The organism is Streptomyces sp. NPDC045968 (assembly GCF_056430475.1).
In genome coordinates, this window is sequence record NZ_JBWKLF010000012.1 from 123155 (window position 1) to 179433 (window position 56279).

At 71.9% G+C, this 56279-nt stretch carries 50 protein-coding genes (2 of these 50 running past the window's edge); 30 read left to right on the plus strand and 20 right to left on the minus strand.

Annotation, left to right across the window (positions count from 1 at the left end; translation table 11 throughout):
* From AC07FA_RS30190 to AC07FA_RS30200, 3 genes are all read left to right on the plus strand, one after another.
* On the plus strand, positions 1–521 hold the 3' portion of the coding sequence (locus AC07FA_RS30190; protein WP_479079481.1) for an alpha/beta fold hydrolase. The gene continues 310 nt to the left of window position 1, outside the view; only the last 521 of its 831 coding nucleotides appear in the window; the start codon falls outside the window, past its left edge; it ends in the stop codon at positions 519–521.
* A 144-nt stretch (positions 522–665) separates the two neighbouring features.
* Positions 666–2246, plus strand: a complete 1581-nt coding sequence (locus AC07FA_RS30195; RefSeq protein ID WP_479079482.1) for an alkaline phosphatase D family protein — start codon at positions 666–668, stop codon at positions 2244–2246.
* Between the two features lie 126 nt (positions 2247–2372).
* Positions 2373–3752 carry a GNAT family N-acetyltransferase gene (locus tag AC07FA_RS30200; RefSeq protein WP_479079575.1) on the plus strand — a complete coding sequence of 460 codons (1380 nt, stop codon included), beginning with the start codon at positions 2373–2375 and terminating at the stop codon, positions 3750–3752.
* Here AC07FA_RS30200 and AC07FA_RS30205 read toward each other — a convergent pair.
* Positions 3679–4899: a trans-sulfuration enzyme family protein gene (locus AC07FA_RS30205; protein WP_479079483.1), complete on the minus strand. Its 1221-nt coding sequence runs from the start codon at positions 4897–4899 to the stop codon at positions 3679–3681. The two genes, AC07FA_RS30200 and AC07FA_RS30205, sit on opposite strands and share 74 nt — an antisense overlap.
* A gap of 59 nt (positions 4900–4958) precedes the next feature.
* Between AC07FA_RS30205 and AC07FA_RS30210 the strand changes: the two genes are divergently transcribed.
* Together AC07FA_RS30210 and AC07FA_RS30215 are read left to right on the plus strand one after the other, a co-directional pair.
* Positions 4959–5471 carry an Lrp/AsnC family transcriptional regulator gene (locus tag AC07FA_RS30210; RefSeq protein ID WP_479079484.1) on the plus strand — a complete coding sequence of 171 codons (513 nt, stop codon included), beginning with the start codon at positions 4959–4961 and terminating at the stop codon, positions 5469–5471.
* A 48-nt stretch (positions 5472–5519) separates the two neighbouring features.
* A complete protein-coding gene (locus tag AC07FA_RS30215) occupies positions 5520–7205 on the plus strand; it encodes a DUF885 domain-containing protein (protein ID WP_479079485.1) in 1686 nt (561 codons plus the stop codon).
* Positions 7206–7286: 81 nt separating this feature from the next.
* Here the strand turns inward: AC07FA_RS30215 and AC07FA_RS30220 are convergent, their stop codons facing one another.
* A complete protein-coding gene (locus tag AC07FA_RS30220) occupies positions 7287–7781 on the minus strand; it encodes a rhodanese-like domain-containing protein (RefSeq protein ID WP_479079486.1) in 495 nt (164 codons plus the stop codon).
* 88 nt (positions 7782–7869) lie between these two features.
* On the opposite strand from AC07FA_RS30220, the gene AC07FA_RS30225 reads away from it, so the two are divergent.
* Positions 7870–8316: an Lrp/AsnC family transcriptional regulator gene (locus AC07FA_RS30225; protein ID WP_479079487.1), complete on the plus strand. Its 447-nt coding sequence runs from the start codon at positions 7870–7872 to the stop codon at positions 8314–8316.
* Here the strand turns inward: AC07FA_RS30225 and AC07FA_RS30230 are convergent.
* The 3 genes from AC07FA_RS30230 to AC07FA_RS30240 all read right to left on the minus strand — a co-directional run bounded on the left by AC07FA_RS30230 (position 8306) and on the right by AC07FA_RS30240 (position 13299).
* On the minus strand, positions 8306–11368 hold the full coding sequence (locus tag AC07FA_RS30230) for an AAA family ATPase (RefSeq protein ID WP_479079488.1): 3063 nt from the start codon (positions 11366–11368) through the stop codon (positions 8306–8308). The two genes, AC07FA_RS30225 and AC07FA_RS30230, sit on opposite strands and share 11 nt — an antisense overlap.
* The gene (locus AC07FA_RS30235) at positions 11365–12531 is read right to left on the minus strand and encodes an exonuclease SbcCD subunit D (protein WP_479079489.1); all 1167 of its coding nucleotides are present in this window, start codon (positions 12529–12531) and stop codon (positions 11365–11367) included. The genes AC07FA_RS30230 and AC07FA_RS30235 overlap by 4 nt, the downstream gene beginning before the upstream one ends.
* A 141-nt stretch (positions 12532–12672) precedes the next feature.
* Positions 12673–13299, minus strand: coding sequence for a YigZ family protein (locus AC07FA_RS30240; RefSeq protein WP_479079490.1), 627 nt, complete (start codon positions 13297–13299; stop codon positions 12673–12675).
* 94 nt (positions 13300–13393) lie between these two features.
* Between AC07FA_RS30240 and AC07FA_RS30245 the strand changes: the two genes are divergently transcribed.
* The 3 genes from AC07FA_RS30245 (at position 13394) to AC07FA_RS30255 (ending at position 15678) form a co-directional block, all read left to right on the plus strand.
* Entirely contained in the window at positions 13394–13801 is a 408-nt protein-coding gene (locus tag AC07FA_RS30245) for a CoA-binding protein (protein WP_479079491.1), read from the plus strand.
* A 42-nt stretch (positions 13802–13843) separates the two neighbouring features.
* Entirely contained in the window at positions 13844–14686 is an 843-nt protein-coding gene (locus tag AC07FA_RS30250; protein ID WP_479079492.1) for an AAC(3) family N-acetyltransferase, read from the plus strand.
* Positions 14687–14814: 128 nt separating this feature from the next.
* The gene (locus AC07FA_RS30255; protein WP_479079493.1) at positions 14815–15678 is read left to right on the plus strand and encodes an alpha/beta fold hydrolase; all 864 of its coding nucleotides are present in this window, start codon (positions 14815–14817) and stop codon (positions 15676–15678) included.
* 45 nt (positions 15679–15723) lie between these two features.
* On the opposite strand, the gene fxsT is transcribed toward AC07FA_RS30255, so the two are convergent.
* The 4 genes from fxsT to AC07FA_RS30275 all read right to left on the minus strand — a co-directional run bounded on the left by fxsT (position 15724) and on the right by AC07FA_RS30275 (position 24776).
* Entirely contained in the window at positions 15724–19686 is a 3963-nt protein-coding gene (fxsT, locus tag AC07FA_RS30260; protein WP_479079494.1) for an FxSxx-COOH system tetratricopeptide repeat protein, read from the minus strand.
* Positions 19670–21007: a TIR-like protein FxsC gene (locus tag AC07FA_RS30265; protein WP_479079576.1), complete on the minus strand. Its 1338-nt coding sequence runs from the start codon at positions 21005–21007 to the stop codon at positions 19670–19672. Before AC07FA_RS30265 ends, fxsT begins: the two co-directional genes overlap by 17 nt.
* A 173-nt stretch (positions 21008–21180) precedes the next feature.
* The gene (locus AC07FA_RS30270) at positions 21181–23628 is read right to left on the minus strand and encodes an FxsB family cyclophane-forming radical SAM/SPASM peptide maturase (RefSeq protein ID WP_479079495.1); all 2448 of its coding nucleotides are present in this window, start codon (positions 23626–23628) and stop codon (positions 21181–21183) included.
* Between the two features lie 575 nt (positions 23629–24203).
* Positions 24204–24776: a helix-turn-helix domain-containing protein gene (locus AC07FA_RS30275; protein WP_479079496.1), complete on the minus strand. Its 573-nt coding sequence runs from the start codon at positions 24774–24776 to the stop codon at positions 24204–24206.
* 92 nt (positions 24777–24868) lie between these two features.
* Here AC07FA_RS30275 and AC07FA_RS30280 point away from each other — a divergent pair, with 92 nt between their 5' ends.
* Positions 24869–25735, plus strand: coding sequence for an EamA family transporter (locus AC07FA_RS30280; protein WP_479079497.1), 867 nt, complete (start codon positions 24869–24871; stop codon positions 25733–25735).
* Here the strand turns inward: AC07FA_RS30280 and AC07FA_RS30285 are convergent.
* Entirely contained in the window at positions 25732–26484 is a 753-nt protein-coding gene (locus tag AC07FA_RS30285; protein WP_479079498.1) for an acyltransferase, read from the minus strand. The two genes, AC07FA_RS30280 and AC07FA_RS30285, sit on opposite strands and share 4 nt — an antisense overlap.
* Positions 26485–26623: 139 nt before the next feature.
* On the opposite strand from AC07FA_RS30285, the gene AC07FA_RS30290 reads away from it, so the two are divergent.
* Positions 26624–27154 carry a gamma carbonic anhydrase family protein gene (locus AC07FA_RS30290; RefSeq protein ID WP_479079499.1) on the plus strand — a complete coding sequence of 177 codons (531 nt, stop codon included), beginning with the start codon at positions 26624–26626 and terminating at the stop codon, positions 27152–27154.
* Positions 27155–27176: 22 nt separating this feature from the next.
* Here the strand turns inward: AC07FA_RS30290 and AC07FA_RS30295 are convergent, their stop codons facing one another.
* Both AC07FA_RS30295 and AC07FA_RS30300 read right to left on the minus strand, forming a co-directional pair.
* Entirely contained in the window at positions 27177–27827 is a 651-nt protein-coding gene (locus AC07FA_RS30295) for a DedA family protein (RefSeq protein WP_479079500.1), read from the minus strand.
* Between the two features lie 168 nt (positions 27828–27995).
* Positions 27996–28433 carry a DUF4442 domain-containing protein gene (locus AC07FA_RS30300; protein WP_479079577.1) on the minus strand — a complete coding sequence of 146 codons (438 nt, stop codon included), beginning with the start codon at positions 28431–28433 and terminating at the stop codon, positions 27996–27998.
* Between the two features lie 109 nt (positions 28434–28542).
* Here AC07FA_RS30300 and AC07FA_RS30305 point away from each other — a divergent pair, with 109 nt between their 5' ends.
* Entirely contained in the window at positions 28543–29589 is a 1047-nt protein-coding gene (locus tag AC07FA_RS30305) for a DUF8017 domain-containing protein (protein WP_479079501.1), read from the plus strand.
* 54 nt (positions 29590–29643) lie between these two features.
* Positions 29644–30987 carry an MFS transporter gene (locus AC07FA_RS30310; RefSeq protein WP_479079502.1) on the plus strand — a complete coding sequence of 448 codons (1344 nt, stop codon included), beginning with the start codon at positions 29644–29646 and terminating at the stop codon, positions 30985–30987.
* Here AC07FA_RS30310 and AC07FA_RS30315 read toward each other — a convergent pair.
* Together AC07FA_RS30315 and tuf are read right to left on the minus strand one after the other, a co-directional pair.
* Positions 30949–31794 (minus strand): spermidine synthase, encoded by an 846-nt coding sequence (locus AC07FA_RS30315; protein ID WP_479079503.1) that lies wholly within the window; start codon positions 31792–31794, stop codon positions 30949–30951. The genes AC07FA_RS30310 and AC07FA_RS30315 overlap by 39 nt on opposite strands.
* 78 nt (positions 31795–31872) lie before the next feature.
* Positions 31873–33042 carry an elongation factor Tu gene (gene tuf / locus AC07FA_RS30320; RefSeq protein ID WP_479079504.1) on the minus strand — a complete coding sequence of 390 codons (1170 nt, stop codon included), beginning with the start codon at positions 33040–33042 and terminating at the stop codon, positions 31873–31875.
* A gap of 363 nt (positions 33043–33405) precedes the next feature.
* Between tuf and AC07FA_RS30325 the strand changes: the two genes are divergently transcribed.
* The 3 genes from AC07FA_RS30325 to AC07FA_RS30335 all read left to right on the plus strand — a co-directional run bounded on the left by AC07FA_RS30325 (position 33406) and on the right by AC07FA_RS30335 (position 35590).
* Entirely contained in the window at positions 33406–34113 is a 708-nt protein-coding gene (locus tag AC07FA_RS30325; RefSeq protein WP_479079505.1) for a TVP38/TMEM64 family protein, read from the plus strand.
* Positions 34114–34278: 165 nt separating this feature from the next.
* Positions 34279–35154: an undecaprenyl-diphosphate phosphatase gene (locus tag AC07FA_RS30330; RefSeq protein WP_479079506.1), complete on the plus strand. Its 876-nt coding sequence runs from the start codon at positions 34279–34281 to the stop codon at positions 35152–35154.
* A gap of 166 nt (positions 35155–35320) precedes the next feature.
* The gene (locus AC07FA_RS30335; RefSeq protein ID WP_479079507.1) at positions 35321–35590 is read left to right on the plus strand and encodes a hypothetical protein; all 270 of its coding nucleotides are present in this window, start codon (positions 35321–35323) and stop codon (positions 35588–35590) included.
* A 60-nt stretch (positions 35591–35650) separates the two neighbouring features.
* Here the strand turns inward: AC07FA_RS30335 and AC07FA_RS30340 are convergent, their stop codons facing one another.
* Positions 35651–36187, minus strand: a complete 537-nt coding sequence (locus AC07FA_RS30340) for a hypothetical protein (protein ID WP_479079508.1) — start codon at positions 36185–36187, stop codon at positions 35651–35653.
* Positions 36188–36598: 411 nt separating this feature from the next.
* On the opposite strand from AC07FA_RS30340, the gene AC07FA_RS30345 reads away from it, so the two are divergent.
* A complete protein-coding gene (locus AC07FA_RS30345; protein ID WP_479079509.1) occupies positions 36599–37867 on the plus strand; it encodes an FAD-binding protein in 1269 nt (422 codons plus the stop codon).
* Between the two features lie 4 nt (positions 37868–37871).
* Here the strand turns inward: AC07FA_RS30345 and arfA are convergent, their stop codons facing one another.
* On the minus strand, positions 37872–39389 hold the full coding sequence (gene arfA / locus AC07FA_RS30350) for an arabinosylfuranosidase ArfA (RefSeq protein ID WP_479079578.1): 1518 nt from the start codon (positions 39387–39389) through the stop codon (positions 37872–37874).
* Positions 39390–39595: 206 nt separating this feature from the next.
* Here arfA and AC07FA_RS30355 point away from each other — a divergent pair, with 206 nt between their 5' ends.
* The 7 genes from AC07FA_RS30355 to AC07FA_RS30385 all read left to right on the plus strand — a co-directional run bounded on the left by AC07FA_RS30355 (position 39596) and on the right by AC07FA_RS30385 (position 47333).
* Complete coding sequence (locus AC07FA_RS30355; protein WP_479079510.1) at positions 39596–39991, plus strand: TOBE domain-containing protein; 396 nt, start codon at positions 39596–39598, stop codon at positions 39989–39991.
* Positions 39992–40045: 54 nt separating this feature from the next.
* On the plus strand, positions 40046–40831 hold the full coding sequence (gene modA / locus AC07FA_RS30360) for a molybdate ABC transporter substrate-binding protein (protein WP_479079511.1): 786 nt from the start codon (positions 40046–40048) through the stop codon (positions 40829–40831).
* Positions 40832–40912: 81 nt separating this feature from the next.
* Positions 40913–42853, plus strand: a complete 1941-nt coding sequence (locus tag AC07FA_RS30365; protein WP_479079512.1) for an ABC transporter permease — start codon at positions 40913–40915, stop codon at positions 42851–42853.
* A 158-nt stretch (positions 42854–43011) separates the two neighbouring features.
* Complete coding sequence (locus AC07FA_RS30370) at positions 43012–43752, plus strand: class I SAM-dependent methyltransferase (protein WP_479079513.1); 741 nt, start codon at positions 43012–43014, stop codon at positions 43750–43752.
* Positions 43749–44867: a pyridoxal-phosphate dependent enzyme gene (locus AC07FA_RS30375; protein ID WP_479079514.1), complete on the plus strand. Its 1119-nt coding sequence runs from the start codon at positions 43749–43751 to the stop codon at positions 44865–44867. The genes AC07FA_RS30370 and AC07FA_RS30375 overlap by 4 nt, the downstream gene beginning before the upstream one ends.
* Entirely contained in the window at positions 44864–46087 is a 1224-nt protein-coding gene (locus tag AC07FA_RS30380; RefSeq protein ID WP_479079515.1) for an ATP-grasp domain-containing protein, read from the plus strand. Before AC07FA_RS30375 ends, AC07FA_RS30380 begins: the two co-directional genes overlap by 4 nt.
* Positions 46077–47333: an MFS transporter gene (locus AC07FA_RS30385; RefSeq protein ID WP_479079516.1), complete on the plus strand. Its 1257-nt coding sequence runs from the start codon at positions 46077–46079 to the stop codon at positions 47331–47333. The genes AC07FA_RS30380 and AC07FA_RS30385 overlap by 11 nt, the downstream gene beginning before the upstream one ends.
* Here AC07FA_RS30385 and AC07FA_RS30390 read toward each other — a convergent pair.
* Together AC07FA_RS30390 and AC07FA_RS30395 are read right to left on the minus strand one after the other, a co-directional pair.
* Positions 47322–47972: a sigma-70 family RNA polymerase sigma factor gene (locus AC07FA_RS30390; protein ID WP_479079517.1), complete on the minus strand. Its 651-nt coding sequence runs from the start codon at positions 47970–47972 to the stop codon at positions 47322–47324. The genes AC07FA_RS30385 and AC07FA_RS30390 overlap by 12 nt on opposite strands.
* Positions 47973–48137: 165 nt before the next feature.
* The gene (locus tag AC07FA_RS30395; RefSeq protein ID WP_479079518.1) at positions 48138–48827 is read right to left on the minus strand and encodes a hypothetical protein; all 690 of its coding nucleotides are present in this window, start codon (positions 48825–48827) and stop codon (positions 48138–48140) included.
* Between the two features lie 230 nt (positions 48828–49057).
* Between AC07FA_RS30395 and AC07FA_RS30400 the strand changes: the two genes are divergently transcribed.
* The 4 genes from AC07FA_RS30400 (at position 49058) to lnt (ending at position 53451) form a co-directional block, all read left to right on the plus strand.
* On the plus strand, positions 49058–50032 hold the full coding sequence (locus AC07FA_RS30400; RefSeq protein ID WP_479079519.1) for a ferric reductase-like transmembrane domain-containing protein: 975 nt from the start codon (positions 49058–49060) through the stop codon (positions 50030–50032).
* 106 nt (positions 50033–50138) lie between these two features.
* Positions 50139–51002 (plus strand): universal stress protein, encoded by an 864-nt coding sequence (locus tag AC07FA_RS30405; protein ID WP_479079520.1) that lies wholly within the window; start codon positions 50139–50141, stop codon positions 51000–51002.
* 94 nt (positions 51003–51096) lie between these two features.
* Positions 51097–51609, plus strand: coding sequence for a nuclear transport factor 2 family protein (locus AC07FA_RS30410; protein WP_479079521.1), 513 nt, complete (start codon positions 51097–51099; stop codon positions 51607–51609).
* 162 nt (positions 51610–51771) lie between these two features.
* Complete coding sequence (gene lnt / locus AC07FA_RS30415; RefSeq protein WP_479079522.1) at positions 51772–53451, plus strand: apolipoprotein N-acyltransferase; 1680 nt, start codon at positions 51772–51774, stop codon at positions 53449–53451.
* On the opposite strand, the gene AC07FA_RS30420 is transcribed toward lnt, so the two are convergent.
* The gene (locus AC07FA_RS30420) at positions 53375–54280 is read right to left on the minus strand and encodes a Gfo/Idh/MocA family protein (protein WP_479079579.1); all 906 of its coding nucleotides are present in this window, start codon (positions 54278–54280) and stop codon (positions 53375–53377) included. The genes lnt and AC07FA_RS30420 overlap by 77 nt on opposite strands.
* 20 nt (positions 54281–54300) lie before the next feature.
* Positions 54301–55500 (minus strand): FAD-dependent monooxygenase, encoded by a 1200-nt coding sequence (locus tag AC07FA_RS30425; RefSeq protein ID WP_479079523.1) that lies wholly within the window; start codon positions 55498–55500, stop codon positions 54301–54303.
* A 76-nt stretch (positions 55501–55576) separates the two neighbouring features.
* Between AC07FA_RS30425 and AC07FA_RS30430 the strand changes: the two genes are divergently transcribed.
* Together AC07FA_RS30430 and AC07FA_RS30435 are read left to right on the plus strand one after the other, a co-directional pair.
* A complete protein-coding gene (locus AC07FA_RS30430) occupies positions 55577–56203 on the plus strand; it encodes a TetR/AcrR family transcriptional regulator (RefSeq protein ID WP_479079524.1) in 627 nt (208 codons plus the stop codon).
* Positions 56204–56244: 41 nt separating this feature from the next.
* Positions 56245–56279: the 5' portion of a DinB family protein gene (locus tag AC07FA_RS30435; protein ID WP_479079525.1), read on the plus strand. It continues 478 nt past the right edge of the window; the window shows 35 of its 513 coding nt (coding positions 1–35); it begins with the start codon at positions 56245–56247; its stop codon lies beyond the right edge, outside the window.

Sequence of the window (56279 nt, forward strand, 5' to 3'; positions counted from 1 at the left end):
CGCTCGGCGGTCTGCTCGCCCTCGAACTGGGCCGCCTGAAGCTCGTCCGGTCGGTGACGGCGCTGTCCCCTGCCGGATTCTGGACGCCTGGCGAGCGCCGCTACGCGGTCGCGGCCCTGCGCGCGATGCGCCTGGGCGCCCTGTCCATGCCGGCTTCACTGATCGAGCGGCTCTCGGCCGGGGCGGCCGGGCGCGCGGCGCTGACAAGCACCATCTACGCCCGGCCCGGGCGCCGTTCACCCGAGGCCGTGGTCGCGGAGACGTTCGCGCTGCGCGAGGCGACGGGCTTCCATCAGACGCTGGCCGCCGGCGGGAACGTCGCCTTCAGCGAGGACGTGCCCGGCCTCCCCGTGACCATCGCCTGGGGCAGCCAGGACCGGCTGCTGCTGCGCAGGCAGGGGATCCGGGCGAAGCGCACCATCCCGGGGGCCCGGCTGGTGCGGCTGCCGGGCTGCGGCCATGTGCCGATGAACGACGACCCCGCGGCGGTGGCGCGCGTCATCCTCGACACGAGCCGCTGAGCGCCGCGGGGCCCGTCGCGTACGGCAGGGGCAAGGCCCTCTTGTTCACCTGAGGTTGGTGTGGCAGCCGCCGCCAGGCACTAGGCATGGGTCGGCGGGCAGCCACTTCTGCCCCGACCGCCCCATCGCCCCGGAGGACCCTCGATGTCGTCGCGTTCGCACGTCCCGCACCCCGGCCGCCGCACCGTCCTGCGCGGCTCGCTCGTCGCCTCGGCCGCCGCCACCCTTCCGGCCACCCTCACCGCGGCCCCCGCCTTCGCGCTCTCCGGCCGGCCGAGCGCGGCGTGGGGTGTCCAGACGGGTGCCGTGACCTCGTCGTCCGCCCTGGTGTGGGTGCGCTCGGACCGTCCGGCGCAGATGCTCGTCGAGACGTCGGCCACCGCGTCGTTCCGCCGGGCCCGCAGATGGCACGGCCCGCTCATCGGGTCCCGTACGGACTTCACCGGCACGACTCCGCTGTACGGGCTGCCGCCGGGCGAGCGGGTGCACTACCGGGTGACACTCGCCGACCCGCATGATCCGCGCCGGACGGGCAAGCCGGTGTACGGATCGTTCCGCACGGCCCCCGCGCGGCGCCGCGACGGCGTGCGCTTCCTGTGGTCGGGCGACATCGCGGGCCAGGGCTGGGGCATCAACCCGGACATCGGCGGCTACCGGGTGTACGACGAGATGCGGCGCCTCGACCCGGACTTCTTCCTCTGCAGCGGGGACAACATCTACGCGGACGGGGTGATCGAGCCGAGCGTGACGCTGCCCGACGGCCGGATCTGGCGCAACATCACCACCGAGGAGAAGGCGAAGGTCGCCGAGACGCTCGACGAGTACCGCGGCAACTTCCGCTACAACCTGCTCGACGAGAACCTGCGCGCGTTCAACGCACAGGTGCCCTCCGTCGTCCAGTGGGACGACCACGAGGTCCGTAACAACTGGTATCCCGGCCAGATCCTCGACGATCCGCGCTACACCGAGAAGAACGTGGATGTGCTGGCGGCCCGCTCGGTGCGCGCGTTCGGCGAGTACTTCCCCGTCCCGGCGTCGCACGGGCCCATCGGTGAGGGACGGATGCACCGCGTCGTACGACACGGGCCGCTCCTCGATCTCTTCGTCCTGGACATGCGTTCCTTCCGCAACGCCAACTCCCCCGGCCGGCAGCCCGACGACACCACCGGCATTCTCGGCGCCGCGCAGCTCGGCTGGCTCAAGCGGGAACTGTCACGCTCGCGCGCCACGTGGAAGGTGATCGCCGCGGACATGCCGCTGGGGCTGGTCGTCCCCGACGGTGCGACGAACTTCGAGGCAGTGGCTCAGGGCGATCCCGGCGCCCCGCTCGGCCGCGAACTCCAGCTGGCGGAACTCCTGCGCCACATCAAGCGGCAGCGGATCACCGGCACGGTGTGGCTGACGGCCGATGTGCACTACACGTCCGCGCAGCACTACTCCCCCGAGCGGGCGGCCTTCAAGGACTTCGCGCCGTTCTGGGAGTTCGTCTCGGGGCCACTGGCGGCCGGGGGGTTCCCCGCGAACCAGCTCGATGCCACCTTCGGACCCGACCGGGTCTTCCTCCAGGCACCGGAGCGGGCGAACGTCTCTCCCATGGAGTCGCCGCAGTACTTCGGCGAGGTGGACATCGACGGTGACAGCGGCGAACTCACGGTACGGCTCCGGGCGCAGGGCGGGACCGTCCTGTACAGCAAGGTGCTCCAGCCGGGGCGTACGGGACAGTGAGCCGAATGGCCATGGGAGAACCAGACAAAAAGAGACGATAGGCAACCAGATCCACACTTAACCCATCAGTCACAAGCCGTTCGTGATCAGGCAACACCGCTCGGTCACAGTGAGGACATGACTGATGTGACATCCGCGAAGAGTGCCCGCCGTCCCCACCACTGGCGGCGGGACCTGATCGAGCTGGCCGCCCTGTTCACGGCGGTCGCCGTGGCCGACGCGATCGCCAACCTGATCGGGCACCAGCCCGACGGCCCCTATCTGCTGATCGCCTCGGCCGTGGCCCTCGCCGCCACGGCCGCGTTCCACACCTGGTGGGCCCGGCGCCACAGTCACGCCCCGCCGGGCGCGGGCGCCGCCGGGGCGACACAGGACGTCGTGGCCGGGACCTCGCTGACCGCCGAGGACACCATCCTGTGGCGGATGCGGACGACCGTGCGCGACACCCCGGGCAGCCTGGCCGCCCTGTGCATCGCGCTCGCCCGTTTCCGGGTCGACATCCTGACGCTCCAGACGCACCCGCTGGCCGACGGCACCGTCGACGAGTTCCTGCTGCGCGCCCCCGCCGCGCTCCAGGCCCAGGAGCTCACCCGGGAGATCTCCGCGGCGGGCGGCAGCTCCACGTGGATCGAGCGCGCGGACGCCCACGACCTGGTCGACACCCCGACCCGGGTCCTCGGGCTCGCCACCCGTACCGCACTGGACGCCGCCGAACTCCCGCTGGCACTTCGGCAGTTGCTGGGCCGATGCACCATCCACTCGCTGCCCGCCGTCTCCATCACCGGCCGTCCCACCGGTGAGAGCGCACCCGTGGAAGGCATGCTGGAGGAGACCGTGATGCGGCTGCGCGATCCCTCGGGCGGTGTCATCACCGTGGAGCGTCCGCACCTGCCGTTCACGCCGACCGAGTTCGCCCGGGCCCGCGCCCTCGTGGAGCTCGACGCGCGGCTCGGCCCCCGGATCCCGCGCAGCGAGGACGTACTCACGCTCCCCGAGGGCAACGAGATCACCGTGCGCCGCGCGGACCGCGGCGACCTCGCCGCAGCCCGCGCCATGCACGACCGCTGCTCCGAGCGGACCCTCGGGCTGCGCTACCACGGGCCGGTGCGCGACGCCGACCGCTACCTCGATCACCTGCTGAGCCCGCGCTTCGGCCGCACCCTCGCCGTGCAGACCGCCTCCGGCAAGCTGGTGGCGCTCGGCCATCTGCTCTGGGACGGCGACGAGACCGAGGTCGCCCTGCTCGTCGAGGACGACTGGCAGCGCCGCGGGATCGGCTCCGAACTGCTGGGCCGACTGGTGGCCCTGGCGGTCGAGGCCGGCTGCGAGAGCGTCTACGCCGTCACCCAGGCCCACAACACGGGCATGGTCGCAGCGATGCGCGGCCTCGAACTGCCCCTCGACTACCAGATCGAGGAGGGCACGCTCGTCGTCACAGCCCGACTGGACGCCTCTCCCGTCCGTTCGCTGCCGCCGTACGAGCGGGCTGAGCCGACGGGCCGCTGAGCGCCTGGCACAGGTCGGCCCACAGGTCCTCGACGTCTTCCAGGCCGACCGACATGCGCAGCAGCCGGTCCCCGACGCCGGACGCCTGCCGGTCTCCCTCGGCCACGATGCGGTGGCTGATGGAGGCCGGGTGCTGGATCAGCGAGTCCACGCTGCCCAGGCTGACGGCCGGCGTGATGAGCCGTACCGCGGCGATCACCCGGTGCGGATCCCCGTACACCTCGAACGACACCATCGCACCCCCCACCCGCGGGTAGTGGACGCGGGCGATGCGCGGATCGGCGGTGAGGCGCCTGGCGAGTTCGGCGGCGCTCGCCGACGCGGCCCTGACCCGCACCGGCAGCGTGGAGAGCCCCCGCAGCAGCAGATATCCGGCGAGCGGGTGCAGTACGCCGCCGGTGGCGAAGCGCACCTGGCGCAGAGTCGCCGCGAACTCCTCGTCGCAGGCGACGACCCCGCCCATCACGTCGCCGTGGCCGCCCAGGTACTTGGTGGCACTGTGCAGCACGATCCGGGCACCGTGCTCGACCGGCCGCTGGAGCACCGGGGTCGCGAAGGTGTTGTCGACGAGCAGCGGAACGGACCCGCAGGCATGCGCGACGGCCCGGATGTCCACCTCGGCCAGGGTCGGATTGGCAGGGGTCTCGACGATCACGAGGCCCGTGTCGGGGCGGATGGCGTCGGAGATGCCCGCCGGGTCGGTCCAGGTCACCTCCGTACCGAGAAGTCCGGCGCCCAGAAGGTGGTCACTGCAGCCGTAGAGCGGGCGCACGGCGACCACATGGCGCAGGCCCATGCTCGCGCGGGCCAGCAGCACGGCGGTGAGCGCCGCCATTCCGCTGGCGAACGCGACAGCGCTCTCGGTCCCTTCGAGACGGGCCAGGGCGGTTTCGAAGCGGGCGGTGGTCGGATTGTCGAGGCGCGCGTAGACGGGCGGCCCGTCCGGCCTGGCGCCGGTGGTGGCGAACGCGTCGATCCGCTCGGCCTCGCCCCTGGAGTCGTACGAGGGGTAGGTGGTGGACAGGTCGAGCGGCGGGGCATGCAGTCCGAGGGAGGCGAGATCGTCGCGTCCGGCGTGCACGGCTTCGGTGGCCAGCGCCCGGGACGGGGATGAGGTCCGGGGCGCCATCGAGGCTTCGGTGTCCATGTCACTACTCTGAACAGCTGACGGGTCGAGGGGGCAGAACCCCGTGTTACGTTCGACGCATGGCTGATTCTGTCGTTCTCGATCCGGTGGATCTGCATATTCTGCGGCTCCTCCAGAACGATTCACGGACCACATACCGGGAACTGGCCGCCGAGGTCGGGGTGGCTCCGTCCACCTGTCTGGACCGGGTGACCCGGCTGCGCCGCTCCGGAATCATCCTCGGACATCAGCTGCGCCTCGACCCGGCACGTCTGGGCCGGGGCGTGCAGGCACTGCTCCTCGTGCAGGTCCGGCCGCACCGCCGCGAGCTCATCGGCCCGTTCGTGGACCGGATCAGGGCGCTGCCGGAGTCCCGTGCGCTGTTCCACCTCACCGGCCCCGACGACTATCTGGTCCAGGTGGCCGTCTCCGACACCGCGGACCTCCAGCGGCTGGTGCTGGACGAGTTCACCTCGCGCCGTGAGGTGGCCCGGGTCGAGACCCGGCTGATCTTCCAACAGTGGGAATGCGGGCCCCTGTTGCCCCCGGGCACACCGTCGGCGCCGCCACCGGGATCTCCGTCCGCGGGCTGATTCGCGGTGTTGGTGACGCGGAGGCCCTCGCCGTACGAGGATGTCCGCATGTCAGACACTACTCAGAGCCCGCTGCCCCGCCAGGTCGCCGACGCCTACGTCGACGCATTCATCGAACTCGACCCGATCACCGGTACGTATCTCGGCGTCGCCGACAGCGCACGCCGACTGCCCGACTTCTCGCCCGCCGGTCAGGCGGCAGTCGCCGATCTCGCCCGCGCGACCCTGGCGAAGCTCGACGCCGCGGAGCAGCTGCCCGGTGCGGACAGTGACGCCGAGCGCCGGTGCGGACGGCTGCTGCGCGAGCGGCTGACGGCCGAACTCGGCGTCCACGACGCCGATGAGGGGCTGCGGGTCGTCTCCAACCTCCACTCGCCGGTGCACAGCCTGCGCGAGGTGTTCACGATCATGCCGACCGGCACGGACGAGGAGTGGGCCGCGGTCGTGGACCGGCTGCGGGCCGTCCCGGACGCGCTGGAGGGATACCGCGCCTCGCTCGAACTCGGCCTGGAGCGCAAGCTGTACGGGGGGCCGCGCCCGACCACCACGTTCATCGAGCAGTTGACGAAGTGGGCCGGCGGCAGCGGTTCGGGATTCTTCCAGGACTTCGTCGCCCCCGGGCCCGCCGCCCTGCGCACGGAGCTGGACGCGGCGGCCGGTCAGGCCGCGGCGGCGCTCGTGGCGCTGCGCGACTGGATGAGCGAGGTGTACGCCCCGGCGATCGAGGGCGCTCCCGACACCGTGGGCCGTGAGCGGTACGCCCGTTGGGCGCGCTTCTACAACGGCACCGACCTGGATCTCGACGAGGCGTACGCGTACGGCTGGTCCGAATACCACCGCCTGCTGGCCGAGATGAAGGCCGAGGCGGAGAAGATCCTGCCCGGCGCGGGTCCCTGGGAGGCCCTCGCGCATCTCGATGTGCACGGCAAGCACATCGAGGGTGTCGACGAGGTGCGGACCTGGCTCCAGAACCTGATGGACGAGGCCATCGAGGCGCTCGACGGCACCCACTTCGAACTGGCCGAGCGGGTACGGAAGGTGGAGTCCCACATCGCCCCGGCGGGTGGCGCCGCCGCCCCGTACTACACCGGCCCCTCCGAGGACTTCTCGCGTCCCGGCCGGACCTGGCTGCCCACGATGGGCGAGACCCGCTTCGCCGTGTACGACCTGGTGTCCACCTGGTACCACGAGGGAGTTCCCGGCCACCATCTGCAGATCGCGCAGTGGACCCACGTGGCGGAGAACCTCTCCCGCTACCAGGCGTCGGTCGGGCAGGTCAGTGCCAATGCCGAGGGCTGGGCGCTGTACGCGGAGCGGCTGATGGACGAGCTGGGCTTCCTGCCCGACCCTGAGCGCCGGCTCGGCTATCTGGACGCGCAGATGATGCGCGCCTGCCGGGTGATCATCGACATCGGGATGCACCTGGAGCTGGAGATTCCGGCGGACTCGCCGTTCCACCCCGGCGAGCGGTGGACGCCCGACCTGGCCGAGGAGTTCTTCGGCAGCCACAGCGGCCGGCCCGCCGACTTCGTCGAGAGCGAGCTGACCCGCTATCTGTCGATGCCGGGTCAGGCCATCGGCTACAAGCTGGGCGAGCGCGCCTGGCTGCTGGGACGGGAGAACGCCCGCAAGGCGCACGGCGACGCCTTCGACGCGAAGGCGTGGCACATGGCGGCCCTCTCGCAGGGATCCCTCGGGCTGGACGACCTGGTGGACGAGCTGTCCAAGCTCTGATCCCGCGCCTGCTCGATCGCCGGACGGGCCTGGTGTACGGGCCAGTCCGGCGGTCGAGGGCACCTCTTCACCGTGGGCCGCTCAGCAGCCGCAGTCCTCGGAGTCGGCAGGGGCGGTGAGGGTGTCCGCGGTACGCCGCTCGCGCCCCTCCCAGGTCTCGAACTCGAAGCCCTCACGAGCCCAGTACTCGAATCCGCCGAGCATCTCCTTGACCTGGTAGCCGAGTTCGGCGAGAGCCAGTGCGGCGCGCGTCGCGCCGTTGCAGCCGGGGCCCCAGCAGTACGTGATCACGGGCACGGCCGGGTCGAGGAGTTCGCGGGCCTGTTCCGCGATGAGTGCGGTGGGCAGGTGCACCGCGCCGGGGATGTGCCCCTGGTCCCAGGAGGCGGTGGAGCGGGAGTCGATGACGACGAATCCGGGGTCGCCGTCCGCGGCGAGGGCCGCCGCGACGTCGGAGACGTCGGCGTGGAAGGCGAGCGAAGCCCCGAAGTAGGCGGCCGCCGCAGCCGGCGAGGCCGGCGGGACGCGCAGGACGGGGTTCGATGCGGTGGTGATCAGCTGGGAGGTCATGGCCAAAAATCTACGGGCGGTGATCACAGGGTGGAAGTGATGATCCCCGGCATCACTCTTGATTCGCCGTGGATTTCCCTGTTGTCTTTCGCGCATGACCGACTATTCCCCGGACGCCACTGACTGGCGCATCCTCGATGTCCTCCAGCGTGACGGCCGGGCCTCGTTCGCCGAGCTGGCGCGCGCCGTGGCGATGTCCCCGAGCGCCGTCACCGAGCGGGTGCGCCGCCTGGAGGAGCTGGGGGTGATCAGCGGTTACGCCGCGGTGGTGGACCCCGAGCGGCTCGGACTGCCGATTCTCGCCCTGGTGCGGCTGCGCTACCCGAACGGCAACTACAAGCCGTTCCACGACCTGACGGACACGACACCGGAGATCGTGGAGGCGCACCACGTGACGGGCGACGACTGCTTCGTACTGAAGGTCACCGCCCGGTCGATGAGACACCTGGAAGAGGTCACCGGCCGTATCGGCGCGCTCGGCGCCGTCACCACGAGCATTGTGTACTCCTCCCCGCTCCCCCGGCGGCCGATCAGCCGCTGAGCCCGCCCGCTCCACGGTGGCGCACCGTGGAGCCCTGCCGCTCCTTCACCACTTCGAGCTGGGCGGGGATGCGGCGCCGCAGATCGGCCACGTGGCTGACGATGCCCACGCTGCGGTCGCGTTCCCGCAGCGAGTCCAGGACGTCGAGCACCTCGTCGAGCGTCTGCTCGTCCAGGCTGCCGAAGCCCTCGTCGATGAAGAGGGTGTCCAGGCGTGCGCCGCCGGCCTCGTCGGTGACGACGTCGGCGAGGCCGAGTGCCAGGGCGAGCGAGGCGAAGAAGGTCTCGCCGCCGGACAGGGTCGCGGTGTCTCGCTCCCGGCCGGTCCACGAGTCGACGACGTGCAGGCCGAGCCCGGCGCGGCGTCCGCCGGAGCGGGCGTCGGAGTGGACCAGGGTGTAGCGGCCCGACGACATCTTCTGGAGCCGGGCGGTGGCGGCGGCGGCCACCTGTTCGAGCCGGGCCGCGAGCACGTACGCCTCCAGGCGCATCTTGCGTTCGTTGTCGGCGGAGGTGCCCGCGGTCAGCCCGGCGAGCCGGGCCACCCGCTCGTACTCCCGGCGCAGCGGCCCCAGGGCGCGTACCTCGTCGGCGGTCCGGCGTGACAGCCGACCGAGTTCGGAGCACCGTTCGCGGGCGGCGGCGAGCGCGGCCCCGGCGTCCCTCAGCAGCCGGTCGGCGGTGTCGTACGCGGTCCGCGCGGCGTCGGGGGTGGCCTGCGGGCGTTCTGAGGCGGCGTACGCGTCCTGCTCCGCCAGCCGGTCGGCGACGGCGGCGGCCTCGGCCTGCCAGGCGTCGATCCGGTGCTGGAGTTCGCGTTGGGCCGCATCGCCGAGCAGGGTCGCGGCCGCGGCGGCGGGGGTGTCGAACCCGGCCCTGAACGCCGCGTCGGCCAGCCGGTCGTCGGCCTCCTTGCGGCGTTGCGCGGCGCTCTCCTCGGCGCGTACGGCATCGGCCGCAGCGCCGAGCAGCTCCACGCGGCGTTCCAGCCGCTGGGCATGGGCGGCGACACTGTCCGAATCGCCGCGTGCGGTCACCAACCCGGCTTCCAGCGCCTCCTGTTCACGGTCGAGCGCCTCGCGCCGGGAGGTACGGGCGGCGGCCCTGCGCTCCGCCTGCTGCCGTTGGTCCAGTCGGCCCGCGTGCTCCCGTTCGGCGGCGGCGAGCGCTTCCCGTGCCGCGTGCGTGCCGGCGGCCAGCTGGTGTGCGGAGGCGTGCTCGTCGGCCAACCCGGCTACGACAGCGGTGAGTTCGGCGACCGAGGGGCCGGTGACAGCCTGCTCGCCGGCCTGCTCCGACGTCTCGCCCTCCCCTGCCCCCTCCGCCGCATCGGCGCTCGCTGCGGCGAACCGCTCCCGTACGGAGGCGAGTTCGTGCTCCGCCGCGGTGCGTGCCGCTTCGGCGCGCCGGTGCGCGGCGAGCGCCGCCTCCTCGGTCGACCGGTCCACATGGCCGTCTCCGGGCCGCGCCGGGTCGGGGTGGTCGGCGGAGCCGCAGACCGCGCAGGCCGCGCCGTCGACCAGTCCCGCGGCGAGTTCCGCCGCGATGTCGCGCAGGCGCCGCTCCCGCAGGCCCAGCCAGTGTTCGTGCGCCGCGAGCGCGCTCTCGCGGGCGTCGGACATCCGCCGGGCGGCGGCCTCCTCGTCCAGGGCGAGCGCGTCGCGCCGGCGTGCCGCTTCCAGCCGCCTGCGCGCGGGGGCCAGCCGGCCGGCCAGCTGCTCCGCGCGGGTCGCCGCCTCCTGGGCTTCGTCGACGCGTTCCTGGAGCTCACGGCGGGTGACGTCCCACCCCGCGAGCCACTGTCCGGTCTCCTGGATCAGCTCGTCGTCGGCGCGCGACTGCCGTTCGAGCGCGAGCCGTTCGGCGTCGATCTCCGTGCTGCGACGCTCCGCCCGGCGGGCGGCCTCCAGTCCGCCGAGCTCCTGGCGGAACCGGCGTTCCAGCGTGGCGAGCTGTTCCGCGCCCGCGTCGGCCAGGTCCGGGGGCAGCCCGGCGCGTGAGCGTTCACGGGCCTCGCTCGCCGCGCGGTACGCCCGCTCGGCCTCGTCGCGCAGATCCAGCGCCGGGGCGACCAGGTCGGCCTTGCGCGCACGGGCCAGTTGTCCGGCGCAACGGTCTCGTTCGGAACGGCCCGCCTCAAGGGCGGCGGCCCGGCCGCGCGTCTCCTCGTAGCGGTGCTGGAGTCTGGCGAGTTCGCGTTCCGCGTCGAGCGCGCGACGGGCGGCGGCCTGCCGGCTCTCGGCGGCGGACAGGGCCTGTTCGGCGACGGTGAGCCGTTCCCGTGCCCCGGCGCGGGCGACGGCGGCCCACTCCAGGACGCCTTCGGCGAGTCCGGGCTCACCCGGCCGGTCCTCGGGCAGCGGCCACTCCCGCCCGGCGGGTCCGGCTGCCTGGGCGATCCGCTGGGCGAGGCCGATGATCTGTTCGTCCCCGGCTCTGACCTGGGCCTCGGCGCCACGGCGCAGTTCGGCGAGCCGTTCCTCGACCGCGGCGAAGCGCCGGGTGTCGAAGAGTCTGCCGAGCAGCCTGCCGCGGGCCTCGGCGTCGGCGCGCAGGAAGCGGGCGAAGTCGCCCTGGGGCAGCAGGACCACCTGGCAGAACTGTTCCCTGCTCATCCCGATGAGCTCGGAGAGCTCCTCACCGATCTCCTGGTGCGAACGGCTCAGGGCACGCCAGCCGTGCTCGGAGCCGTACTCGCGCAGCCAGCTCTGCGCCTTCTCGGTCGTGAAGCCGGTGCCCTTCTTCTTGCGGCGCGGCTGGGCCGGGCGCCTGGTCACCTCCAGGCGGCGTCCGCCGACGGTCAGTTCGAGGCAGACCTCGGTGGTCAGTCCTTCCGGGGCGTGATCGCTGCGCAGCGAGGTCCCCGGGCTCTGCCTGGCGCCGGGGACCGCCCCGTACAGGCCGTAGCAGACGGCGTCGAGAACCGAGGTCTTCCCCGCGCCCGTCGGTCCGTGCAACAGGAAGAGCCCGGCCGAGGAGAGCGCGTCGAAGTCGACCTCCTGAGTCGCGCCGAAGGGACCGAACGCCGTGATCGTGAGCCGGTGGAGCCTCAACGGGACACCTCGCGCACGCCGCTGTCCACCCGTACGTCGTCGAACGCGGCGCGCAGCACCGCGCGCTCCCGCTCGTCCGGACCGCTCCCGCCGCGCACATGGGCCACGAAGTCCTCCGCGATCTGGTGGTCGTCGCGTCCCTTGAGACGCTGTGCGTACGAGGCGGAGGGGTCCTCGGGGGCCCGTTCCGGGTCGAAGACGAGGCTGAGGGTGTGCGGGAAGCGCTCCACGAGGCGGGCCATCGGGTCGTCCGGGCGCACCGGGTCGGTGAGGGTGGCCTCCACCCAGGACTCCTGGTGCTGTTCGTGGCGGGGGTCGTCGAGCAGGGTGTCGAGGTGTCCGCGGAGCCGGGCGAGGCGGCGGGGCACCGGGCAGTCGATCCGCTCGGCGGCGACGGAGCCCTCGGCGTCGAGATCGACCAGCCACATGGTCTTGCGGTGGTCCGCCTCGGAGAAGGAGTAGGCGAGCGGGGACCCGGAGTAGCGCACGCGCTCGGTGACGCGCTGGCTGCCGTGCAGATGTCCCAGGGCCACGTAGTCGACGCCCTCGAAGACTCCGGCCGGCACGGCGGCGACCCCGCCGACGGTGATGTCGCGTTCGCTGTCGCTGGGCTCGCCGCCCGCGACGAAGGCATGGGCGAGGACCACCGACCTGGTTCCGGCGGGCCGGGTGGCGAGGTCGGCACGGACGCGGTCCATGGCGGCGGTGAGGACGGCCTCGTGACCCGCCTTCGCGGCGCCGAGGGTCTCCTTGACCAGGGCGGGTTCCAGATAGGGCAGCCCGTAGAACGCCACCTCGCCGTGCGCGTCGCGCAGGACGACGGGGGTGCCGCAGCCGTCGGGGTCGGTACGCAGATGGATTCCGGCCCGCCCGATCAGGCCGGCGCCGACGCCGAGCCTGCGGGCGGAGTCGTGGTTCCCGGAGATCATGACGGTGGGGACACCGGCCGCGGCGAGCCTGTGCAGGGCGTCGTCGAACAGCTCGACGGCGGACAGGGGTGGCACGGCCCGGTCGTAGACGTCCCCGGACACCAGGACGGCATCGGCCCCGCGCTCCTGCACGGTGGCCACCAGGTGGTCGAGGAAGGCCCGCTGCGCGTCGAGCATCGGAACACGGTGGAGTGAGCGCCCCAGATGCCAGTCCGACGTGTGCAGGATCCTCACGACAGCACTCCGAACGACACCACTGTGACGGCCACGACCTGCATGTTTCTCTTCCTCCACCCCGGGGCCGCCCCGTGATCCCACGATCGGCACCGACCACGCTAACGCCGGTCGGGCCCGGAACAGGCATCGATCATGGTTTCAGACGTCCCCGTACGCTTCCCCGCCCAGTTCGAGGGTGGCCGAGCCCGCCGTCGCATCGGCCAGCCAGGCCGTGAATCCCGCGACATCCGCGTCCGGCAGCCCGATCTCGATGGTCACCGCCTCCGCGTAGGTGACCTCGCGGACGGCACGTCCGGTGGCGCGCAGATCGTTCTCCAGCTTGCCCGCGCGCTGGTGGTCCACCGTGACGGTGGCCAGCCGGAAGCGCTGCCGGGTGAGCGTCCCGAGCGCGTCGAGTGCTTCGCCGACCGATCCGCCGTAGGCCCGGATCAGTCCACCGGCACCGAGCTTCACACCGCCGTAGTAGCGGGTGACGACCGCGGCCACGTAACGCATCTCACGGCGCATGAGCATCTGCAGCATGGGAACGCCCGCGGTACCCCCGGGCTCCCCGTCGTCGGACGCCTTCTGTACGGAGGCGTCGGCGCCGATCACGTACGCGAAGCAGTTGTGGGAGGCGGTGGGGTGCTCCTTGCGTACGCGTGCGACGAAGTCCTGCGCCTCCTGCTCGGTGGCGGCGGGGGCGAGCGCGCAGATGAAGCGCGAGCGGTTGATCTCGGTCTCGTGCACGCCCGCACGGGCGACTGTCCGGTACTGCTCCTGCATCCGGCCACCCTATGCGCCGCCCTGCCCGGGAATCCCCGGCGGTCGTCGCAGGTTGCGCAGGCAGTCAGTATTCGCTTCCGCAGGAGGGCATGGCATGTACGGCGACGAGGACACCATCCGCAAGATCCTCACCGAGTCCGGCGACGTCTGGGCCGTCGTGGGCCTGTCGTCGAACGCGGGGCGGGCGGCCTACGGTGTCGCGGCGGTGCTCCAGCGCTACGGCAAGAAGATCGTGCCCGTGCACCCCAAGGCCGAGACCGTCCACGGGGAGCAGGGGTATCCGTCCCTCGACTCGATTCCCTTCCAGGTCGACGTGGTCGATGTCTTCGTCAACAGCGAGCTCGCGGGCGCGGTCGCCGACGAGGCCGTCGCCGTCGGCGCCAAGGCCGTCTGGTTCCAGCTCGGTGTCATCGACGAGGCAGCCTTCGCGCGTACCCGCGCGGCCGGGCTCGACATGGTCATGGACCGCTGCCCGGCGATCGAGATCCCCCGGCTCGGCTGACCTTCCCGGGCATGCTGTCGCCCGGGCCCGCCGCCGGGGAGAATGACCGCCGTGAGCGATCTCCTCAGCGGTGACCGGGCGGCGGCCCAGTTGGCGGAGCTCGGCGTGCGGCCCGGCGGGGTGCTGCTGGTGCACGCCTCGATGCGTTCCGTCGGTGCGGTCGACGGGGGTGTGCGCACCATGGTGGACGCCTTGCGGCGGGCCCTGGGGCCGGACGGGACCCTGGTGGTCCCGGCGATCACCCCGGAGAACTCCGACACCTCGCCCGCCTTCCGCCGCAGCGTCCACGGCCTGAGCGAGGAGGCGCGTGAGGCGGTGCGTGCCGCGATGCCCGCCTTCGACAGGGCGACCACGCCCGCGCCGTCCGTGGGCCGTCTCGCCGAGACGGTGCGGCTGACTCCGGGCGCCGAGCGCAGCGGGCACCCACAGACCTCGTTCGCCGCGCTCGGGCCCGCCGCCGGCGCACTGGCCGCGCGCCACAGCCCCGACTGCCACTACGGCGAGGACTCCCCGCTCGCCGCGCTGTACGAGAGCGATGCGCGGATCCTCCTGCTGGGGACGGGATTCGACACCTGCACCGCCTTCCACCTGGCCGAGTACCGGGTGGCGCGTCCGCCCCGCCGTCGCTACCGGTGTGTGGTGACGACGCGGGGACGGCGCCGGTGGTGGGAGTACGAGGACGTCGATCTGGACGACAGCGACTTCGCCGCGCTGGGGCGGGACTTCGAGGAGTCGGACGCCACGGGGGCCGTGCGCACGGGCCGGGTCGGTGCCGCGAACTGCAGGCTCGTCCGCCTCACCTCCGCCGTGGACTTCGCGGCCGGCTGGTTCGAGGAGCACCGGACGGACCGCCCGGCGGACCCGGACCGGGCGATCCGTCCGTAGGGGGCGGATCTGCCGGTCGGGTACGTCCGCGTGTGGGCGCGCTACGACCGTTGGCTGGAGCACGTATGTACCAACTGCCGTGCCTGCGCTCATACTTGCGGCGTGTCGGACCTATGGGGAGACGCCGGATGAAGCAGCTGATTCACACCGAGGACGGCCGTCGACTGGCTGTCGAGCACTACGGCAAACCGCACGGAAGGCCCGTCTTTCTTCTGCACGGCACACCCGGCAGCCGGCTCGGACCGGCGCCCCGGGGCTCCGTGCTCTACCGGCTGGGTGTGCATCTCATCGCCTACGACCGTCCGGGCTACGGCGATTCGGACCGGTTGCCCGGCCGCCCCGTCGCCCATGTCGCCGACGACGTCGCCGCGATCGCGGACGCCCTGGGCATCGAACGGTTCGGGGTCGTCGGCCGTTCCGGCGGGGCTCCGCACGCCCTGGCCTGTGCCGCGCTGCTGCCGGAGCGCACGGCCCGGACCGCGGCGCTCGTCGGACTCGCGCCGCGTGACGCGCAGGGCCTGGACTGGTTCGACGGCATGACCGAGTCGAACGTCCGGGAGTACACCAACGCTGCCGCCGGAGCACGGCAGCTGACGGCAGCGCTGGAGTTCCGGTCGGCCACGATCCGGGCGGACCCCGCCGGCATGGTGGCCGAGATGCACAGCACACTGCCCGCGTCGGACCGAGGCATCGTCGCCGATGCCGGCATCCGGGCGATGCTCACCCGGAACTTCGCCGAGGGGCTGCGCAGTTCGGCCGACGGCTGGGTCGACGACGTGATGTCGTTCAGCACCGACTGGGGGTTCAGCCCCGAGGACATCGCCTCTCCCGTACTGCTGTGGCACGGCGAGGAGGACGTCTTCGCGCCGGTGTCCCACACCCGGTGGCTCGCGGAGCGCATCCCCGGGGCCGAGCTGGTCGTGGAGCGGGGCGCCGCGCACTTCGGCGCGCTGCGGGTGCTGACCCGGGTGCTCGGCTGGACGTCGTGGTGAACCGTCCGCCGGGCCCCGGGCCCCGCACCGCTCGCACTCGCCGGCTCAGACCGGCTGTGGCTCCAGGTCACGGCTGACCCGCCGCCAGGAGCGGGCCGCCTCGGTGATCGGGTGATCCGCTCCCAGCCGCACCGCGGCCGGTTCGAGGACCTCGGCCCGCATCCGCTGCGCCTCCACCTCGCGCCCCGAGGCACGCAGGGTGATCGCGAGGTTGGAACGGCAGACGAGCACATCGGGGTGGGCGGCCCCGTACCTCGCCGTCAGGCCCTCCAGCGCGATGCGCTCCCACTGCTCCGCCGCCTCGGGCCGGTGCAGATCCCCGTAGGCGTTGGCGAGGTTGATCGCGGCGCAGAGCGTGAAGGGGTGCGACGGCCCCAGCTGGTCCTCCAGCGCCGCCCTGACCAGCTCGCCCACCTCGGCGGCCCGCCGGGCCTCACCGAGCCCGCGCAGGTAGATGCCCACGTTGTTGCGGCAGGCCAGCGTGAAGGGGTGTTCCTCGCCCAGGCTCTCCCGGTACCCCTCCAGCGCCTGGAGGGCCAGGTCGAGGGCCGCCTGCTTGTCCCCGACCGCGAAGAAGTCGGCGGCCAGGTTGAGCCCACAGGCCAGCGCGTCGGGCACCTTGGCCCCGTAACGGCCCCGGTAGCGGCCGTACGTCTCCTCGGTGAGCCGCTTCGCCTCGTGCGGATGTCCTGCCTTGCGCAGCGAGACGGCGAGGCTCTTGGCGGTGCGCAGCGCCTCGGGTACGTCGGCGTTGAGCACGCTGCGGTCGAAGGCGGCGATCACCTCCCGCAGGACCTGCACCGAGGCCTCGTACTCCCCGGTCTCCCGCAGGTCACGGGCGAGGTGGCCCTTGGTGGTGAGGGTGTACGGGTGGTCCATGGTCAGCAGGGCGCTGCGCCGCTCGACGGTCTGTTCGTCCAGTCGGCGGGCGCGTTCGCTGTCACCGGTCAGCCGGTAGTCGATCGCGAGGTTGTTGGCCGCGGTCAGGGTGCGCGGGTGGTCCTCGCCGAAGGTCTCCCGCATGCCCCGGTAGATCCGCACGTCCCGTTCCAGTGCCTCGTCGAAGCGGCCCAGGGCCCGCAGGTCGGCGGCGAGGCTCCCGGTGGTGATCAGGACGTTCGGGTGGTCGGCGTGGAACACCCGGATCTGACGCTCCCTGGTGTCCTCGTCCAGGGCCAGTGCCGCGTGGTACTTGCCTTGCGCCCGGAGCGCGTTGGCCAGCTCGAAGCGGAGGTTCAGGGTCTGTTTGTCGTCCTCGCCGAGCTCACGGGTCCAGGTGCGGTTCAGCTGGGTGCCCAGAATCCGGGCGTTCTCCAGCTCACCGCGCTTGAGGAGGTAGCGAATCCGGTCGAGCATGAGCTGTCGGCCCGACTCCTCGTCGCAGTCGGCGATGCCCGACGCCCCGAGGTGCGGCCAGATCAGTTCGAAGCTCGGCCAGGTTCGGGGGTCGTTCACGGGGCTGTCCAGTTCCCCGGTGTCCTGCGGGCGGGCCGCCGCCAGGGTGACGTGCACTTCGTGCATCGCCTTCTCCTGCTCCTGCCGGGACATCCCGGAGCGGACGGCCGCCTGGACGAGGCGGTGGACCTGGATGCTGCTGTCGGCCGGGTCCACCTTGGCCAGTGCGAAACGGTTGAGCGCCTGGGTGACCTTGCCGAGCATGTACCGCTCGCGCAGATCGGGGTCGTACGGGAGCAGCGAGCGGAGCATCGAGTCGCTGCCGATGAGACTCATCGAGATGGGTTCGGCCGAGAAGAACGAGCACAGCTCCAGGAGCCGTACCGCGGCCTTGGACTCCTCGCGCAGCCTGGCGATGGAGATGTTCCAGGTGGCACCGATCTGCTGGGCGTAGTCGTCCGGGGTGCCCAGGGACAGGACCTTGGTGCTCTGTTCCCTGAGCTGTTGGACGTAGTCGTCCACCGGAGTGGCCGTCTCGGCGAGCCAGGCGGCCGCGACCTCGACCGCCAGCGGCAGGTCACCGACGGCCTCGGCCACCCGGTCCGCGTCGCGTCCGGGCAGCTTGCGGACGCGGCGGCAGAGGTGCTCCACGCTCTCCGCGCGGGTGAAGACCTCCACCTCCGTCGTCTCGACCTGCGCCGATACGGGCTTGTTGCGGCAGGTGGCGAGGACGTGGCCGTAGAGGGAGTCCGGAAGGGGCGCGGTCTCGTCGGCGAAGACGTCCAGGGCATTGTCGAGGTCCTCGACGTTGTCGAAGACGAGCAGCCAGCGGGAGTACGGCGTCCCGCTGCGTAACGCCTCCAGGGCCGCCATGGCGGCGTCCGTGACGCCGTCACCGGTGCGCAGCCCCATTTCGGCGGCCAGTTCGGCGAGCGAGGAGAGCACGCGGTCGGGCTGCTCCGACTCGACCCACCACACCAGGTCGTAGTCGGCGCGGAAGCGGTGGGCGTACTCCCTGGCCACCTGCGTCTTGCCCACCCCGCCGAGGCCGTACAGGACTTGGGGCAGGCGCTGTCCCGAGCGGGTGTCGCCGCGCAGCTGGTCGCGTACTTGTTCCAGCACGGAGGCGCGACCGGTGAACCAGGCGTGCCGCGGCCGTACGTTCCACACCTTCGGCGCCGCTCCAGGGAAGCGGGGACCACCGTCGGGGACCGGCGGCGAGGCGGCGGGTTCGTCCCGGTCCAGTGCGCGGAGCAGGGCGGACGCGGCCTCGGTCTCGTCGAGCCGCACGAGGTCGACGACCGCGCGGCTGCTCGTGGGCAGATTCAGCCGTACGTCACCGACCCGGACGGGTATCAGCTGGCGCCGGCTCCCGGTGGGGTCGAGGCCGGTCACGGAGTCCCACAGATTCCTGGCCGGGGCGGAGTTCTGGTACGCCTGCGAGACGACGGAGACGACGCGGTACGTGGCTCCGGGGGTGAACGCGGCCTCGGCACCGGACACCTGCGTCGTCCGGACGTCGACGGCGACGACGTGGAAGCCGGCCCGGGCGAGCACGGCCTGCAGCCAGTCGGCCCACATCTGGTCCTCGGCCACATAGGCGAGCACCACGTTGGACGGCGGCACGGGACGCCGCCGGGTGTACGCCGCGACGTACCCGAGCCGTTCGGCCTCGTCCATCGGCGGCAGGGCGCTGACCGCCCCGTCGGTGAGGACGGAGGTGAGCCGTTCGCACGAGGTGAGCATGGAGCTGGACACGTTGGGCGCGTCCCCGAAGGTGGCGAGGATCTCCTCGTAGGCGTAGAAGGGCCGGTAGGGAATCTCCACCGAGCCCCAGTATCCGGCCAGTTCCTCGTTGCTCAGACCGCTGGGGAAGCCGCTGAAGCTCTCCCTGGCGAGGGCGCGGCCCGCGTCGGCCTTCTCCTTCTCGCCGTCGTCGATACGCATCGGGACCGGCAGGATGCGGATGTTCTTGTCGTGGAAGCGCTCTTCGATGTCGCGGGCCACGGCGGCCGCCCCGTCGATGCTCTGGTCGCTCAACGTGAAACAGACGACCAGCACTTGGGGCATCTGGACGGTGCAGATGTCGCCGATGTCACTGATTCCGGTCCGGCTGTCGATGAGGGTGTAGTCGTAGTGGCGTTGCATATCGGTACGCATCGCATCGAAGAACTGACCGCCGTCGTACCGCTCGTAGAAGTCCTCCCAGTCCATCCGCCCCACGGTCGCCGAGTAGTCCCGGTTGCGCCGTCCGGCGGAGACGAAGTCGAGGCTCCCGCCGAACGGGAAGGACCAGTTCAGCGAGGTCGCGTGCGGGCGGACCCGGGCGTAGTCGCGGTGCCATTCGGGCTCCCGCTCCGCGGGCCGTCGTACCTCCTCCTGGTATTCGGTGATCAGGTTGATCACCCCCGGGGTGGCCTCCAGGTCGGAGAAGTCGAGGAACGGGTGGAAGAAGCGGTGCAGACCCGGCGCCTCCAGGTCCCAGTCGACGGCGAGCACGCGATATCCGTTGGCGGCGAGAATCCAGGCGGTGTTGGCCAGAGCCATGGTGCGCCCGGTGCCGCCTTTGTAGGAGTAAAAGGTGACGATGGTGCCTTCACGGTTCTCGGTCATCCGAGGGTCCCTCCGCGTCGTCGGCGTGGCCTTTGCCCTGGTGCGATCCGTCAGGAGGGGTGACGTGAACATCGGCGCCGTAACCGACGCCTCCGGGGAGCACCCGTGGTATTCGCCCGCCCCGCCCCTCCGGGGGGTAGGTCTTCGCCTGAGCCGTGTAGTGCCGGTCGGCCGCCCGCACGGCGCGCGGCAGCTCTTCGCTGAACGCCTCGAGTGTGGGCACTCCGGCGCCGGGTGAGCGGTGGCCGCCGGCCGTCTCGGCGGCGAAGATCTCGGCGGCCGAGTGCAGGGACGGCGACCGGAGCGCGGATTCCGGGTCCTCGCGGTTCCAGGGGACCATGATGCTGATCCAGGGCCGGTCCTGGGCGCAGAGCCGCCGCAGCAGATCTCTCCTGTGCGGGGCTTCCAGGGCCCACTGGTCGAGCAGCAGAAGTCCGGGAGCGCCGGGCTCCCCGGCGGCCAGCAGCCGTTCGGCCTCGGCCTCGAAGTCGCCCACCCGCACCAGGTAGTCGAGGTTGCGCACGAGGTCGCCCGCGTGGTCGGCGAGCGGCCGGGAGGACTTGGGGTGGTACGGGTTCCAGTCCCGGGCATCCGGTCCGTAGCACTCGGGGCCCCGGTCCTGGGGCCGGTCCGCCTGCGAACAGGCGAGCACGGCTATGTCCATCTCGCGGGCGGGGCCCGGCGGTCCGAAGGCGCTGGGTACGGCCAGGTAGTCCTGGTGCGGGTGACCTTCGGCCATCCGGGTCTGTTCGGCGACCTTGACGATGCGCTTGGCCAGCAGATACACCGCGCGTTCGTACTGGTCCCTGAGGTACCGGAGCTTGATCAGCCCGTAGAAGCCCTCGTCCGCGTAGTCGTCCCCGAAGGTCGCGTGGTTGAACTGGAGCCGCTCCGCCGGCTGCGGCAGCTGCTTGGGCGGTACGGGCACCCACAGCGCGGGGACGATCCCCGTGATCGGGGAGCTGCTGTTGTTGTACTGGGCGGCCTGGTGGTGCACGGCCCGGCTGGAGAACGCGTACCACTCACGGCCGCACTGTTCGCTCAGGAAATAGCGCGGCGAGTAGAGCGGCACGAAGACCCGGCAGTACGCCAGCGCCTCGGACAGTCTCTCCTGCCACCCCTCGCCCGGCTGCATCTGCTGATCCATGAATCCGGCGGGCACACCCGCCGGTAACGAGGTCAGTTGCAGTACGTGAGCACACAGATCCCGGTAGAACCTCTCCACCCAGACGTTCGGGTCCTTGTCCTTCGGATGGTTCTTCGGTGTATGCGCGTAGCTGAGAAAGAAGTAAGGCTTTGGCTCGTCTCCCCCGGCCCCCACGGCTCCACTGGCCAACGTCGCCCCCGGTCCCTGTTCGCTGGGCCCTCAGTGTAGGAAACCTCGATTCCCCGGCGGAACCACGCGAACGCACCAATTGACTGATCCAATTGATCAATTCTCCCTTTTGATCAATCAATTGATGTCAAATCTGCCAAATCCGGGGCTGCATATGATCATTTACTGGAGGAGGTAGAGACGACAGAGGCGGCCGACGCATTCCACGCCGCGCGATGCGTCGCGGCGGCCCGTCCGGCTTCGGCGAGAGAGGCCCGCGAGACCTGTTCGGCCGACCAGCCCGCGACCGTCTCACCCATGCCCGCGACGAAACGTTCTCCCAGGCGGGTGAGCATGCCCGAGCCCGCGAGTTCGTCCACCGCAGCGGCCGTCTGCTCGCGCCACCGGGCGAACCGCGCCTCGGCGGCCCGCGCCGCGGGCCCCCGCATGGTCAGCCGTCGCACCCGCCAGAAGTCCGTGACGGCGATGTGCGCGTACGTGCCCTGCAGCAGGCCGCCCAGCGGTCGCGGATCGTCGCGCCAGGGAGCGTAGAACAGCCGGCCCCCGTCGTCCGGGTCGTACAGGTCATGACTGTCCAGGACAGCCCCGAGTTTGACGTGCTGGAACTCATGGACGATCAACAGGGCCAGCAGGTCCGGCGTGACGGGCCGCGCCGCGCCGATCGCACCGAACGCCTCCCGCGACGCGGCGCTGACGTCGCTGCCGCGCGGCGCGTCCAGCGGGGTGACGGCGCGCAGACCGGTGGCCACTCCCGGGGCGTAGGCGGGCAGTTCACACCGGATCAGCGACCAGGCCTCGGCAAGGTCCTCGGACCACAGTTTGGCCTCGTCGTGGGAGAGCCGGTCCGACACGGGCCACTGATGGCTGTCGCGCACCGGGTCGGTGTCCTCCAGCGCCACGGTCCAGCCGGGCAGCTCCACCAGGCGCACCGGCCGCCAGTGCGCCACGAGCCCGTCGGCGCCGCTCTCCCATCCGATCTCCAGGCACCGGCCAGCCGCCCGCACCGTGAATCCGTCCAGGCCCGCCTCCACCTCGGCCAGTTCCGCGTCACCCGGGAGCATGACCGCGCCGATGCCCGGCAGCCGCAGCAGTCCCTCGCGTACCGGCACGGTGAGGCGGTCGCCGCGCCGGGCGCGCAGGGCGCAGGCGGCGGCGATCTCCGCGAGCCCCTTGCCCGCCGTGCCGGGCGCCCTGCCGTCCAGGACGCGCAGGGCCCAGGGCCGCAGATACGGATGCGCGATCACGGCGTCCACCACGGCGGGCAGCGAGGTGTCGAAGTCGACGAGCAGCTCCCAGGCGCCGGCCGCGAGCCGGTCGGTCCGCGGGCCCCGTTCGTGCACGGCGGCGAGCAGGTGCCGGTCGAGGTCGAGCTGGCTCTCCGCCAGCCGCCCCACGGTCTCGGCGCTCCCGAACCCCCTCGCCAGCTCGTCCAGGCCGAGGTCGACGAGGGTCGGCTCCACCCCGTCGGCGGCCTGCGAAGGGTCTGCTTCGCGCTCCCGGATGTTCACGATGAGCTCCATCAGGTCGGGGCAGAACACCGACGGGTTGTCGAAACCGCCGCCGCCGCTGCCGGTCCTGTACCGGTGGGCGTAGAGACCGCCGCCGCAGGAGGTGACCACCGGGCAGGAGCGGCATTCCGCGGCGAGCTCCGCGACCCCCTGCTGCCGGGCGAGCATTCCCGGGTGGCCGAGCACCTCGTCCAGCGAGTGCGTGAAGACGTCCATGCCGGTGGCGGGCGCGTCCTCGTAGGCCGTCTTGAGACTGTCCGCCTGCTCGAACGTTCCGTCGGTCTCGATCACCACGAGATCCGCGGGCGCCAGTCCGAGCGACTCGGTGAGGCTGCTCTCGCCGCGCAGCGTGCGCCGGACGGAGTCGAAGACGCGCACCGGCACGGGCCTGCCGTCCGCGTCCCAGCGCCGGTGGATGACATCCAGCCAGTCCGCGTACGGCGTCGGTCGCCCGTCCGGCCGGGGCGGGGGCACGTCCCAGGTCGCGTGCGGCAGGAGGAAGTCCATGCGGGGCGGGTCGAGGCCGACGAGCGCCTCGTACACGGCGATGGGGTCGTTCTCGATGTCGATCGTGCAGAGGAGCCCCGCGAACAGATGCCGGTAGCGGGGCCTGCTGAGGAGTTCGACGGCTTTCAGGACCTGTGCGTGGCTGCTGCGCCCGTCGGCGTACCGGCGGTGACGGTCGTTGGAGGTCTTGTCCCCGTCCAGCGACACCCCGACCTTGATGCCCAGTTCAGCGAAGAGCTCGCAGAACCGTTCGCTGAGCAGTACGCCGTTGGTGTGGATGCGCAGGTCCAGGATGCTCACGCCGTCGAGTGCGCGGGAGAGCTCCTCGGCCGCGGTCCGCAGCCTTGCCGGGCCCGCGAGCAGCGGTTCGCCGCCGTGCAGGACGACGTGGACCTCGGGGAGGCGGTGGGCCAGGGCGTGTTCGGCGATCCGCTCCGCCGCCTTGGCCAGGAGCTCTTCGGACACCACCTTGGGCCGGCCACGCCAACTCGTGTCAGCGTGCTCGTACACGTAGCAGTGGTCGCAAGCGAGGTCACAGCGGCTGTGCATCTTCAGCACAAATTGACTCAGGGAGAGCGGTGGCCGGTCCATGGTGGTGTCGCTGTCCGGCTACTCAGACGGACGACTGAAAGGCCGCGACGACCAACGGGCTCGGCCCGGTGCCGCTCGACAGCAGACGGCTGAGGGAGGCGGGCACCGCGCCGCCGCCCTGAACAGCGGCACTCTTCGCCAGCGGCACCCGAGGAGCAGCCTGTCGGCGGGGAGCGAGCCCCGGCCTGCCGGCCGCGGAGACGAGTGGAATGTCCATTGAGAGCCTCTCAGATCGAATGACGAGGGCCCGTGTGCGAATGGCGGAATTTCGCCGTCCGCATACCACGGGCCCTCATTTCTGCATAACGGGAAAAGGAACGCAAATCAGGCACAAGCCGAACGGGTGAAATAACGGCACACCCGGCCCCTGTGCCTCAAACTCCGGTCCGGGCGCTCGCGTACTTCCCCGGGGCCGAAAGCACTCCTTCGGGCGAGCGATACGGGCCTCTTTCCCGCGCACACATCCACATCGCGCGCACGAGTTCGAGGGCAGAGGGCGGGCCATGATGCACACCTTCCTATGCCACCCCGACCGAAACCCGGAATTCACGAAAGATGATTCCGGACAGTAATGATCAGCGGACGGGAGGGACCGAGACCGCCATGGTGAAGTCGACCGGTTCGGCACCGTCGTTGCGGTAGCCGTGCGCCACATGCGCCTCGAACGTCGCGGAGGTGCCCGCCGGCACCGGATGCGGCTCCCCGTCGACGACCAGGGTCAGTTCACCCGCGGTGACATGAAGGAGCTCGATGGTCCCTTCCGGGTGCGGGTCGGAGCTCGTGCCGTCGCCGGGCATCAGATGCCAGGACCAGAGCTCCAGGGGACCCCCGGCCTCCGTACCGACCAGCAGGGTGGTCGAACTGCCCGCGTCCGTCGACCAGAGGCGTACGGCCTGGTCGGCGGGGATCAGCCGGACCTGCGGGCCCTGCTCGTAGTCGAGCAGCGTGGTGATGCTGACGCCGAGCGCGTCGGCGAGCTTGACGGTGGTGCCGACGCTGGGGTTCGTCCGCGCCTGCTCGATCTGGATGATCATGCCCCGGCTGACCCCGGCCCGGGCGGCCAGGGCGTCCAGCGTGAAGCCGCGCTCACCCCGCCAGCGCTTGAGGTTGCGGGCGAGCGACTGGGTGAGCTGATCGAGGTCAGACACATTCCGTCCAATATTCTGGATGACAGGGTTCAAAATACTGAACTACGGTGTGGTGCACCGACCGTTCACCGCACTGTACTGCGAGGCATGCAATGACAGCACTGTTCGCCCTGGCCACCAGTCTGCTCTGGGGCCTGGCCGACTTCGGTGGCGGGCTGCTCACCCGGCGTACGCCCGCGCTCACCGTGGTGGTGGTCTCGCAGACCATCGCGGCCGCCGTGCTGGGTGTCGTCGTGATCGCCACCGGCGCCTGGCGCGAGGCCGGGGGTCTGCTGTGGTTCGCGGTCGGCGCGGGCGTCGTCGGACCGGTGGCGATGCTGAGCTTCTACAAGGCGCTGGCGATCGGCCCGATGGGCGTCGTCTCCCCGCTCGGCTCGGTGGGAGTGGTCGTGCCGGCGGGGATCGGGCTCATGGTCGGTGAGCGGCCGGGACTGCTCCAGTTCGCCGGTATCGCCGTCGCCGTCGTGGGCATCGTGCTGGCGGGCGGCCCCGAACTGCGCGGAGCGCCGGTGCGGCGGCGGGCGGTCCTGCTGACGCTGCTGGCGGCATTCGGATTCGGCGCGGTGATGGCGCTGATCTCCGAGGCGTCCACGACGGTCACCGGACTGTTCCTCGCGCTGTTCGTCCAGCGCGTCACCAACGTCGCGGTCGGCGGCGCGGCGCTCTGCGTCTCGGTCCGCCGGGGAGGCCGCGCACTGCCGGAGGAGGGCGGCAGGCCGGTCGTCGTGGCCGCCCTGCCCGCACTCGCCTTCGTCGGACTCGCCGACGTCGCGGCCAACGGCACCTACGCGATCGCCGCCCAGCAGGGCCCGGTCACCGTGGCCGCCGTACTGGCCTCGCTCTACCCGGTGGTGACGGCCCTGGCCGCGCGCGGCGTCCTCGGTGAGCGGCTGCGGGCGGTACAGGCGGCGGGAGCGGGACTCGCCCTCGTGGGGACGGTCCTGCTGGCGTCGGGCTAACCGGCTTCGGGGGGCTCCTGCTCCAACTCCGCGAGAAGCAGCAGCTGTTCGGGGGTGACGCCCTCGGGGATCGGGACCGGAGCGGGCGTACGGAGCGGCGGCTGCCAGCCCTTGTCCGGGTCCCAGCTCCGTACGACACGGGCCGGCGCACCGGCCACCACCGCGTGGTCGGGGACCTCTCCACGGACGACCGACCCGGCGGCGACCACCACATTGCGGCCGAGCCTGGCGCCGGGAAGGATCACCGCGCCCGTGCCGATCCAGCAGCCGGGGCCGATCACGACGGGTTCCATACGCGGCCACTGCCGGCCGACGGGCTCGTGCGGATCGTCGTAGCTGTGGTTGGTGGAGGTGATGTAGACGTACGGGCCGCAGTACGTGTCCGGGCCGATCGTCACCGTGGTGTCGGCGATGACATGGCTCCCCCGGCCCAGCACCACGCCGTTGCCCAGGGTCAGGACGGTCTCGGAGCCCAGGTCCAGATCGGGCATCAGACCGGCCGTGAGCGAGACCTGCTCGCCGATCACGCAGTGGTCTCCGAGCTCGATCCACGGCTCACCGAACACCGTGCCCTGCGGGAAGGCCAGCCGGGTGCCCGGCCCGATCCGGCGGAAACGGAGCCGCCCGGGGTGCTGCGCCGTGACCGCGCCGGTCTCCTGGACCCAGGCCCAGGCGCGGTGGACGGCCCGGGACAGGACGCCGTGCCGCCGGGCGGCGAGCGAGGAGAACGTGTTTCGGTTGATCGGCACCCGACACACCGTAACGGGCGGGGCGGAGCCGGCCGGCGCCCCGGCCTGTGATGTTCACCCCACCACCGGCAGCCGCGGGGGCGTCGCCTACGGTTCCTCCGGAGCGACCGCACCACACCGGAGCACGGAGGAGCAGGCCATGGCTGGACAGGCGTTGATCATGGGTATGGGCGGCAAGGAGCCGGAGATCGACGCGGACGCCTTCGTGGCGCCGACCGCCGTCGTGATCGGCGAGGTCACGATGAGTCCCGGTTCCAGCGTCTGGTACCACGCGGTGCTCCGTGCGGACTGCGGTCCCATCAGCCTGGGTCCGGACAGCAACATCCAGGACAACTGCAGCGTGCACACCGACCCTGGCTTCCCGCTCACCGTCGGCGCCCGGGTGTCGGTCGGCCACAACGCGGTCCTGCACGGCTGCACGATCGAGGACGACGTCCTGGTCGGCATGGGCGCCACCGTGCTCAACGGCGCGCACATCGGCACGGGTTCGCTGGTCGCGGCGCAGGCCCTTGTACCGCAGGGCATGCGGGTGCCGCCGAACTCGCTCGTCGCCGGGGTGCCCGCCAAGGTCAAGCGGGAGCTGACCGCCGAGGAGCGCGAGGGCGTCAGGTTCAACGCGGCCGGTTACGTCGAGCTGGCCAAGGCCCACCGCCAGCAGCACGAGGGCTGAGCGACCGGACCCGGCCGCCGGATCAGTCGGCGGCCGGCACCGGCTCGGGCGCGGCGGCGCCGCTCTGCGCGGCGGCCTTCTTGGCGCGGTTCTTGAGCACGAGCATCGAGGTCAGGCCGATGAGGACGGCGAGCACCAGGCCCAGCCACGAGAAGCGCTTCAGCCACGCCTCGGCGACGATGCCGACGGAGTAGATGACGGCCGTCGTGCCGCCTGCCCACAGGATGCCGCCGAAGACGTTGGCGATCAGGAACTTCCAGTACGGCATGTGCAGGACGCCCGCCAGCGGTCCCGCGAAGATGCGCAGCAGCGCCACGAAGCGGCCGAAGAAGACCGCCCACATGCCCCACTTCTCGAAGGAACGCTCAGCCATCGCGATCTGGGCCTCCCCGAAGTGCTTGGGGAAGCGGCCGCCCAGCCAGGCGAGGAGGGGCCGGCCGCCCCTGCGACCGATGGCGTAACCGATCGAGTCGCCGATGATCGCGCCGGCCGAGGCGCAGATGCCGAGCACCACCGGGTCGATGTCACCGTGCTGCGAGGCCAGGAGCGCCGAGCTGACGAGGATGATCTCGCCCGGCAGGGGAATGCCCAGACTCTCCAGGCCGATGACGACCCCCACGAGGAGGTAGACGCTGATCGCGGGAACAGTCTCGAGCCACTCCTGGACGTGCAACGCCGGTTCCTCCCGTACAGGTTCCGCGGCCGCGCCCCGCGCCGCCGCTCACCGCCCACCGCGCACCTCGGTGGCGCACGGCGGGCAGCCTACCCGCCCCGGCAGCACACAGGGCCGCCGCGCCCCCTCGTCGGGGTGCGCGACGGCCCTGCCGGGCGGAGCCGGAGGTCAGCTGTTCGGACGCAGCGTCCAGACGACGGTCATCTCGCCCGTCACGGCGCCGTCGGCACGCCGGATCTCGATGGCCACCGGGAATTCGGGCCGCTTGCCCTCGTCGAGTTCGGCGACGACGTCGGCGGCGGGGCGGCCGAGGGTCGCGGTCGCGGTGACCTCGCCCATGGCCAGCTTCTTGTAGCCGATCTCCGCCGACACGGCGAGCGGCACGGCACGCGACATCTGGTCGCCGAAGGCGGCGATGACGATGGCGCCGCTCGCGGACTCGGCGAGCGTGAACATCGCTCCGGCGTGCGGCCCGCCGACGTGGTTGTGGTACTCGGCCTGGTCGGGCAGCCGGACGACCGCGCGGTCCGCGGTGGTCTCCAGGAACTCCAGGTTGAGGGTCCTGGCCATCGGAACGGTCGCGACGAGCATCTCGCCGACTGTCATCTGTTCAGCGCTCATGCGCCGAAGGTTACTCACGAGTAGCCGTGTTTGGCCATCCCCGCACGGGGGCGGGCGTAGCAGCGGTGGCGCGGCCCCTCTATGGTTACTGGCCATGTGGCCAGGACAGCAGCCGCCCGGGGGCGAGCAGAACCCGCAGGACCAGAACCAGAACCCGTACCAGCAGCCGGGGTACCAGCAGCCGAATCCCTATCAGCAGCCGGGATACCAGCAGCCCGGGTATCAGCAGCCGGGTCAGCCCGGGCAGCAGCCGGGATACCAGCAGCCCAATCCGTACCAGCAGCCGACCGTGCCGCAGTACGCCGTTCCGGGTCAGCCCGGCGGCCCGCAGGGCGACGACAAGAAGAAGACGATGATCGTCGCGATCGTCGCCGCCACCGCGGTCGTCGTGACGGCGGTCGTCACCGGTGTGATCGTCCTGGGCAAGGACGACGAGAAGGGCGGCACGACCGTCGCCGACGACAAGAAGTCGTCCGCGACGGCGAAACCGACGGAGGCCACGTCGGCGCCCGTCGAGAATCCGCGGGGCGGCGGGGACGCCGAGCCGCTGATCCCGGGGTGGAAGGTCGTCACCAACCCCAAGTGGGGCACGCAGTTCGACGTCCCGGGTGACTGGGAGGTCGCGGGCACGGGTGTGATCTCCGGCTTCGAGGACGTCAAGAACCCCGAGGGGCCGCCCGCCGTCGGTTTCTCCGCACCCGCCTACTACAAGAGCAAGTGGTGCATCGACGACGCGGACAAGGACGGCACCAAGGAGGACACCGGTCTCGCCGGTGTCGGTACCAAGGGCGCCCAGGGCGCGAAGAGCACCGACGAGGCCGCCAGGAACGAGGCGGGCAACTGGGTGTGGGCCGCCTACGCCCAGGAGGAGCCCAAGGGCACCGTCAAGGTGGGCAAGCCCAAGCCCTACACCACCAAGTCGGGCCTCTCCGGCAGCGTGGTGACGGCGACCGCGGCGGACGTATCCAAGAAGAAGAAGTGCGACACCGACGGCAAGTCGATCGCCTTCACCTTCACGAACGCCAAGAAGGAGTACTCGACCTGGGTCCTGTACGCCAACGCGGGCGTCGATGACGAGCTCCCGGACGCCACCATCCAGAAGATCCTGAGCACGGTGCGGCTGGCGAAGTCCTCGTCCTGACCCCGACCCCTCCTCGATTTGTCGAGGAGGGGTTCCGGTGGCGATAGTCCCCTGGTGACCTCCGCCTCCGTACCTCCCGCCCCTGCCGCGCGTCCTGTCGGCGCCGGCCGCAACTACGGTCTGCTGACCGCCGCCGCGATCATCACGAGCCTGGGTACCCATGGCGCGCTGATCGCGGCGGCGTTCGCGGTTCTGGAGTCGGGAGGCGACGGCGGCGACGTCGGACTGGTCGCCGCCGCCCGGACGGCGCCCCTGGTGCTCTTCCTGCTCATCGGCGGCGCGATAGCCGACCGGTTGCCGCGCCACCGGGTGATGGTGGCCGCCAACGCCCTGAACTGCGTGTCGCAGGCCGCCTTCGCCTGGCTGGTCCTGACCGGAGACGCCCAGCTGTGGCAGATGATGCTGCTGACCGCCCTCTGCGGAACGGGGCAGGCGTTCTTCAACCCGGCCGCCGAGGGCATGCTGATGTCCAGCGTCGACGCCGAGCACGCCAGTCGCGCGTTCGCGCTCTTCCGGATGTCGATGCACGGCGCGGCCATCGGCGGCGCGGCACTGGGCGGGGCGATGATCGCGGCGATGGACCCGGGCTGGGTGCTCGCCGTCGACGCCGCCGCCTTCGCCGTCGCCGGGGCTCTGCGGGCGTTCCTCGACGTGAGTCACATCCCCGTGCGCGCGGCCGGCGGCGGGCTGCTGGCCGATCTGCGCGAGGGCTGGCAGGAGTTCACCGGCCGGCCCTGGCTGTGGGCGATCGTGGCCCAGTTCTCCGTGGTCGTGGCGGTCGTCGCGGCGGCCGAGTCGGTGTACGGGCCGCTGGTCGCCCGGGACGAACTCGGCGGCGCGGCCCCCTGGGGGCTGGCACTCGCCGCGTTCGGCGTCGGCACCCTCGCCGGGGCGCTGCTGATGATGCGCTGGAAGCCGCGGCGGCTCCTGCTGGCCGGAACCCTCTGTGTGTTTCCGCTGGCCCTGCCGTCGGCGGCGCTGGCGGTGCCGCTGCCGGTGTCCGGACTGGCCGCCGTGATGTTCGTCAGCGGGGTCGCGATCGAGGTGTTCGGTGTCTCCTGGATGACGGCGATGCACCAGGAGATTCCGGAGGAGAAGCTGTCGCGGGTGTCGGCCTACGACTGGTTCGGCTCCGTCGCCATGGTGCCGCTGTCCACCGCGGTGGCCGGCCCGGTGGAGGGAATCGTCGGCCGGAGCCAGGCGCTGTGGGGGTGCGCGGCGCTGGTCGTCCTGGTGACGGCGCTCGTGCTGTTCGTACCGGACGTACGCAATCTGACGCGCCGTACGGGCGGCCGCACCGACAAGGATCTCGTGGGGGACGCCGCGAAGCTCCCGTCCGCGAGGCTGCCCGCGGTGTCCTCAGCCGATGCTGAAGGCACCGGCAGGGGGCTCGGGTGAGGCGACCGCCTCGCTGTCCCGCACCGGCTGCGCGTCGCCGATGAGCCGGGTCAGCGCCGCCCCGTACTCGACCCGTGCCGGGAAGGCGTCGCCCGCGCAGAGGCGGGCCAGTGGTCCGGTGTCGAGGGCACTGTGCGAGGCGACGAGCACCACGTTGCCGAACCGCCGGCCCCGCAGCACGGCGGGTTCGGCGATCAGGGCGAGGTCCTCGAAGACCGCCGCGAAATTGGCCAGTTGGGAACGGAGGAATCCGAAGGGCGTACCGTCAGCGAGGTTCGCCGCGTAGATCCCGTCCGCGCGCAGGACCCGTCCCGCGGCTCGCGCGTACTCGACGGACGTGAGGTGGGCGGGCACCCGGGAGCCGCCGAAGACGTCGGCGACCAGGACGTCCGCCGACTCCGGCGGCGCCTGTTCGAGCCAGCTGCGGGCGTCCGTGCCGTGCATGCCGATCCCCGCCCCCGCGGGCAGGGGCAGCTGCTCCGTGACCAGGGCCAGCAGCCCGCGGTCCGCCTCCGCCACGTCCTGCCGCGAACCCGGCCGGGTGGCGGCGGTGTAGCGGGGCAGGGTGAGCGCCCCGCCGCCGAGGTGGATCACGTCGAGGGCGGCGCCGGGGGCCGCCGCGCAGTCCAGGACGTGGGCGAGGCGTCGTACGTACTCGAATTCCAGGTACGTCGGATCGTCCAGGTCGACGTACGACTGCGGGGCGCCGTCGACCGTGAGCAGCCAGGCCCGGTCGCGGTCCACATCGGGCAGCAGCCGGGCGGTGCCGTGGTCGACGTCGCGGATGACGGGTATCGGCTCGTTCACTCCCCCATTGTGCGGGTCGGACGGGGGCGCCTGACCCGCCTCCCGGCCCCTGAGGGCCTGGGAGGCGGGTGCGACCGGTCAGAGCAGTGCGGTGACCGTACCGGCGCCGATCGTCCGGCCGCCCTCACGGATCGCGAAGCCGAGGCCGGGCTCCAGCGGGATGTCGCGGCCGAGCTCGACGGTCATGGTGACCGTCTCACCGGGGCGCGCCACGGCCGCGTCCCCGAGGTCGACGTCTCCGACGACATCGGCGGTACGGATGTAGAACTGCGGCCGGTAGCCGGTGGTGACCGGGGTGGTGCGGCCCCCTTCCCGCCCCGACAGGACGTACACCTGGGCGGTGAAGCGGCGGCTGGGGGTGACGCTGCCCGGCGCCGCCACCACGTGGCCGCGGCGGACCCGGTCGCGCTCCACTCCGCGCAGCAGCAGCGCGACGTTGTCCCCGGCCTCGGCGGACTCCATCGGCTTGCCGAAGGTCTCCAGACCGGTGACGACCGTCTCGATGTCCGCGCCGAGCACCGCGACCCGGTCGCCGACACGGACCGTTCCGCGCTCGACGGCTCCGGTGACGACGGTGCCGCGGCCGGTGATGGTGAGCACGTTCTCCACCGACAGCAGGAACGGCGCGTCGGTGTATCGCACCGGCATCGGTACGTACGTGTCGACGGCGTCCAGCAATCCCTCGATCGACGCGGTCCAGCGTGGGTCGCCGTCCAGCGCGCCCAGCCCCGACACCCGGACGACGGGGATGGTGTCACCGCCGTAGCCGTGCGCGGACAGCAGGTCGCGGACCTCCAGCTCGACCAGGTCGGTCAGCTCGGGGTCGCCCGCGTCGGCCTTGTTGAGGGCGACGACGATGTGGTCGACACCGACCTGACGCGCGAGCAGGACGTGCTCCGCGGTCTGCGGCATGACGCCTTCGAGCGCGGAGACGACGAGGATCGCCCCGTCGAGCTGGGCGGCCCCGGTGACCATGTTCTTGATGTAGTCGGCGTGCCCCGGCATGTCGACGTGCGCGTAGTGCCGGGTGTCGGTCTCGTACTCGACGTGCGCGATGTTGATGGTGATCCCCCGCTGCGCCTCCTCGGGCGCCCGGTCGATCCGGTCGAACGGCACGAACGTGCCCGTCCCCCGGTCGCTGAGCACCTTGGTGATGGCCGCGGTGAGGGTGGTCTTGCCGTGGTCGACGTGGCCCATGGTGCCGATGTTGAGGTGCGGCTTGGTGCGCACGTATGCCGTCTTGGGCATGGCTCATTCCTTGGAGTTCGAAGCTGAGAGAGAAGACCCCAGGGCCCCGCCGACCCTCCCCTTACGGGGTCCGCCGGACTGTCGGGGGAGGGTCAGCTTCGGGCGCCGCCGATGGGCGCTGCCACGGCCGTCGCGGTGGGTACGGCAGCCTTCGGCGCGTCCGCGACTGCGGACTGCGCTGCGAGGAAGGCGTACCGGAACATGTCCCTGATCATGGCCGACGGCGGCGGGGCCGTCGAATGGTTTTCCCAGGGGGCCGGCGGCTGTTTCCCCAGGGGACCGCCGCCGGAAGGGAGTTCGCCCGCGCCGGTGAACCGACGGACATTACGGCGATCACACACGCCTTTCGGTTACTCTCCCCGAATGTTCGACCCCGTCCCCGCCGCCCGGCCCGCCGGCGGTCTCGCAGTGCGCTGTACGAGGGCGCTGCTCTCCCCGTGGTCCCGGTTCTCGCTGCTCGTGGTGGTGCTGCTCGCCGCCGCGTCGACGATGCTCCTGTTCGAACCACAGCGGCTGCTCGCCTCCGGCTGGCCGCCGGAGCTGACGGGCAGCACCGCGGCGATGGTGTTCGGTCTCGCGTACGGGGTGTGCACCGTGGCGTTCGTGCCCCGTCCGCTCCTGAACCTCGCGGCGGGCGCGCTCTTCGGCGCGCAGGCCGGTCTGGTGGCGGCGCTGGCGGGCACGGTGCTCGGGGCGGGCGTGTCGTTCATGCTGGGCCGGGTGCTGGGGCAGGACGCGCTCCGTACGCTGCTGCGCGGCCGGTGGCTGAAGGCGGCGGACGGGCTGCTCAGCCGGCACGGCTTCCGCTCCATGCTGGCGCTGCGGCTCTTCCCCGGGGTGCCGTTCGCCGCGGCCAACTACTGCGCGGCGACCTCGCGGATGGGGTATCCGCCGTTCCTGCTGGCCACCGGGCTCGGCTCGATCCCGAACACGGCCGCGTACGTCGTCGCGGGCAGTGAGGCCTCCTCCCCGACGTCCCCGGCATTCCTGGCGGCGATGGGCTTCATCGTGCTGTCGGGTGCGGGCGCCGCCCTGGTCGCCTGGCGCAAGCGCCACCGGCTGGGCGGCTAGGGGGCAGGCGGAGGCGCGTTCACCGACAGGCGATACGCTGCCCGCGACCGACAAAGGATCTCCGGGGCGCAGACGTCCCGTCCCTCATGACCGCAATCCGCACGGTGCCGACGGGCTCGCGTCCGTCGGCCGATGCATGATCACCTCCGGGATGGCCTTAGCCCCATGAGCTGGTTCGAATCATTCGTCCTGGGCCTCGTTCAGGGACTGACCGAGTTCCTGCCGATCTCCTCCAGCGCCCACCTGCGGCTCACCGCCGCGTTCGCGGGCTGGCACGATCCGGGTGCGGCGTTCACCGCCATCACCCAGATCGGCACGGAGGCGGCGGTCCTCATCTACTTCCGCAAGGACATCTCCCGGATCGTCTCGGCCTGGTTCCGTTCGCTGACGAACGCCTCCATGCGCAGTGACCACGATGCCCAGATGGGCTGGCTGGTCATCGTGGGCTCGATCCCCATCGGCGTACTGGGCGTGACGTTCAAGGACCAGATCGAGGGACCGTTCCGTGATCTGCGTCTGATCGCGACGACGCTGATCGTCATGGGCATCGTCCTCGGTATCGCGGACCGTCTCGCCGCCCGTGACGAGGCCGGGGGCAAGCACCGCGCGGTCAGGGAGCGCAAGTCGCTCAAGGAGCTGGGCGTCAGGGACGGCCTGATCTTCGGTTTCTGCCAGGCGATGGCGCTGATTCCCGGTGTGTCACGTTCCGGGGCGACGATCAGCGGTGGTCTGCTGATGGGCTACACCCGCGAGGCGGCGGCCCGCTATTCGTTCCTGCTCGCGATTCCCGCGGTGCTGGCCTCGGGCGTCTTCGAGCTGAAGGACGCGGGCGAGGGCGGTCATGTGTCCTGGGGCCCGACGATCTTCGCGACGTTCATCGCCTTCGGTGTGGGGTACGCCGTCATCTCATGGTTCATGAAGTTCATTACCACCAAGAGCTTCATGCCGTTCGTCATTTACCGCGTGCTGCTGGGCATCCTGCTGTTCGTGCTGGTCAGCGCGGGTGTATTGAGTCCGCATGCGGGTGAATCCGCAGGCTGAACCAGGGAGCCAAGACGCTCTCGGTCGCCCGGCGTCGCGCCCTCCAGCCAGAGACCAGAGAGACTTGGATGCGATTCGCCCCTGCGAGCCATCGGTCCCAGGGAGGGACCGCCCTCGGCAAGGAACCGCCCGCTCGATGTCAGATCCGGAGGGCACACTGCACCACATGACTACCTACCAAGGGCCCGCCGTCGCACTCATCGGCTGCGACGAAATCCCCGTCACCGCAGACCTCGCCATCCACGCCGACCACGGTCTGCACTCGTGGGACGGCTCGCTCGAAGCCGACCCGTCCGTGGACTGGTTCGATGACGGACCTGCGACCCTGCGTCTGCCGGACGGGCGTGAGGGCGAGTTCATCGCCACATCCGGCGACGCCGGGTCGGGAAACGTCGAGATCCAGGGAAGCGGCCCCGCACCGTTCGGAGAGAAGTAGCAAGCAACACCGGGGGCTGGCCCAACGTGTACGGGTCGGCCTCCGGTGAACGCCCGCGTGCTACGACACTCTGAGGGCCCAATCCGGCCGGAACCCGGCATTCCCGGAGAAGTGTGTGGCGAGCTGGCGCAGCGCGGCGTAGGAGTCGCTGCGGTCTTCAGCGGGATTGGTGCCCGATAGGAAGTACTCGCACACGTCGACGATCCACTGCTCGCACAGGGCCGGGCCGTCGTGGCCCGCTTGCGCCTCCCAGCGGTCGATCCCCGTGCGCACGAAAGACAGCAACTCGTGCCAGTCGTCGCGTGCAAACTCTCTGGCCTCGCGAGCCTGCGCCATGGCGTGTCCCGAGAGCTTCAGCTGCCGCGACAGAGCCCTTACCCCGGCGACCATGTTGCGGTCGCCTTCCGCTATCGCAGCGAGGTCGACGGCCTGGAGCGCCTGGTCAACGACCTGTACGGCACCAGAAAATGGGCCGTCATCGAGGTACATGCGCTGGCCTTGGTCGAAGCAGTTGGCAGCCTTGAGCGCCCGCTCGAACTCGACGCGGAGCCGATGGTCGCCAAAGAGGTCAGCGACACGGTCAGGGATCTTGAACATGTCTCGTCCGTCCGTCTGGCCCCGCGCCGCTTACGGGGTACGCGCGTTGGGCAAATGATGCCCCGCCCTCCGCAGAAACCACACCCCCGTCCCCTGCCGTTCGGTCTACCGGAACATCCTGCTCCTCCACCACGTACTGCACGCTACGGTCAGGTGCGGGGCGCTGTTGCGTGAACAGCAGAGGCGGAGGATTGAGGCAACGCGAAGGGGGGCCCCTGGCCCTCAAGGCCTCGGGGGAGTTGGTGATTGACGACAACGCAGGAGGGGCCCCTCCCTGCTCAAGCGAAGCCGAGAGCTTGGGGGGAGATGCGTGCCAGACCCCGGCGAACCCGGCATGATCCGTACGAGAGGCCCTAGCGGCCCCCTCGACCGTTGTGGGGCCAGGGCTGACCAGGGCTGGGGAGAAGCGCGATGACGACGGACGACCTGTGCACGACCGTGACGAACTGGGCCGGGAACATCGGGTTCACGGCCCGTGAGGTGCTCCGCCCGGCCTCTCTCGACGAGCTGCGGCGCGTGGTCGCGGACGGGCGGCATGTACGGGTGCTGGGCAGCGGGCACTCGTTCAACACGATCGCCGACAGCGACGACGTGCTCGTGTCGCTGGCCGGGCTGCCGCCGGCCGTGGACGTGGACACGGCGGCGCGCACGGTGCGGGTGGCGGGCGGGGTGCGCTACGCGGAGCTGGCGCGGCGGGTCCACGAGCGGGGGTTCGCCCTGCACAACATGGCCTCGCTGCCGCACATCTCCGTCGCCGGTTCCGTCGCCACCGGAACGCATGGCTCCGGCGATGCGAACGGCGCGCTGGCGACAGCGGTCCGGGAGGTGGAACTGGTCACCGCCGACGGCGAGCTGCGGACGCTGAGCCGTGACAAGGACGGTGAGCGCTTCGGTGGCGCCGTGGTCGCGCTGGGCGCGCTCGGTGCGGTGACCTCGCTGACGCTGGACCTGGTGCCAGGATTCGACGTGCGCCAGTACGTCCACACGGGCCTGGAACTCTCCGACGCGCTGACGCACTTCGACGCGATCACGTCGGCCGGTTACAGCGTCAGTCTTTTCACCCGGTGGCGGGACTCCTCCTTCGGTCAGGTGTGGCTGAAGTGCCGTGCGGACGAGCCTCGGCCCGGCTTCCCCTGGGCGGCGCCCGCCCTCGAACAGCTCCACCCGGTGCCGGGTATGCCCGCGGTCAACTGCACGCCGCAGCTGGGCGCGCCGGGCCCCGCCCACGAGCGACTGCCGCACTTCCGCGCGGAGTTCACCCCCAGCAGCGGCGCCGAGCTCCAGTCCGAGTACCTGGTGGCGCGCACGGACGCGGTGGCGGCACTGACCGTGCTGGATGACATACGGGAGGCCGTCGCGCCCGTGCTCCAGGTCTGCGAGGTGCGCACGATGGCCGGGGACGAGCAGTGGCTGAGCCCCGCGCACGGCCGGGACACGGTCGGGCTGCATTTCACCTGGGTGCCGGAGACCGCCGACGTACTGCCCGTGCTGGCACTCCTGGAGGAGCGTCTCGCTCCGTTCGCCCCGCGTCCGCACTGGGGCAAGGTGTTCACCGTGCGCCCGGAGCGGCTGCGTGAGCGGTATCCGCGGATGGCGGACTTCGAGGCACTGGTCCGCGAGCTGGACCCGTCGGCCACGTTCACCAACGCCTTCCTGCGGGACGTGCTGTACGGAGCCTGACGGCTCAGCGGCCGACACGGATGACGTTCCAGGACAGCGGTTCCAGGACGGTGTGCAGTCGGCCGTCCGTGAGAGTGGCACCGCCGACGGCGTGCGGAACGACGCGCTCCGGGTCGTCGAGTGTGTTGCGGGCCCCGGGGTCCGCGTCGCTGAGCGCGGTGTGCCCGATGACCTCGGTGAGACCGAGACCGGCCAGCTCGATGTCGAGCGGCAGCGGACCGTTCCGGCCCCGGTTGACCGCGAACACGGTGAGAGTGCCGTCCTCGCCGTGCACGGCGGTGGCGTGCAGCAGGTCCACCTCGCCGTACTTCCGCGTCTCGTACGTCGGTGAGTCCACGCGTACGTCCAGGACGCGCCCACGCCCGTACCGCGAGGTCAGCGCGAACGGGAAGAACGTGGTCTGCTTCCACGCCGGGCCGCCCGGCTCCGCCAGGATCGGGGCGATGACGTTGACGAGCTGGGCGAGACAGGCGACGGTCACCCGGTCCGCGTGGCGCAGCAGGGCGATCAGCAGGGAACCGACGACGACGGCGTCCGTGACCGAGTAGATGTCCTCCAGAAGCCGGGGGGCCTCGGGCCAGGTGACGGCGGCCTCCTCCGCCTCCGCCATGGACTTGGTCATGTACCAGACGTTCCACTCGTCGAAGGAGAGGTTGATCTTCTTCTTGGACTTCAGGCGCGCGCCGACGTGGTCGCAGGTGGCGACGACGTTCTCGATGAACGACTCCATGTCGACGGCGGAGGCGAGGAAGGAGTCGCGGTCGCCGTCGGTCTCCTCGTAGTAGGCGTGCAGCGACACGTAGTCGACGAGGTCGTACGTCTCGGCGAGGACCGTGGCCTCCCACGCCGCGAAGGTGTCCATGGCCTGGCTGGAGGAGCCGCAGGCGACGAGTTCGACGGACGGGTCGGCCTGCCGCATGGCCCGGGCCGTCTCGGCGGCCAGCCGGCCGTACTCCTCGGCCGTCTTGTGTCCGGTCTGCCAGGGGCCGTCCATCTCGTTGCCCAGACACCACAGGCGAATCCCGAACGGATCCTTGTCGCCGTGGGCGGCGCGCAGTTCCGAGAGGGCCGTTCCCGCGGGGTGGTTGGCGTACTCCTGGAGCTCCAGCGCCTCGGCGACGCCCCGTGTGCCGAGGTTGACGGCCATCATCGGCTCGGCCTGCGGGCCGATCTTCTTGAGGAAGCCGATGTACTCGCTGAGCCCGAAGCGGTTGGTCTCGGTGGAGCGCCAGGCCAGGTCGAGCCGGCGCGGGCGTTCCTCGGCCGGGCCGACGGAGTCCTCCCACTTGTAGCCGGAGACGAAGTTGCCGCCCGGGTAGCGCACCGCTGTGACCCCGAGTTCGCGGATCAGGGCGAGGACGTCCGTACGCAGACCCGCCTCGTCGGCCGACGGATGGCCGGGTTCGTGAATACCGGTGTACACGCAGCGGCCCAGGTGCTCGACGAACGATCCGAAGAGCCGTGGGTCCACGTCGCCGACGGCGTAGTCGGGGTGGAGGGTGAAGCGGGCGGAACGGGTCATGGGTCCCTCGATCAGTCTCTGAGTGTTCGACATGTCGAATGCTGCTCGCAACCTCGAACGGGACCGTAGAATCGAACATCATCCGCGTCAATGACTCCCGCGGACCTCCGCAGCCTTTGGATCATCCTCCAGCTGTTTCCGCAGGTGCTCCAAAAATGAGCGAATCGCATTGCAGATGCGAGATGAATCCGAATATCTTGTCGCACATGCAGTCCTACACCATCGGTCAGGCAGCCCGACTGCTCGGCGTCAGTCCCGATACCGCCCGGCGCTGGGCCGACGCGGGACGGGTGGCCACCCACCGGGACGAGGCCGGGCGCCGTCTCATCGACGGGCGTGACCTCGCGGCCCTCGCCGTCGAGGTCGGCCGCCCCGGGAGCGAGGAGGAGGACCCGTCCTTCACCTCGGCGCGCAACGCCTTCCCGGGCATCGTCACCGCGGTCAAACTCGGCGATGTCGCGGCCCAGGTCGAGATCCAGGCCGGCCCGCACCGGATCGTCTCGCTCCTGACCCGCGAGGCCGTCGAGGAGCTGGGGCTTGCCGTCGGCATGCGGGCCACCGCCCGCGTGAAGTCGACCAGCGTGCACGTCGACCGCACCTGACCCCCAGCCGGCTGCCGTGCGGCCCGTCCGGCGCGTTCCCGAGGAGCCCCGCCCATGCCTTCCACGATCACCGGACGCCGGTTCGCCGTGACCGCCCTGACCGCCGCCCTGCTCGTTCCCCTCGCCGCCTGCGGCAGCGACGGGGACGGCGAGGACAGTGCCTCCGGCGCGCCGGAAACGAGACTCACCGTCCTCGCCGCGGCCTCCCTCACCGACGTGTTCGCGACGGCGGGCGCGGCGTACGAGAAGGAGCACCCCGGCACGAAGGTGACGTTCTCCTTCGCCGGCTCCCAGGAGCTCGCCGCCCAGGTCGAGCAGGGCGCCCCGGCGGACGCGCTGGTCACCGCCGACACGAAGACCATGGCCGGGCTGACGTCCGAAACGGGCACCCCCACCGTGATCGCGAAGAACCGGCTGGTCATCGCCACCGGTGAGGGCAACCCGGAGAAGATCAAGGGCCTGGAGGACCTGACCGACCGCGGCCTGAAAGTGGTCCTCGCCGCACCGGAGGTGCCGGTCGGCCGGTACAGCAAGCAGATCCTCGACGCCCAAGAGCTCACCGTGAAGCCGGTCTCGCAGGAGACGGACGTCCGCGCGGTCCTCAGCAAGGTCGCGCTCGGCGAGGCGGACGCGGGTCTCGTCTACCGGACCGATGCCGCGTCGGACGCGGACCGGGTCGACGCGGTCGACATCCCCGAGGGGCAGAACGCCGTCGCCTCCTACCCGGCCGCCACACTGCGGCAGTCGGAGCACGCGAAGGCCGCGGCGGCGTTCGTGAAGTGGCTCGGCGGGCCCGAGGCGCAGAAGATCCTTCAGGACGCGGGGTTCCAGCAGCCATAACCGCACGGCTCCCCGGGGACGGGCCGTTCCCCTCCCCCGTCGTCCCCGTGGCCTCCGCCCCCGTCAGTTCAGGAACCGCCGATGAGACGCCTTCGCCGCCGCACCTCCGGCGCCCGCACTCCCCTGGCTCTGGCCGTCCCCGCGCTGCTCGCGATCGCGTTCCTCCTCATGCCGCTGGTCGGCATCCTGGCGCGTACGTCCTGGAGCGACCTCGGCACCCATCTGACGAGTCCCGGGGTCACCGAGGCCCTGAAACTGTCGCTGCTGGTCTCGTTCTGGGCGCTGGGTCTCTCCCTGGTCCTCGGTGTGCCGCTGGCCTGGCTGCTGGCCCGTGTGGACTTCCCCGGCAAGGCCCTGGTCCGCTCGCTCGTGCTGCTGCCGATGGTGCTGCCTCCCACGGTCGGGGGCGTGGCCCTGCTGCTGGCCTTCGGGCGGCGCGGGCTGCTCGGGCCGTGGCTGGAGGACACGTTCGGCATCACGCTGCCGTTCCACACCTCCGGTGCGGTGCTCGCCGCCACCTTCGTCGCGATGCCGTTCCTCGTCATCAGCCTCGAAGGCGCGCTCGCCGGGCTGCGTCCCGCGTACGAGGAGACCGCGGGCTCCCTGGGGGCGTCGCCCCTGCGGGTCTTCCGGACGGTCACCCTGCCGATGGTCGCCCCCGGGCTCGCCGCGGGCGCCGCGCTGACCTGGGCGCGCGCGCTCGGTGAGTTCGGCGCGACCATCACCTTCGCGGGGAATCTGCCCGGCACCACCCAGACCCTGCCCCTTCAGGTCTATCTGCTGCTCCAGGACTCGCCGGAGGCCGCGACCTCCGTCTCCCTGCTTCTGCTGGCCATCGCCATGGCCGTCCTCGTCGCGCTGCGGGGCCGCTGGACCGGCGGAGTGGGAGGCCGCGTCCGGGAGGCACGCACTCCGGCCGACGACACCACGCGGCCCCCGGCCGGGCCGCCGGTCCCCGCACCCGCCGAGCAGGCCGCCCCCAAGCAGCAGTGGCCGCTCCACGCGGTGGTCACCGGCTTCAACCAGCTCACCCTGGACGCCGCGCCCGGCACCACCATCGCCGTCGTCGGCCCGAACGGGGCGGGCAAGACCACCCTCCTGCGCGCCCTTCTCGGACTCACCCCGAGGGCCCACGCCGAACTGCGCCTCGGCGAGGACGACGTCACCGACCTGCCGCTGCACCGCAGGGGCGTCGCCTGGGTCCCCCAGGACGGCGCGCTCTTCCCGCACCTCAGCGCCCTGACCAACACGGCGTACGGGCTCCGCGCCCACGGCGTCCCCCGGGCCGAGGCGCGGCGCGAGGCGCAGCGGTGGCTCGACCGGCTCGGCGTGGGCCACCTCGCCCACCGCCGCCCCGCCCAGCTCTCCGGCGGTCAGGCGGGCCGTGTCGCACTGGCCCGGGGCCTCGCCGCCCGCCCCCGTCTGCTGCTCCTGGACGAACCGCTCGCGGCCCTCGACCAGACCACCCGCGCCCAGGTCCGCCACACCCTGCGCGCCCACCTCGACGGCTTCGCCGGGGTCTGCCTGATCGTCACCCACGACCCGGTCGAAGCGGTCGCACTGGCCGACCGGGTCCTGGTGCTGGAGGACGGCCGGACGATCCAGGACGCCCCTCCGGCCGAGGTCACCCGGCATCCGCGCTCGCCCTGGGTCGCCCGCATGCTCGGCGGCAACGCCTGGACGGGCACCGCCACCTCCGACGGCCTCGCACTGAGCGGCGGCGCCCACCTGGTGGCCGCGGAACCCGTGGCGCCGGGCAGCGACGCGCTCGCCGTCATCGCCCCCGAAGCGGTCTCTCTGCACCGCGACCGGCCGGAGGGCAGCCCCCGCAACGTCTACGCCGGCACCGTCCGCGAGATCACCGCGCTCGGCAGCCGCCTGCGGATTCTCGTCGACTGCGAGGGTGTGCCGGGACTCGTCGCGGAGATCACCCCGGCGGCCGCCGCCGCACTGGGCCTCCACGAGGGCAGCGCCGTGTTCGCCGGCATCAAGGCCACCGAGGTACGGCTCGTCGGCCTCTGACGCCGCCCGGACCCGGTGGGCCGCGGCCCGGTCCACCGGGTTCCTCCTCTGTCGCGATCTCCGGGAACCAGGAGCGGGAGCCCACCGACTACTGGGACGAAGCAGAGTGACACGAGCGGTATCAGGGGCCCGCGTGGCCCAGGAGGAGGCCGACAGGCATGCACTGGTACGAGGACGACTCCCTGTGGTCCGACTTCGCGCCCACGATGTTCTCCGCCGGCCGCACCGCGACCGCGGCCGCCCTGGTGGAGTCCTCGCCCCTGCTGGACTTCCCACCGGGCTGCCGTGTGCTCGATCTCTGCTGCGGTCCGGGGCTCTTCCTGGTGCCACTGGCCCACCGCGACTACGCCGTCACGGGGGTCGACCTCTCGCCGACGATGCTGGACCGGGCACGGAGTGCCTGCGAGCAGGCGGGGGCCGATGTGCGGCTGGAGCGGGCCGACATGCTCACGTACACGGCTCCGGGCGCGTTCGATGTCGTACTCAACGTGTTCACGTCCTTCGGGTACTTCGACGACCCCGACGACAATCTGCGGGTCCTGCGCAACGCCTGGGAGAGCCTCGCTCCCGGCGGGCAGCTGCTGGTCGATGTCATGGGCAAGGAGGTGCTGGCCGGCTGGATCGGGCGCCCGCAGGCCGTGGATCTGCCGGACGGTTCGTACGTCGTCCAGCGGGACACCGTCCTCGACAGCTGGCGGCGGCTGCGCACCGACTGGACGCTGGTGCGCGGCACTTCGGCGCGCACGGCGTCGCTGACGTCCTGGCTCTACAGCGCCGCCGAACTGCACGCGCTCTTCGAGGCCGCCGGATTCACCGATGTCGAGTGCTTCGGCGGCTTCGACGGATCGGGCTACGACCACCGGTCCGAGCGGCTGATCGTCCGTGGGCGGCGCAAGTGAGCCGCCGCGCGGAGGCGATCCCTCCGCTCACGGGCGCGCCTGCCGGGTCACGGGCCGTCCACGAGCACATCACCGACGCCGTCAAGGCCCCCGACCTCATCCGGCTGGACGGCAATGTCGTGCTCGCCCGTTTCGAGACGATGAAGGTGTACGCGGCGCTCGGCGCCGTCCGCTCGCTGCTGCGGCGCGGGCGGATCGTGCCGGGTCAGACGCTGGTCGACAGTTCGAGCGGTATCTACGCGCTGGCCCTCGCCATGGCCTGCCACCGCTACGGTCTGCGATGCCACATCGTGGCATCCACGACGGTCGACTCGGTGATGCGCGCCCAGCTGGAGATCCTGGGCGCCACGGTCGACCAGATGCCCCCCTCGCAGAGCCTCCTGCTCGACCAGGAGCGCCGGGTGCGCCATGTGCGCCGGCTCCTCGCCGACCGTCCGGACTTCCACTGGATGCGGCAGTACCACGACGCCGTCCACTACGAGGGATACCGGGAGTGCGCCGACCTCGTCTCCGCCGCTCTGCCCGAGGGGCCGGTGACCGTCGTGGGCGCCGTGGGCACGGGAGCGTCCACCGGCGGGCTCGCCCAGGCCCTGCGGGCGTCGGGGCGGGCGGTGCGGCTGGTGGGCATCCAGCCGTTCGGCAGCGTGACGTTCGGCAGCGAGCAGTTCAGCGACCCGGAGGCGATCATCGCCGGAATCGGCAGTTCCATCCCGTTCCGGAATGTCCGCCACGAGCTGTACGACACGGTGCACTGGCTGGACTTCCGGCACGCGATGGCCGGGGCGGTGGGTCTGCTGCGGGAGCACGCGGTGTTCGCGGGGCTGTCCACCGGCGCGGCTCACCTCGTCGCCTCGTGGGAGGCCGCCCGGCACCCCGAACGCCTCCATCTCGTGCTCGGCGCCGACACCGGCCACCGGTACGCGGAGCGGGTCTTCTCCCGGCACACCGAAGCACAGGACATGACCGGGCTCCGGCCCCTGTCCATCGGATCACTCGCCGAGCTGCGCCCCCCGTGGTCGGTCATGGAATGGGCCCACCGCGCCGCACCGCCGGGCGGTCGCTGCGCCGGTGAGGGCGCCCCCGAACCCGTACCGTCCGTGGAGCTGACGCCATGACTCTCGCCGCACTCGAATCGCTCTCCTTCGGCCTGGGCCGCATGGTCGCGGCCGCCGCGGAGACCGGACACCGTCTGTCTCTGCTGACCGGCGACCGTTCGGTGTACCGGCACGAACTGGCCGCCCTCCCCGGCGATGCGCTGAGCGTCGTCGATGTCGACACCCACGACCCGGTCGCGGTCCGCCGCGCGCTGGCCGCCGTCCCCGGTCTGGCCGGTCTGATCAACACCACCGACACCTGGAGCGTGCCGGCCGCCGATCTCGCCGCGGAGTTCGGACTGCCGGGGCCGGACCCGGCAGCGGTGCGGGTGCTGCGCGACAAGTCCCGGGTGCGCGGCCTCCTGCACCGCCGGGGCCTGAGCGGCAGCGCCGCCGTGCGCGTCGAATGGGGCGGCGACGCGGCCGGGGACGTGCTGCGCCAGGTCGGTCTGCCCGCGGTGCTCAAGGACTCCGCGGGCACCTCCTCCCGCGACGTCTGGGTCGTCCACGACGAGGAGGCGCTGCGCGCCGCGCTCGACGAAGCGGCGCAACGCCCGCTCATGGGAGGGCTGTTCGCGGAGGGCTTCCTGTCCGGCCCGTTGTACAGCGCGGAGACCATCAGCTGGGAAGGCACCACACGGCTGCTCGGCGTCACGAGCCGCCAGACGTCCCGGCAGCCCGCGGTACGGGAAGAGGCCGCCGCCTTTCCTGTCGCCCTGCCGGACGCCGAGCGGAGCGGGATCGAGGAGTGGGTCGGCCGGGTCCTGCCGGCGGCGGGGCACCTGAGCGGCTTCGCGCACGTGGAGTTCGTCCTCACGGCCGGGGGCCCCGAGCTGGTGGAGATCAACCGGCGGATCGGCGGGGCACTGGTGGGCGAGGTCCTGTGCCGCTCGCTGGGGACGAATGTCTACACCGCCATGATGGAGGAGGCGCTCGGCCGGCGCCCCCGTCTGATGGACGCACAACTCGGCTCCCCGGGGCCCGCGTTCGGCTTCGTTCTCGTCTACGCGGACCATCCGGGTGTCCTGAAGGGCTGGCACGGGCTGGACGAACTGGCCTCCTTCCCCGGCGCGGTGCGCTGGTATCCCACACGGGAACCGGGCGACGCGCTGCCCCATGTCGGCGACCAGCGCGGGTGCACGGGCATCGTGCTCGCCGAGGCGGCGACGGCGGAGCTGGCGCAGCACCGGGCGTGGAGCGCGGCCACCCGGGTGCGGCCCCTCGTCACCGGTGGCCCCTGAGGCCACGGCCGTCGGGAGGCGGGTCACCGGCCCGCAGGCGTTCCTGCTGGCCGGCTCGTTCCTGATCACCCTCGGCAGCTTCGCCGTCCTGCCGTACATGTCGGTGCTGCTGCACCAACGGCTCGGGCTGGGGCTCGGCACGGTCGGATTCGTGCTCGCCGTCGCCTCGTTGGTGCAGTTCTCCGGAGGCGCGGCGGCGGGGGCGGTGGCCGGCCGGATCGGTCTGCGGGCGACGATGCTGGTGGCGCTGGCGCTGCGCACGGCGGGGTTCGCGGCGTTCCTTCCGGGACTGCACAGCCCGGTCGTCGCGGTCGGTGCCCTGTTGCTGGTGTCGTGCGGGGCCGCCCTCTATCTGCCGGCCAACAAGGCGTATCTGGTGGAGGGCGCCACGGAGGCGGAGCGGCCCCGGGTGCTGTCGGCGAGCAGTTCGGCGTTCAACGCGGGCATGGCCCTCGGGCCTCCCGCCGCCGCACCGTTCGTCCTGGGTTCGCCGGCCGTGCTGTTCTCGTGCGTCGCCGCGCTGTTCGCGCTCGTCGGCGCGGGGCATGCGCTGCTGCCGCCGGCCGCCTCCGGACCGACGACGGGCCGGGCCGTCGCCCCCGCCCCCGCGCCTGTCGAAAAGGGGCGCCCCACGGGGCCCTCGCCCTTCGCGGCAACCGTCCTCGGCGTGTACGTCTTCATGTTCTTCCAGCACTACCTGGCCCTGTACGCGGTGCCGCGCACTTCCGCGTCCTTCTACGGGGCCGTACTGATGGGGTACGCCGGTCTGCTGGTGATCGCCCAGCCGCTGCTGTCGCGCCGGATCGCCGCGCTGAGCTACCGGAACGCGATCCGTGTGGGATTCGGAGCCATGGCCGCCGGGACGGCCGTCATCGGCTTCGGCGGGTACGTGGGTATCGGGGCGGGTGCGGTGCTGATGTGCCTCGGGGAGATCGTCCTCTTCCTGAAGAACGACCTGGAGGCGCTGACCCGTTCGTCCGCGCCCGCCGCCACGGTCTTCGGCCGGCAGCGGCTGGCGGCGGGCATCGGCGCGTTCGGGAGCGGCGTCCTCGGGGGCCAGTTGTACGCGGCGGCTGAGGGGGCGGGCTCGGTCCGGGCGTTCTGGGTGGCCGTATGCCTCCAGGCACTGGTCCTTCCCGCGTGCCTCCTCCGTCGCCGGACGGTCCCGGTCACGGGAACCCTCCGACGACGGAGGAGGCGACGGCCGCCGGAGCAACCCGGCGAGCCCGTCGGATCACGGCCGTAGGGCTCCGGGACCGGGCCCGCCGGCCGGCACCGACGGCTCCGTACTCCAGACCGCCGCGAGGTCACGTCTGGCGCGCGCGACACGGGAGCGCACCGTGCCGATCGGGCAGCCCGCGGTGTCCGCGGTCTCCTCGTACGACATCCCCAGGAGCTGGGTGAGCACGAAGGCCTGGCTCCGTGCGGAGTCCATGGTCCGCAGCGCGTCGAACAACGCCACGGTCTCGTCGAATCCCGGCCCGTGGCGGGGCTGGGCGCGTTCGGCCGCGCCCAGCCAGTCGGCCGTGTCGGCGATCCGCGGCCGGACGGCGGCCGTGCGGTAGCCGTCGATGACGACGCGCCGGGCGATGGCCAGCAGCCAGGTGCGGGCACAGGACCGTCCCGCGAACCCGGCCAGGCCGGTCATGGCCCGCAGATAGGTCTCCTGGGCCAGATCCTCGGCACCGGGACCGTCGGCACCGAGGTACGTGACGAAGCGGCGTACGTCGTCGTACGTCGCCCGGACGAACTGCTCGGCCGCCTCACGGTCTCCACCGCCGGCGGCCAGCGCCCAGCCGGTGATCTGTAAGTCCCGCTGCTGGGCGGGGAACCTCCGGGCGGCGGATGGCACCGGTACGGCGGAAAGCATCGGGGCAGGGGTCATCACAACACGTCCTTCGCGTCTTTCGCGGAGCCGCGGGGTGGACACACGGGCTCCTCGTGACCGGCTCCCCCGCCTGTCGCCGCGCGTCAGGAAGCGGGAACCGGCATGCCTGTCACGGGCGCGTGCGCGCGGGCCGCGCGCACGTCCCGGAAGCCGCCCGGCAGGTCAGTGGGCGGATGAAGGCCGGACGGGGAGGATGCGCGGGGGCGGGCCGCGACGGGACAGGCCGTGCAGCAGCAGAAGTTTCTGGAGGCGGCGTCCCGGCCTGCGCCGCGTGCGCCCTCGTGCGACCGGTCCCGCGGGCGACCCCACGGTCCACAGCCGCCAGGCCGTACGCAGGGGTGCACAGACGAACAGCGCGAGGGAGCGGCCGAGTTGGACGAGCGCCGCCTCGCCGCGCCACAGCCACCAGCCGCAGACCAGACCGGCGACCAGGTGGGCCGCCGCCATGCCCGTGGTGAGCACGGAACCGTCGAAGGCCCACGCGAGGGCCGCCGGGTCCGGTGTTCCGCCGGCCATCGCCTCGTGCGCCGAGTGGTCCATGGCGCCGGAATGGTGACCGGCCGCCGTGTGACCGGCCGTCGGGGGTGGGCCGGGCAGAGCGGACGGAAGTGAGCTGAAGAAGGTGTGCAGTGCCACCTGGCCCAGGGTGCTCGCCGCGACGACGACGGAAGCGGTGCGTTCTCTGCCCGCCAGCCACCACCCCGCGCCGGTCACCAGCACCAGGGCGGCCGCAAGCACGGGTAGCGGGAGGGACCCGCCGGACATGTGGGCGTGCCCGAGCCCGGACACGGCGACGCACACGACCGCGAACATCACGGCGCGTACGAAGCGGAGTGCGGGTCCGGCCCCCATGACCGCCATCGTGCCAGCGCCACCCGCCCCGACGAGAAGACCCTCAAGTCCTGAAACCACGCCGGTTGACCCACTATCACGCGACATGACCACCAGGTGATCCATGTCACACCGAACCCGGGGGAACTTTCCTCGCCCTCTCCCCGACTGCTCCAACGACGTATCCCCGTACGCCCGATGGCCCGGGACCGCACCCGCCGCACCGCCGACGCGACTGAAGAGGCCGCACGATGAAGCCGTCCCCAGCGCCCGCCGCACCCGAACCCGCCGAGGCCGAACCCCCCGCCTCCGGCACCGGAGACCGGCAGCCACGCCCCACCCTGCGGTCGGATCTCCGCGCCTCCCTGCCCGACGGTCTGGTCGCCCTGGCCGTGACCGGGGCCGTCTTCGTCCTGCTCTACGTCCGGATCAGGGCCAAGACCTCCTCGACGGTGTCCGTCATGCCGTTCATGGCCGACGCGGGCGGCTTCTGGATGTACTTCCTGAGCCAGGCCTTCGGCTGGTCCGCACTGCTGTGGGCGTGGGGCACCGTCGTCCTCGGTCTGGTTCTCTCCGGTCCCCGTCCGCGCCGGCTCCCGCTGTCCGGCCCCCGTCTCGAACGCCTCCACCGCACCACGAGTCTCAACACGATGGCGCTGATCGCGGCCCATGCGCTGCTCTTCGCCGCCGAGCTGATCCGGCACGACACCGCCCGCTGGCACTCGGCGCTCGCCACCGCGTTCGTGGAGGCGTTCGTACCCGGCGGGTACGACTCGGGCACCGGCCGGATCGCCATCCCGGTCGGCCAGGCCGCGCTGTACCTCGCGATCCCGCTCGGCCTGCTCTTCTACGTCCGGCACCGCATCGGCCCCAGGACGTGGCGGGTCCTGCACCGTTGCGTGATCGTCGTGTACGTCCTGAGCGTCTGGCACACCCTGCTGTACGGGACGAACGTCTGGTACGACGGGTGGTTCCGGACCAGCGTCTGGCTCCTCCAGCTCCCGATCGCGGCCCTGCTGCTTCTGCGGCTGCTGAGGCCCGCGCGCCGCTCGGAGCGCCTGCCCCGCCCCGGCACCGGCTCACCGGCGGGCTGGGCCCTGCGCCTGACCGGCCGACTGGCGGTCGCCGGGGTCGTCGTGGCCGTGCTCGCGGTCGTGCTCAGCGGACATGACGGCGGCCGGGCGGTTCCCCCCGAGGACACTTCCTCGACCCACAACCACGACTAGGGCGCTCGTTCGGATCACGCCCGGCCCGGACGGGCGTGCGTTCCGGGCGGCCGCCGCTGTGCGACCGTAGGTTCGGACCGTGCACCACCGGACCCTGGAGGGAATCATGAGCGCCACCGACCTTCCCGTGATCGCCGCAGTCGACGGTTCCGCGCACAGCCGGCAGGCCCTCGACCGGGCCGCCCAGGAGGCCGTCCGGAGGCAGCTGCCCCTGATGATCGTGCACGTCAGGCCGCCGACCCGGCGGATGAGCCAGGAGACCCAGCTCCGGGAGGCCGAGGAACTGCTGACGGAGTCCGTACGGCGGACCGCGCTGCTCGCTCCGGAGCTGCACCCGTCGACCCTCGCCCCGCTGGACTTCCCGGCGGCGGCCCTGATCTCGCTGAGCCAGGACGCCTCGATGGTCGTGATGGGCTCGCGCGGTCTGGGCGGCTTCCGTTCCCTCATGATCGGCTCCAACAGTCTGGCGGTCGCGTCGATGGCGGCCTGCCCGGTCGTCGTCGTCCACGGGGAGAGCCGCGAGGAGGACGAGGACGAGGTGGCGGAGGCTTTCCCGGACATCGTCGCCGGGGTGGCCGCCGACGAGAGCAGCGAGGCGGTGCTGGAGTTCGCCTTCTCGACGGCCGTGACCCGGCCCGGCGCCCGGCTGCGGCTGGTGCACGGGTGGACGATGTTCTCCTCCATGCTGTCCGGCGGCCCCGTCTTCGACCGGGAGGCGGCGGCGGGTGCGGCGGAGCGGAACCTCGCGGAGGTGACGGCGGGCTGGCAGGAGAAGTACCCGCAGGTGGAGGTCGTACGTGAACCGGTCAGCGGTTCGGCCTCGCGCACCCTGGTCACGGCCTCGGGCACGGCGGCCCTGACCGTCGTCGGCCGGCGCAAGGGCGGTGAGGAGCTGGGCCTCGGTCTCTCCCCCGTCGCCCAGACGACGGTGACGCACGCGCTCGGACCGGTGGCCGTCGTCCCCTGCTGAACCGGCCTCCGGCCCACGCCAGTTGTGGGCCTCCTGGCCCGGCCGGCCGTGCAGGCCCCTTGGCCTGACGGGCCGGGTGGCCGAGACTTGGCCGATGACACAGCGTGTGGCTCTGGCAACGGTGATGGACCAGCTCTCCATCGATGCGGTGATCACCGGCTACGCGGTGGCGGTGGACGACGGCGCGTGGGAGGACTACCGCGCACTGTTCGTGCCGGACGGCCGCGCCGACTACCGGAGCGCGGGTGGCGCGGAGGGCACGGCCGCCGATATCGCGACGTGGCTCGCGGAGACGATGCGGCTCTTCCCGGTCCGTCAGCACCTGATCGTCAACCGGCGGCTCGACCTCCAGGATCTGGGCGGCTATCCCGGAGACCAGGCGCGGGTACGGGCGGACTATCTCAACCCGATGCGTCTGGACGCGGGCGGCCGGGACACGGCCGCGGGCGGGGAGACGGCCGCGGGCGGGGAGACGGCCGCGGGCGGGGAGACGGCACCGAACTTCGTGTCGGGTGGCCGCTACACCTTCGAGCTGCTCCGTACGGAGGCTGGCTGGCGCATCCGCACCGTCGTCGTCCACGAGAAGTGGCGGCGCATGCCGGGCTGATCCGGCCGCGCGGGCGGGACTCGCCGCCGCGCGGACCGCCCGGCGACGCGCCCGCACACGCACGCCCGCTGTCCGCCCCGGATGCTCTCCTCCACACTGGGACCACAGCCTGACCATGCGGCGACGGACTTCGCCCACCAGGCAGGACGAGGAGGGCGCGGGATGGGCATGCGGATCGGGCGAGCCCCGGCGGGCCGGATTCCGGAGGACCGGCCCCCTGCCGGCGAAAGCACCGCGGGCCGGGCCCCCACCGGGCGGCGCGGGTGGGGCACGGAGCTGCTCCGGTCGCCCTGGTGGCGCGGTGCGGCGGTCCTGCTCGCGGGCGCCCTGCCCGCCCTCGCGTTCCCCGAGTCGTCGCTGGGGTGGTTCGCGTACGTCGCGCTGGTGCCCTGGCTCCTGTTGATCCGCTCGGCGCCCACGGCCCGCAGGGCCGCTCTCGACGGCTGGCTCGGCGGGATCGGCTTCGTGATCTCCGTACATCACTGGCTGATGCCGAGCCTGCATGTCTTCATCGTCGTGCTGGCGGCACTGCTGGGCCTGTTGTGGGCGCCCTGGGGCCTGCTCGTGGCCCGGCTGCTCGGCGGATCGCCGTCGGCCGCGCGCTGCGCGGCGGCCGTCGCCGCCGTACCGTCCGGGTGGCTGATGATCGAGCTGGTGCGGTCCTGGGAAGGGCTGGGTGGCCCCTGGGGGCTGCTCGGAGCCAGCCAGTGGGAGTTCGCGCCCGCCCTGCGGGTGGCGTCGGTGGGCGGCGTATGGCTGGTGAGCCTGCTCGTCCTCGCGGTGAACACCTGTGTCGCCCTGCTGCTCGTCGCGCCGCCGGCCCGCACGACGGCGGCCGCCTCGCTGGTGGTCTGCGCGCTGGCCGTGGGCGCGGTCTGGGTGTGGGCGCCGCAGCCTGACCGCTCCGGACAGGTCCGGATCGGCGTGGTGCAGCCGGGTGTGGTGGAGGGCACGGGGAGTGTCGAGCGCCGTCTGGCGCGCAGCGCGGAACTGACGCGCGGGCTCGCGGGCCAGGACGTCGGTCTGGTGGTGTGGGGGGAGAGCAGTGTCGGTGTGGATCTGACGCACAGTCCCGCGACCGCGGCGCGGATCACGGAGCTGTCCCGCCGGGTCGGGGCCGATGTCCTGGTCAATACGGACGCCCGGCAGACGGACGGCGCGGAGCGGACCGGAATCTTCAAGTCCGCGGTCCTGGTGGGTCCGGACGGACCGACCGGGGACCGCTACGACAAGATGCGTCTGGTCCCCTTCGGCGAGTACGTCCCGTTCCGTTCGGTGCTGGGCTGGGCCACCTCGGTCGGCAAGGCCGCGGGCGAGGACCGGCTGCGCGGGACACGGCCGGTGGTGATGGACGTGCCGGGCGCCGGCGGGCTGCGGCTCGGACCGCTGGTGTGCTTCGAGTCCGCGTTCCCCGATATGAGCAGGCAGCTGGTCCGGGACGGTGCCCAGGTGCTGGTCGCCCAGTCGTCGACCTCGACGTTCCAGCACAGCTGGGCGCCCGGTCAGCACGCCTCGCTCGGCGCCCTGCGCGCGGCCGAGAGCGGCCGCCCGATGGTGCACGCCACGCTCACCGGTACGAGTGCGGTGTACGGCCCGCAGGGCGAGAAGGTGGGCGCGCCGCTCGGTACGGACGCGAGCACGGCCGCCGTCTACGACGTACCTCTCGCGACGGGCACCACGCTGTACGTGCGGCTCGGCGACTGGGCGGTGTACGCGGCACTGGCGCTGCTGGCCGCCCTGGGCGCGGCCGAGGGGACGCGCCTTCTCAGGCGGTCCGGTCCAGGGCGTCCCGTACCACCCGCTCGCACAGTTCATGGGTCGCCAGGGCGTCCCGAGCGCTGAGCACCTTCCCGGCCCGCACCGCGTCCAGGAACGACAGCACGCTCTGCTCGATGCCCCGCTGGCGGGCGACCGGCACCCAGTCGCCGCGCCGCCGCACGCTGGGCTGCCCCTTGTGATCGACGATCTCGGCGAGGTTGAGCACCTGGCGCTTGGAGTCCTGCCCCGACACCTCCAGGATCTCCTCGGTCGATCCGTTGAGACGGTTCATCATGCCGATCGCGGTGAAGCCGTCGCCGGAGAGCTGGAGGACGACGTGGTGCATCAGCCCGTCGACGATCCTCGCCCGTACGACGGTGCTCTCGACCGGTCCCGGCACCAGGAAGCGCAGGGTGTCGACGACGTGGATGAAGTCGTCGAGCACCATGGTCCGCGGGTCCTCGGGCAGCCCCACCCGGTTCTTCTGCATGAGGATCAGCTCGCGCGGGTGCTCGGCGCACTGCGCGTATCCGGGGGCGAGCCTGCGGTTGAATCCCACGGCGAGACCGACGCCGCGTTCCTCGGCCAGTGTCACCAGCCGTTCGGATTCGGCGTACTCGTAGGCGAGCGGCTTGTCGACGTACGTGGGGACGCCCGCTTCGATGAGGCGGCGCGTGATGTCCGGGTGCACCGCCGTGGGGGCGTGCACGAAGGCCGCATCGAGCCCCTGGGCGAGCAGCGATTCCAGGTCCGTGTGGCACTGCTGTGCCGGGATCCGGTGGGTCTCGGCGACGGCGGCCAGGGTCGCCGGGGTGCGGGTCTGCAGATGCAGTTCGACCCCGGGCAGGGTGCTCAGCACCGGCAGATACGCCTTCCGCGCGATGTCGCCGAGCCCGATACAGCCGACCTTCACAGGGGTCTCCCTCATCACTGTCATATGCGCGTCCTCGGTTCCGCAGCATACGTGCGCTGCGGCGGCTGCCAGTCGGCGATGCCGTCGAGGGTGCGCAGGACGAGTCCGGGGCCCAGTCGGGTGACGGTGGCCATGAGGCCCTCGCGGAGTGCGACGGCGGGTGCGCTGGACCACGCCATCAGCCGGGCGACCCGCGCCGACTTGCGCACCACCGCGGTGGTACGGGGCAGCCTGGCCGCGCTGTAGGCGGCGAGCCCCTCCCCCAGGTCGCCGCCGGGTGCGACGTGGTGCGCGAGAACGATGGCGTCCTCGATGGCCTGGTTGCCGCCCTGGGCGAGGGTGGGTGCCATGGCGTGCGCGGCGTCGCCGACCAGCACGGCGCGGCCTCGGTGGAAGGACGGCAGGGGGGCGGCCATGTGGTGCACGTCGTGACGGAGGATCTGATCGGGTGCGGTGGCCGCGATGATCTCGGGGATTGGGTCGTGCCAGTCACCGAACCTGCGCAGGAGTTCCGCCTTCTCGTCGTCGGCCGCCCTGCCTCCGGCGGGAGTGACGGCGCCCGCATAGGCGTAGATGCGGCCGTCCTTGAGCGGATGGGTACCCCAGAGAGCACCCCTGCCCCAGCTCTCGTGCGGGGCGAAGGGACGCCCGAGGCCGGGGACCAGGGTGCGCCAGGTGGTGAATCCGGCGTACGAGGGGCCTGGATGGCGGGGGAAGAGCGTGCCGCGTACCGCCGAGCGGATACCGTCCGCGCCGATCACCAGATCGGCTTCGATGTCCCCCGAGGGCGTCCGCACGACGGCTCGGCGGCCTCCGGCGCTGCCGGGGCTCACGAGCTCCGCCGCCGTGCCCGTCCGGAGGGCCGATGCGGGCAGTTCGGCGGAGAGGATGCCGACCAGGGTGGCGCGGTGGAGCAGGACCAGTTCGCCGCCGAAGCGCTCGGCGGCGGCCGCGTTGTCCGTACGGGCGAGCCAGCGGCCGTCCGGGGAGCGCATGCCGCCCTCGCCCTGCCAGGCGGCGAGGGACCTGATCGTGTCGCCCAGTCCGATGACGTCCAGCGCGCGCTGGGAGTTGGGCGCGAGGCTGATGGCGGAGCCGACCGGTTCCAGCGAGTCCGCGCGCTCCAGAACGGTCACCTGCCAGCCGCTCCGGTGCAGGGCCACCCCTGCGGTGAGACCGCCGATTCCGCTGCCGATGACTACCGCGTGGTTCCTGGTCATTACGCCCCCTCGCAACTACATCTGTAGTGAGGTCTCCACCGTACTACAGGTGTAGTTTCGAGGGTAGGTTGACTCCATGGCCACACGTACCGACGGGACACCCGGCACCTCCCGCGCCGATCTGATCGCCGACACCGCGCTCACCCTTCTCGCGGAGCGCGGGATGCGCGGGCTCACCCACCGTGCGGTGGACGAGCGTGCCGGGCTCCCGCAGGGCTCGACGTCGAACCACGCCCGCACCCGGCAGGCCCTGCTGGAGGCGGCCGTGCGCCGGCTCGCGGAGCACGAGGCACGGGTACTGGGCGCCGGAGAGCTCCCGCGGCCCGGCGACGGGTCGGCGACGCCGGGCGACCCGGACCAGGTGGCCGCCGTGCTCGCGTCGGCACTGCACCGGTATCTGACGCGCCACCCCGAATACCCGGTCTGCCGCTACGAACTGGCCCTGGAGGCCACCCGGCGCCCCGAGCTGCGGGAGTTCTTCGACACGGCGGGCCGGCAGTTCCGCGAACCGCTGGTGGCGCTGATGACCGCGGCGGGGTCGGCCGAACCGGAACGCCACGCGCTGTCCCTCGTGGCCTGGAGCGAGGGAATGATGTTCTCGTGCGCCGTGGGCTCGTACAGCGGCTCCGTCCCGACGGAGGCCGAACTGCGGACGGGCGTCAGCGAGCTGCTCCGCGGAATGCTCGCGCCGCGAAACCGATAACGCCTGGCCATGATCGTGATCCATCGGCGACCATGACCCGCATGACAACACCTGAACGAGCCGAACCTCCCATCGA

Bases quoted from the DNA above. Each gene is read 5' to 3' on its own strand.
- AC07FA_RS30370 (WP_479079513.1), top strand. From the start codon at position 43,012: ATGCACTGGTACGAGGACGACTCCCTGTGGTCCGACTTCGCGCCCACG.
- AC07FA_RS30380 (WP_479079515.1), top strand. From the start codon at position 44,864: ATGACTCTCGCCGCACTCGAATCGCTCTCCTTCGGCCTGGGCCGCATG.
- AC07FA_RS30325 (WP_479079505.1), top strand. From the start codon at position 33,406: ATGTTCGACCCCGTCCCCGCCGCCCGGCCCGCCGGCGGTCTCGCAGTG.
- AC07FA_RS30240 (WP_479079490.1), bottom strand. From the start codon at position 13,299: ATGCAGGAGCAGTACCGGACAGTCGCCCGTGCGGGCGTGCACGAGACC.
- AC07FA_RS30250 (WP_479079492.1), top strand. From the start codon at position 13,844: ATGACCGCCGTGAGCGATCTCCTCAGCGGTGACCGGGCGGCGGCCCAG.
- AC07FA_RS30290 (WP_479079499.1), top strand. From the start codon at position 26,624: ATGGCTGGACAGGCGTTGATCATGGGTATGGGCGGCAAGGAGCCGGAG.
- AC07FA_RS30205 (WP_479079483.1), bottom strand. From the start codon at position 4,899: ATGGACACCGAAGCCTCGATGGCGCCCCGGACCTCATCCCCGTCCCGG.
- tuf (WP_479079504.1), bottom strand. From the start codon at position 33,042: ATGCCCAAGACGGCATACGTGCGCACCAAGCCGCACCTCAACATCGGC.
- AC07FA_RS30305 (WP_479079501.1), top strand. From the start codon at position 28,543: ATGTGGCCAGGACAGCAGCCGCCCGGGGGCGAGCAGAACCCGCAGGAC.
- AC07FA_RS30410 (WP_479079521.1), top strand. From the start codon at position 51,097: ATGACACAGCGTGTGGCTCTGGCAACGGTGATGGACCAGCTCTCCATC.
- AC07FA_RS30345 (WP_479079509.1), top strand. From the start codon at position 36,599: ATGACGACGGACGACCTGTGCACGACCGTGACGAACTGGGCCGGGAAC.
- AC07FA_RS30335 (WP_479079507.1), top strand. From the start codon at position 35,321: ATGACTACCTACCAAGGGCCCGCCGTCGCACTCATCGGCTGCGACGAA.
- lnt (WP_479079522.1), top strand. From the start codon at position 51,772: ATGGGCATGCGGATCGGGCGAGCCCCGGCGGGCCGGATTCCGGAGGAC.
- AC07FA_RS30245 (WP_479079491.1), top strand. From the start codon at position 13,394: ATGTACGGCGACGAGGACACCATCCGCAAGATCCTCACCGAGTCCGGC.
- AC07FA_RS30365 (WP_479079512.1), top strand. From the start codon at position 40,913: ATGAGACGCCTTCGCCGCCGCACCTCCGGCGCCCGCACTCCCCTGGCT.
- AC07FA_RS30390 (WP_479079517.1), bottom strand. From the start codon at position 47,972: ATGACCCCTGCCCCGATGCTTTCCGCCGTACCGGTGCCATCCGCCGCC.
- AC07FA_RS30400 (WP_479079519.1), top strand. From the start codon at position 49,058: ATGAAGCCGTCCCCAGCGCCCGCCGCACCCGAACCCGCCGAGGCCGAA.
- AC07FA_RS30215 (WP_479079485.1), top strand. From the start codon at position 5,520: ATGTCAGACACTACTCAGAGCCCGCTGCCCCGCCAGGTCGCCGACGCC.
- AC07FA_RS30430 (WP_479079524.1), top strand. From the start codon at position 55,577: ATGGCCACACGTACCGACGGGACACCCGGCACCTCCCGCGCCGATCTG.
- AC07FA_RS30355 (WP_479079510.1), top strand. From the start codon at position 39,596: ATGCAGTCCTACACCATCGGTCAGGCAGCCCGACTGCTCGGCGTCAGT.
- AC07FA_RS30330 (WP_479079506.1), top strand. From the start codon at position 34,279: ATGAGCTGGTTCGAATCATTCGTCCTGGGCCTCGTTCAGGGACTGACC.
- modA (WP_479079511.1), top strand. From the start codon at position 40,046: ATGCCTTCCACGATCACCGGACGCCGGTTCGCCGTGACCGCCCTGACC.
- AC07FA_RS30340 (WP_479079508.1), bottom strand. From the start codon at position 36,187: ATGTTCAAGATCCCTGACCGTGTCGCTGACCTCTTTGGCGACCATCGG.
- AC07FA_RS30395 (WP_479079518.1), bottom strand. From the start codon at position 48,827: ATGGGGGCCGGACCCGCACTCCGCTTCGTACGCGCCGTGATGTTCGCG.
- AC07FA_RS30255 (WP_479079493.1), top strand. From the start codon at position 14,815: ATGAAGCAGCTGATTCACACCGAGGACGGCCGTCGACTGGCTGTCGAG.
- AC07FA_RS30270 (WP_479079495.1), bottom strand. From the start codon at position 23,628: ATGGACCGGCCACCGCTCTCCCTGAGTCAATTTGTGCTGAAGATGCAC.
- arfA (WP_479079578.1), bottom strand. From the start codon at position 39,389: ATGACCCGTTCCGCCCGCTTCACCCTCCACCCCGACTACGCCGTCGGC.
- fxsT (WP_479079494.1), bottom strand. From the start codon at position 19,686: ATGACCGAGAACCGTGAAGGCACCATCGTCACCTTTTACTCCTACAAA.
- AC07FA_RS30405 (WP_479079520.1), top strand. From the start codon at position 50,139: ATGAGCGCCACCGACCTTCCCGTGATCGCCGCAGTCGACGGTTCCGCG.
- AC07FA_RS30225 (WP_479079487.1), top strand. From the start codon at position 7,870: ATGACCGACTATTCCCCGGACGCCACTGACTGGCGCATCCTCGATGTC.
- AC07FA_RS30280 (WP_479079497.1), top strand. From the start codon at position 24,869: ATGACAGCACTGTTCGCCCTGGCCACCAGTCTGCTCTGGGGCCTGGCC.
- AC07FA_RS30425 (WP_479079523.1), bottom strand. From the start codon at position 55,500: ATGACCAGGAACCACGCGGTAGTCATCGGCAGCGGAATCGGCGGTCTC.
- AC07FA_RS30300 (WP_479079577.1), bottom strand. From the start codon at position 28,433: ATGACAGTCGGCGAGATGCTCGTCGCGACCGTTCCGATGGCCAGGACC.
- AC07FA_RS30195 (WP_479079482.1), top strand. From the start codon at position 666: ATGTCGTCGCGTTCGCACGTCCCGCACCCCGGCCGCCGCACCGTCCTG.
- AC07FA_RS30210 (WP_479079484.1), top strand. From the start codon at position 4,959: ATGGCTGATTCTGTCGTTCTCGATCCGGTGGATCTGCATATTCTGCGG.